The 55,709-nt window shown below is 68.8% G+C and carries 52 protein-coding genes and 2 pseudogenes (2 of these 54 cut by a window edge); 25 read left to right on the top strand and 29 right to left on the bottom strand.

The genetic code is table 11. From position 1 onward, the window contains the following. The 6 genes in view from AC07N1_RS14495 to rhmD are tightly spaced (at most 57 nt apart) and all read right to left on the bottom strand, a layout consistent with a single transcriptional unit that may run on beyond the window. Positions 1-1,495, bottom strand: the 5' end (the start) of a protein-coding gene (locus tag AC07N1_RS14495; RefSeq protein WP_494672448.1) for a beta-galactosidase. Its footprint begins 2,279 nt before the window's first position; 1,495 of the gene's 3,774 nt are visible here — the first part of the coding sequence; its start codon is at positions 1,493-1,495; the stop codon falls past the left edge of the window. 5 nt (positions 1,496-1,500) lie between these two features. Then, positions 1,501-1,836, bottom strand: coding sequence for an L-rhamnose mutarotase (locus AC07N1_RS14490; RefSeq protein ID WP_110122029.1), 336 nt, complete (start codon positions 1,834-1,836; stop codon positions 1,501-1,503). Between the two features lie 31 nt (positions 1,837-1,867). Continuing rightward, positions 1,868-2,785 (bottom strand): amidohydrolase family protein, encoded by a 918-nt coding sequence (locus AC07N1_RS14485; protein WP_494672447.1) that lies wholly within the window; start codon positions 2,783-2,785, stop codon positions 1,868-1,870. A gap of 57 nt (positions 2,786-2,842) precedes the next feature. Continuing rightward, positions 2,843-3,592: an SDR family NAD(P)-dependent oxidoreductase gene (locus AC07N1_RS14480; RefSeq protein WP_494672446.1), complete on the bottom strand. Its 750-nt coding sequence runs from the start codon at positions 3,590-3,592 to the stop codon at positions 2,843-2,845. Further along, a complete protein-coding gene (locus tag AC07N1_RS14475) occupies positions 3,589-4,452 on the bottom strand; it encodes a 2,4-didehydro-3-deoxy-L-rhamnonate hydrolase (protein ID WP_110122026.1) in 864 nt (287 codons plus the stop codon). The genes AC07N1_RS14480 and AC07N1_RS14475 overlap by 4 nt, the downstream gene beginning before the upstream one ends. 42 nt (positions 4,453-4,494) lie before the next feature. Beyond that, on the bottom strand, positions 4,495-5,673 hold the full coding sequence (gene rhmD, locus AC07N1_RS14470; protein ID WP_487288284.1) for an L-rhamnonate dehydratase: 1,179 nt from the start codon (positions 5,671-5,673) through the stop codon (positions 4,495-4,497). A gap of 212 nt (positions 5,674-5,885) precedes the next feature. Here rhmD and AC07N1_RS14465 point away from each other — a divergent pair, with 212 nt between their 5' ends. The 8 genes from AC07N1_RS14465 to AC07N1_RS14430 all read left to right on the top strand — a co-directional run bounded on the left by AC07N1_RS14465 (position 5,886) and on the right by AC07N1_RS14430 (position 13,479). Next, the gene (locus AC07N1_RS14465) at positions 5,886-6,719 is read left to right on the top strand and encodes an IclR family transcriptional regulator (RefSeq protein WP_494672445.1); all 834 of its coding nucleotides are present in this window, start codon (positions 5,886-5,888) and stop codon (positions 6,717-6,719) included. Between the two features lie 32 nt (positions 6,720-6,751). Further along, positions 6,752-7,513: an L-rhamnose 1-dehydrogenase Lra1 gene (lra1, locus tag AC07N1_RS14460; protein WP_494593375.1), complete on the top strand. Its 762-nt coding sequence runs from the start codon at positions 6,752-6,754 to the stop codon at positions 7,511-7,513. Between the two features lie 4 nt (positions 7,514-7,517). Then, on the top strand, positions 7,518-8,657 hold the full coding sequence (gene lldD, locus AC07N1_RS14455) for an FMN-dependent L-lactate dehydrogenase LldD (protein ID WP_494672444.1): 1,140 nt from the start codon (positions 7,518-7,520) through the stop codon (positions 8,655-8,657). After that, positions 8,657-9,448 carry a rhamnogalacturonan acetylesterase gene (locus tag AC07N1_RS14450; protein ID WP_494672443.1) on the top strand — a complete coding sequence of 264 codons (792 nt, stop codon included), beginning with the start codon at positions 8,657-8,659 and terminating at the stop codon, positions 9,446-9,448. Before lldD ends, AC07N1_RS14450 begins: the two co-directional genes overlap by 1 nt. A gap of 188 nt (positions 9,449-9,636) precedes the next feature. Further along, entirely contained in the window at positions 9,637-10,866 is a 1,230-nt protein-coding gene (locus AC07N1_RS14445; RefSeq protein WP_494672442.1) for an SGNH/GDSL hydrolase family protein, read from the top strand. Between the two features lie 76 nt (positions 10,867-10,942). Next, entirely contained in the window at positions 10,943-11,119 is a 177-nt protein-coding gene (locus tag AC07N1_RS14440) for a hypothetical protein (RefSeq protein ID WP_494672441.1), read from the top strand. A gap of 251 nt (positions 11,120-11,370) precedes the next feature. Continuing rightward, a complete protein-coding gene (locus AC07N1_RS14435; protein WP_494672440.1) occupies positions 11,371-12,684 on the top strand; it encodes a serine hydrolase domain-containing protein in 1,314 nt (437 codons plus the stop codon). Positions 12,685-12,711: 27 nt separating this feature from the next. Next, on the top strand, positions 12,712-13,479 hold the full coding sequence (locus AC07N1_RS14430; RefSeq protein ID WP_494672439.1) for an SDR family oxidoreductase: 768 nt from the start codon (positions 12,712-12,714) through the stop codon (positions 13,477-13,479). Between the two features lie 185 nt (positions 13,480-13,664). On the opposite strand, the gene AC07N1_RS14425 is transcribed toward AC07N1_RS14430, so the two are convergent. Continuing rightward, the gene (locus AC07N1_RS14425; protein ID WP_494672438.1) at positions 13,665-14,510 is read right to left on the bottom strand and encodes an arginyltransferase; all 846 of its coding nucleotides are present in this window, start codon (positions 14,508-14,510) and stop codon (positions 13,665-13,667) included. Between the two features lie 110 nt (positions 14,511-14,620). Next, positions 14,621-15,520, bottom strand: coding sequence for a flagellar motor protein MotB (locus tag AC07N1_RS14420; protein ID WP_494672437.1), 900 nt, complete (start codon positions 15,518-15,520; stop codon positions 14,621-14,623). A 127-nt stretch (positions 15,521-15,647) separates the two neighbouring features. Here AC07N1_RS14420 and AC07N1_RS14415 point away from each other — a divergent pair, with 127 nt between their 5' ends. Both AC07N1_RS14415 and AC07N1_RS14410 read left to right on the top strand, forming a co-directional pair. Further along, positions 15,648-16,505, top strand: coding sequence for an NAD(P)-dependent oxidoreductase (locus tag AC07N1_RS14415; RefSeq protein ID WP_494672436.1), 858 nt, complete (start codon positions 15,648-15,650; stop codon positions 16,503-16,505). A gap of 3 nt (positions 16,506-16,508) precedes the next feature. Then, complete coding sequence (locus tag AC07N1_RS14410) at positions 16,509-17,576, top strand: alpha/beta fold hydrolase (protein ID WP_494672435.1); 1,068 nt, start codon at positions 16,509-16,511, stop codon at positions 17,574-17,576. A gap of 129 nt (positions 17,577-17,705) precedes the next feature. On the opposite strand, the gene AC07N1_RS14405 is transcribed toward AC07N1_RS14410, so the two are convergent. The 5 genes from AC07N1_RS14405 to AC07N1_RS14385 all read right to left on the bottom strand — a co-directional run bounded on the left by AC07N1_RS14405 (position 17,706) and on the right by AC07N1_RS14385 (position 23,843). Then, positions 17,706-18,596, bottom strand: a complete 891-nt coding sequence (locus AC07N1_RS14405) for a 3'-5' exonuclease (RefSeq protein WP_494672434.1) — start codon at positions 18,594-18,596, stop codon at positions 17,706-17,708. After that, complete coding sequence (ligA, locus tag AC07N1_RS14400) at positions 18,572-20,959, bottom strand: NAD-dependent DNA ligase LigA (RefSeq protein WP_494672433.1); 2,388 nt, start codon at positions 20,957-20,959, stop codon at positions 18,572-18,574. Before ligA ends, AC07N1_RS14405 begins: the two co-directional genes overlap by 25 nt. A gap of 280 nt (positions 20,960-21,239) precedes the next feature. Next, complete coding sequence (locus tag AC07N1_RS14395; protein WP_494672432.1) at positions 21,240-22,229, bottom strand: DUF2891 domain-containing protein; 990 nt, start codon at positions 22,227-22,229, stop codon at positions 21,240-21,242. Next, a complete protein-coding gene (locus AC07N1_RS14390) occupies positions 22,210-23,163 on the bottom strand; it encodes a DUF979 domain-containing protein (RefSeq protein ID WP_494672431.1) in 954 nt (317 codons plus the stop codon). Before AC07N1_RS14390 ends, AC07N1_RS14395 begins: the two co-directional genes overlap by 20 nt. Beyond that, a complete protein-coding gene (locus tag AC07N1_RS14385) occupies positions 23,160-23,843 on the bottom strand; it encodes a DUF969 domain-containing protein (protein WP_494672430.1) in 684 nt (227 codons plus the stop codon). Before AC07N1_RS14385 ends, AC07N1_RS14390 begins: the two co-directional genes overlap by 4 nt. 165 nt (positions 23,844-24,008) lie before the next feature. On the opposite strand from AC07N1_RS14385, the gene AC07N1_RS14380 reads away from it, so the two are divergent. From AC07N1_RS14380 to AC07N1_RS14365, 4 genes are all read left to right on the top strand, one after another. Further along, a complete protein-coding gene (locus AC07N1_RS14380) occupies positions 24,009-24,785 on the top strand; it encodes a class II aldolase/adducin family protein (RefSeq protein WP_494603132.1) in 777 nt (258 codons plus the stop codon). Between the two features lie 176 nt (positions 24,786-24,961). Further along, on the top strand, positions 24,962-26,071 hold the full coding sequence (locus AC07N1_RS14375) for an efflux RND transporter periplasmic adaptor subunit (protein ID WP_494672429.1): 1,110 nt from the start codon (positions 24,962-24,964) through the stop codon (positions 26,069-26,071). After that, positions 26,071-29,217, top strand: coding sequence for an efflux RND transporter permease subunit (locus tag AC07N1_RS14370; RefSeq protein WP_494672428.1), 3,147 nt, complete (start codon positions 26,071-26,073; stop codon positions 29,215-29,217). Before AC07N1_RS14375 ends, AC07N1_RS14370 begins: the two co-directional genes overlap by 1 nt. Before the next feature lie 15 nt (positions 29,218-29,232). After that, positions 29,233-31,587: a thiamine pyrophosphate-binding protein gene (locus tag AC07N1_RS14365; protein ID WP_494672427.1), complete on the top strand. Its 2,355-nt coding sequence runs from the start codon at positions 29,233-29,235 to the stop codon at positions 31,585-31,587. Between the two features lie 132 nt (positions 31,588-31,719). Here the strand turns inward: AC07N1_RS14365 and AC07N1_RS14360 are convergent, their stop codons facing one another. Genes AC07N1_RS14360 through AC07N1_RS14350 form a run of 3 tightly spaced genes read right to left on the bottom strand, consistent with a single transcriptional unit; the run spans position 31,720 to position 32,963 of the window. Beyond that, positions 31,720-32,082, bottom strand: coding sequence for a nuclear transport factor 2 family protein (locus AC07N1_RS14360; protein ID WP_494672426.1), 363 nt, complete (start codon positions 32,080-32,082; stop codon positions 31,720-31,722). A 3-nt stretch (positions 32,083-32,085) separates the two neighbouring features. Continuing rightward, positions 32,086-32,448, bottom strand: a complete 363-nt coding sequence (locus AC07N1_RS14355) for a nuclear transport factor 2 family protein (protein WP_494672425.1) — start codon at positions 32,446-32,448, stop codon at positions 32,086-32,088. Next, positions 32,445-32,963 (bottom strand): c-type cytochrome, encoded by a 519-nt coding sequence (locus AC07N1_RS14350; protein WP_494672424.1) that lies wholly within the window; start codon positions 32,961-32,963, stop codon positions 32,445-32,447. The genes AC07N1_RS14355 and AC07N1_RS14350 overlap by 4 nt, the downstream gene beginning before the upstream one ends. 288 nt (positions 32,964-33,251) lie before the next feature. On the opposite strand from AC07N1_RS14350, the gene AC07N1_RS14345 reads away from it, so the two are divergent. Beyond that, positions 33,252-33,743: a GcrA family cell cycle regulator gene (locus AC07N1_RS14345; protein WP_494672423.1), complete on the top strand. Its 492-nt coding sequence runs from the start codon at positions 33,252-33,254 to the stop codon at positions 33,741-33,743. 52 nt (positions 33,744-33,795) lie between these two features. After that, positions 33,796-33,996, top strand: a complete 201-nt coding sequence (locus AC07N1_RS14340; RefSeq protein ID WP_494672422.1) for a hypothetical protein — start codon at positions 33,796-33,798, stop codon at positions 33,994-33,996. Between the two features lie 159 nt (positions 33,997-34,155). Here the strand turns inward: AC07N1_RS14340 and AC07N1_RS14335 are convergent, their stop codons facing one another. The 3 genes from AC07N1_RS14335 to AC07N1_RS14325 form a co-directional block, all read right to left on the bottom strand. Further along, complete coding sequence (locus AC07N1_RS14335) at positions 34,156-34,617, bottom strand: hypothetical protein (RefSeq protein ID WP_494672421.1); 462 nt, start codon at positions 34,615-34,617, stop codon at positions 34,156-34,158. Positions 34,618-34,655: 38 nt separating this feature from the next. Further along, positions 34,656-36,128 carry a tyrosinase family protein gene (locus tag AC07N1_RS14330; RefSeq protein ID WP_494672420.1) on the bottom strand — a complete coding sequence of 491 codons (1,473 nt, stop codon included), beginning with the start codon at positions 36,126-36,128 and terminating at the stop codon, positions 34,656-34,658. Positions 36,129-36,193: 65 nt separating this feature from the next. After that, positions 36,194-36,838: an alpha/beta hydrolase gene (locus AC07N1_RS14325; RefSeq protein ID WP_494672419.1), complete on the bottom strand. Its 645-nt coding sequence runs from the start codon at positions 36,836-36,838 to the stop codon at positions 36,194-36,196. A 222-nt stretch (positions 36,839-37,060) separates the two neighbouring features. On the opposite strand from AC07N1_RS14325, the gene egtB reads away from it, so the two are divergent. Next, on the top strand, positions 37,061-39,220 hold the full coding sequence (gene egtB / locus AC07N1_RS14320; protein ID WP_494672418.1) for an ergothioneine biosynthesis protein EgtB: 2,160 nt from the start codon (positions 37,061-37,063) through the stop codon (positions 39,218-39,220). A 170-nt stretch (positions 39,221-39,390) separates the two neighbouring features. Here egtB and AC07N1_RS14315 read toward each other — a convergent pair whose 3' ends face one another. Then, the gene (locus AC07N1_RS14315) at positions 39,391-39,600 is read right to left on the bottom strand and encodes a KGG domain-containing protein (RefSeq protein WP_058350544.1); all 210 of its coding nucleotides are present in this window, start codon (positions 39,598-39,600) and stop codon (positions 39,391-39,393) included. A gap of 429 nt (positions 39,601-40,029) precedes the next feature. On the opposite strand from AC07N1_RS14315, the gene AC07N1_RS14310 reads away from it, so the two are divergent. Continuing rightward, complete coding sequence (locus AC07N1_RS14310; RefSeq protein WP_494672417.1) at positions 40,030-40,569, top strand: DUF1345 domain-containing protein; 540 nt, start codon at positions 40,030-40,032, stop codon at positions 40,567-40,569. Between the two features lie 58 nt (positions 40,570-40,627). On the opposite strand, the gene AC07N1_RS14305 is transcribed toward AC07N1_RS14310, so the two are convergent. The 3 genes from AC07N1_RS14305 to AC07N1_RS14295 form a co-directional block, all read right to left on the bottom strand. Continuing rightward, positions 40,628-41,431 (bottom strand): EF-hand domain-containing protein, encoded by an 804-nt coding sequence (locus tag AC07N1_RS14305; RefSeq protein ID WP_494672416.1) that lies wholly within the window; start codon positions 41,429-41,431, stop codon positions 40,628-40,630. Positions 41,432-41,502: 71 nt separating this feature from the next. Further along, positions 41,503-42,984 (bottom strand): ATP-binding protein, encoded by a 1,482-nt coding sequence (locus tag AC07N1_RS14300; protein WP_494672415.1) that lies wholly within the window; start codon positions 42,982-42,984, stop codon positions 41,503-41,505. Then, positions 42,981-43,748, bottom strand: coding sequence for a response regulator (locus tag AC07N1_RS14295; RefSeq protein WP_110121993.1), 768 nt, complete (start codon positions 43,746-43,748; stop codon positions 42,981-42,983). The genes AC07N1_RS14300 and AC07N1_RS14295 overlap by 4 nt, the downstream gene beginning before the upstream one ends. Before the next feature lie 105 nt (positions 43,749-43,853). Between AC07N1_RS14295 and AC07N1_RS14290 the strand changes: the two genes are divergently transcribed. Continuing rightward, positions 43,854-44,306 (top strand): EF-hand domain-containing protein, encoded by a 453-nt coding sequence (locus tag AC07N1_RS14290; protein ID WP_494672414.1) that lies wholly within the window; start codon positions 43,854-43,856, stop codon positions 44,304-44,306. A gap of 107 nt (positions 44,307-44,413) precedes the next feature. On the opposite strand, the gene AC07N1_RS14285 is transcribed toward AC07N1_RS14290, so the two are convergent. Together AC07N1_RS14285 and AC07N1_RS14280 are read right to left on the bottom strand one after the other, a co-directional pair. Then, positions 44,414-45,124, bottom strand: coding sequence for an MBL fold metallo-hydrolase (locus tag AC07N1_RS14285; protein ID WP_494672413.1), 711 nt, complete (start codon positions 45,122-45,124; stop codon positions 44,414-44,416). Between the two features lie 74 nt (positions 45,125-45,198). Continuing rightward, positions 45,199-46,815: an amino acid permease gene (locus AC07N1_RS14280; protein WP_494672412.1), complete on the bottom strand. Its 1,617-nt coding sequence runs from the start codon at positions 46,813-46,815 to the stop codon at positions 45,199-45,201. A 181-nt stretch (positions 46,816-46,996) separates the two neighbouring features. Between AC07N1_RS14280 and hrpB the strand changes: the two genes are divergently transcribed. Then, complete coding sequence (gene hrpB, locus AC07N1_RS14275) at positions 46,997-49,441, top strand: ATP-dependent helicase HrpB (protein ID WP_494672411.1); 2,445 nt, start codon at positions 46,997-46,999, stop codon at positions 49,439-49,441. Between the two features lie 38 nt (positions 49,442-49,479). Here hrpB and AC07N1_RS14270 read toward each other — a convergent pair whose 3' ends face one another. Beyond that, the gene (locus AC07N1_RS14270) at positions 49,480-49,680 is read right to left on the bottom strand and encodes a hypothetical protein (RefSeq protein ID WP_494672410.1); all 201 of its coding nucleotides are present in this window, start codon (positions 49,678-49,680) and stop codon (positions 49,480-49,482) included. Between the two features lie 191 nt (positions 49,681-49,871). Between AC07N1_RS14270 and AC07N1_RS14265 the strand changes: the two are divergent. The 4 genes and pseudogenes from AC07N1_RS14265 to gatB form a co-directional block, all read left to right on the top strand. Then, positions 49,872-50,039 (top strand): annotated as a pseudogene (locus tag AC07N1_RS14265) (ATP-dependent helicase C-terminal domain-containing protein); the annotation flags it as partial. Positions 50,040-50,583: 544 nt separating this feature from the next. Beyond that, positions 50,584-50,931, top strand: a complete 348-nt coding sequence (locus AC07N1_RS14260) for a helix-turn-helix transcriptional regulator (protein ID WP_494672409.1) — start codon at positions 50,584-50,586, stop codon at positions 50,929-50,931. Further along, positions 50,882-51,775 carry a reverse transcriptase family protein gene (locus AC07N1_RS14255; protein WP_494672408.1) on the top strand — a complete coding sequence of 298 codons (894 nt, stop codon included), beginning with the start codon at positions 50,882-50,884 and terminating at the stop codon, positions 51,773-51,775. The genes AC07N1_RS14260 and AC07N1_RS14255 overlap by 50 nt, the downstream gene beginning before the upstream one ends. Positions 51,776-52,126: 351 nt before the next feature. Further along, positions 52,127-53,623 (top strand): Asp-tRNA(Asn)/Glu-tRNA(Gln) amidotransferase subunit GatB, encoded by a 1,497-nt coding sequence (gatB, locus tag AC07N1_RS14250; protein ID WP_494672407.1) that lies wholly within the window; start codon positions 52,127-52,129, stop codon positions 53,621-53,623. Here the strand turns inward: gatB and AC07N1_RS14245 are convergent. The 3 genes and pseudogenes from AC07N1_RS14245 to AC07N1_RS14235 all read right to left on the bottom strand — a co-directional run. Further along, positions 53,589-53,737, bottom strand: a pseudogene (locus AC07N1_RS14245) (hypothetical protein); the annotation flags it as partial. The gene gatB and the pseudogene AC07N1_RS14245 sit on opposite strands and share 35 nt — an antisense overlap. 69 nt (positions 53,738-53,806) lie before the next feature. Continuing rightward, complete coding sequence (locus AC07N1_RS14240) at positions 53,807-54,202, bottom strand: proteophosphoglycan 5 (protein WP_494672406.1); 396 nt, start codon at positions 54,200-54,202, stop codon at positions 53,807-53,809. A 192-nt stretch (positions 54,203-54,394) separates the two neighbouring features. Continuing rightward, complete coding sequence (locus AC07N1_RS14235; RefSeq protein ID WP_494672405.1) at positions 54,395-54,934, bottom strand: RcnB family protein; 540 nt, start codon at positions 54,932-54,934, stop codon at positions 54,395-54,397. Positions 54,935-55,113: 179 nt separating this feature from the next. Here AC07N1_RS14235 and AC07N1_RS14230 point away from each other — a divergent pair, with 179 nt between their 5' ends. Next, on the top strand, positions 55,114-55,709 hold the 5' portion of the coding sequence (locus tag AC07N1_RS14230) for a glutathione S-transferase N-terminal domain-containing protein (RefSeq protein ID WP_494672404.1). 130 nt of this gene lie beyond the right edge of the window; 596 of the gene's 726 nt are visible here — the first part of the coding sequence; the start codon lies at positions 55,114-55,116; the stop codon falls past the right edge of the window.

The raw sequence follows: 55,709 nt of genomic DNA, 5'->3' as shown, positions 1-55,709 counted from the left end.
CCTTGGAGTCCTTGGGCACCCAGTAGCCGTTGCGGCCCTTGTCGTTGTGGAACAGCGGGACGGTGATGCCGTCGGCGCGGGCCTTGTCGGCCAGCCACTGCATGTAGCGCTGCTGCGGGGCGCCGACGACGTCGAGCTCGTTCTCGATCTGGTGGGCGATGACCGTGCCCTGGCCGGTGGTCAGCTGGTGGCGGGCGATGACCTTGTTGATCTGGCTCAGCCACTCGTCGGCGGCTTGGATGTATTCCGGCGCATCGGTGCGGGCGCGGGCCTGCTGGTTGACCAGCCAGCCGGGGAAGCCGCCGCGCGTCAGCTCGGCGTTCACGTAGGGCCCGGCGCGGGTGATGACGTAGAGGCCTTCTTCCTTGGCCATGGTCAGCACGCGATCCATGTCGCGCACGCCGCTGAAGTCGTAGACCCCCTGCTTGGGCGAGTGGTAGCCCCAGTCGATGTAGATCGCGACGGTGTTGTAGCCGCTGGCCTTCATCTTCTGGAGGATGTCGCGCCAGAGATCGGGGCTGGGCACGCGGAAGGGGTGGAACTCGCCGCCCCAGGAGTAGATGCGGTTTCCGTCGACCTTCAGGGAGTACTTGTCCCAGGTGATCTTGTGGGCCTCGGCGGGCTTCTCCGCGACAGCCTGGTCGCCGCCTTCCTTGAGCACGGTGAAGTGGCGGACCGTGCCGGAAAGCTCGGGCAGTTCCTGCTTCTTGGTCCAGGTGCGGAAGCCGTCCTTGCTGTCGGAGTACCAGTAGCGCTTGGCCATGTACTCGTCGAAATAGACGCGCCATGCCCCTTCAGGGGTACGAGTGACGGCGGGACCTTCGAGGAACTTGCCCCAGCCGGCCCAGTCGCCGCCGCCCTTGACCTGCCAGGGGCCGTCCAGCGACGGGGCGGTCAGCAGTTCGATGAACTTGGTCGTCTCGTTCTTGGCGAAGGCCTGGTACTGCGAGCCTTCGCGCACGACGAAGGCGTCGATGTAGTTGGGGCCCATGCCCGACAGCGGGCGCGGGGCGCTCCAGGCGGTCAGGTCGGTGTCCTGGGCCGTGATGCGGTAGGGCTGAAACTGCCCGCCGATGCCGGTGGTCGAGACCGACAGGATCAGATGCTCGGAGCCGTCCTGGTCGACGAACCACTCGGGCGCCCAGCTGTTGGTGGCGCCGGGCACGTCGATGGTGACGTCGCGCAGGAAGGTCCAGTCGACCAGGTCCTTGCTGCGGGCCAGGCCGATGGTGTTGCCGGTCCAGCCGGTGGTGTAGGCGACGTAGTAGAAGCCGTCCTTGCGCTTGAGCACGCTGGGATCGCGGATCAGACCCTTGGGCGGGGTATAGGCCAGGGGCTTCTGCAGGGTGAAGCGCGCGCCGTCCGCCGAGTCGTAGATGCTCATGTTCGACTGGCTGGCGTTGGTGAACGCCGTCATGACGTAGCGCGTCGGCTCGGCCAGAGCTGTCGTGGCGAGCAGGGCGGCGGCGAGGCCGAAAAGGGCTGAACGCTTCACGGTCTTCAGCCCTCGAAGAAGAAGACGGGCTTCAGCGGCCACTCGACGGGCTTGTTGTCGGGGTGGACCTCCATCAGGTCGGCCATGAAGTCCCACCAGCGCTTCATCACCGGCTGCAGGGGCAGGGCGTCCTTGTTGTTGTCCGGCTTCAGGCGCAGCACGGCGAACAGGCTCATGGTCTCTTCGTCGAGGAAGATCGAATAGTCGTAGATGCCCGCGCCGCGCAGGGCTTCGGCCAGGTCCGGCCACAGCTCGTCGTGACGGCGCTCGTACTCGGCGGCGACGCCGGCCTTCAGCTGCATGCGGAAGGCGATCGGGCGACCTTCGATCTTGCTGCTCATGGGGTGTCCTCCGGGCGTCTTTTTATGGTTGTCAGGCGATGCGGTAGATATCGGCGGCCGTGCCGGCGAACAGGCGCTGGCGGTCGGCGTCGCTGAAATCGGCCGTGATGGCGTCGTAGGCCGAATAGAAGGCGTCGAAGCTGCCGTGCACCTTCTCGACGGGGAAGTTGCTGGCGAACATGCTGCGTTCCGCGCCGAAGGCCTCGATCACGTAGAGGACGAACGGGCGCAGGCTTTCCACCGTCCAGGCGCGGTCGACCATGGCCAGGCCAGAGATCTTGCACGAGACGTTGGGACGCTTGGCGAGGTCCGCGAGGCCGGCGCGCCAGAGGGCGAGACCCGCCTCGTCGCGGTCGGTCGGCATGCCGGCGTGGTTGACGATCAGCGGGATGTCGGGATGGGCGTCGGCCAGGGCGGCGGCGGTCGCCATCTGCGAGGGATAGAGCTGCAGGTCGAACGACAGGCCGTGGTCGGCCAGGAGGGAAAAGCCCCGGCGCCACTGGTCGTTCAGCAGCAGGTCGGACGGGCCGTAGGTCTTGGCCGGGTCCTCGTGGAAATTGACGATCTGGCGGATTCCGCGAACGCGCGGGCGCTCGGCGTGGGCTTCGAGCAGGAGCTCGACGTTCGGATCGTCCAGATTGGCGCCGGCGACGATCGCGGCAATTGAGGGGAGGGGCGGTGCGCCGGCGTCGGCCAGGCCTTCCAGCCAGTCGGTTTCAGAGAGCTGCTTGTCGGTAGGCAGGCCGCACTCGACGTGGACCAGGCTCTGGACGCGCCAGGGCAGGGCGTCGGCGGCGTAGTCGGCGGGCAGGTAGTCCTTTCCGGCGATCAGGGCCATGTCGCCGGCCGGATTGTTGGGCAGCGGGTCGTCCTGCAGCCACGAATAGTAGTGCTTGTCGAGGTCCCACAGGTGCATGTGGGCGTCGATGATCGGACCCGCGTACGCCATGGTTCCTCCCTTTGAACCCGCCCGCCCCGAAGGGCGGGCGAGCCCGGATACAAAAGCTTAGAAGGTGGTCCGGCCGCCGGACGTGTCGAAGGTGGCGGCGGTGGTGAAGCTGCACTCTTCGCTGGCCATGAAGCAGACCATGGCGGCGCTTTCCTCGACTTCGCCGAGGCGGCCCATCGGGATCTTCGAGCGCATGTACTCGACCTGGCTGGCCGGCAGTTGCTCGAGGATCGGGCTTTCGAAGGTGGCGGGGGTCAGGGCGTTGGCGATCACGCCCTTGCCGGCCAGTTCCTTGCCCAGCGACTTGGTCAGGCCGATCACGCCGGCCTTCGACGCCGAATAGGCGCTGGCGTTCGGATTGCCTTCCTTGCCGGCCACCGAGGCGACGTTGACGATGCGGCCGTAGCCGGCCGCCAGCATGTGCGGCACCACCGAACGGCAGCAGTAGAAGAGGCCGTTCAGGTTGATGTCGATGACGCGCTTCCAGCTGTCGAGCGGGAACTCGTGCACCGGCACGGTGGCGCCGGTGATGCCGGCCGAATTGACCAGCACGTCGATCTTGCCGAGGGCTTCCAGGCTGGCGGCCGTGGCGGCGGCGACCTGGGCTTCGTCGGAGACGTCCAGAGCGAAGGTGAAGGTGGCGCCGATCTCTTCGGCGGCGGCCTTCAGGGCCTCGGCGTTGACGTCCCAGAGGGCGACCTTGCCGCCTTCGGCGATCAGGCGGCGGGCGGTTTCCTTGCCCAGGCCCGAGGCGCCGCCGGTGATGACGGCGGCGCGGTTTGCAAAGCGGTTGGCGTAGACGGTCACGAGACGCCTTCCTTGGTCCAGGCGATGACTTCCTGGCGCTGGCTGCCGAGCTTCTCGATGCCCAGCTCCATGACGTCGCCGGCCTTGAGGAAGATCTTTTCCGGCTTCTGGCCTTCGCCGACGCCCGGAGGGGTGCCCGTGGTCAGGATGTCGCCCGGCTCCAGGGTGACGAAGCGGCTCATATAGGCGATCAGCTCGGCGACGCCGAAGATCATCGTCTTGCTGTTGCCGGTCTGCATGCGCTTGCCGTTGAGGTCGAGCCACATGTCGAGGTTCTGGCAATCGCCGACCTCATCGGCGGTGACGACCCACGGACCGACCGGACCGAAGGTGTCGCAGCCCTTGCCCTTGTCCCACTGCGAGCCGAGCTCTTTCTGGAAGGCGCGCTCGGAGACGTCGTTCACCAGCACGTAGCCGGCGACGTAGTCCAGGGCCTCGGATTGCTCGACATAGCGGGCGCGCTTGCCGATCACGACGCCCAGTTCGACTTCCCAGTCGCCCTTCTCGGCGCCCTTGGGCAGCATGACCTGGTCGTTCGGGCCGTTCAGGCACGAGATCGCCTTGGTGAAGAAGATCGGCTCGGGCGGGGGCTCGAGGCCGGCTTCCTTGGCGTGGTCGGCGAAGTTCAGGCCGATGGCCAGGAACTTGCCGACATTGCCGATCGGCACGCCGTAGCGCGGCGAGCCTTCGACGACCGGCAGCGTAGCCGGGTCGATGGCGGCGATCTTGGCCAGGCCCTCGGGCGACAGCTCGGCGCCGGTGATGTCGGACACGTGGCCCGACAGGTCGCGGATCTTGCCTTCGGCGTCGAGCAGACCGGGCTTTTCGGCGCCCCGCGGGCCGTAACGCAGCAGTTTCATGATCTTCTGGCTCTAGGGGGAATGGGGGAGGAAAGGCGCGGCTTACCGCGGATAGGGACGGTGCAGGGCGATGTCGCGGTTCAGCTCGACGCCGAAGCCGGGCGCGTCGCCGAGCTTGAGCTTGCCGTTGACCGGCACGGGCTCGCCGATCAGCTGCGGATGGAACATCGGCACGACCTCGTCGGCCTTGGGCGCCATCATCAGGAACTCGGCGAACGGGCTGTTATGGCGCGTGATGACGAAGTGATAGCTGTACACCGACGAGCCGTGCGGGATCATCATCACGCCCTTGCTGTCGGCCAGGTTGGCGATCTTGATCAGTTCGGTGACGCCGCCGCACCAGCCCACGTCCGGCTGGATGATGTCGCAGCATTCCATCTCCAGCAGCATGCGGAAGCCCCAGCGGGTGGCTTCGTGCTCGCCGGTGGTGACCAGCATGCCCTTGGGCGCGTTCTTCTTGAGGTCGCGATAGCCCCAGTAGTCGTCGGGGCTCAGGGCCTCCTCGATCCACTTCAGGCCCAGCTCGTGGGCCTTGTGGGCCAGCTTGGTGGCGTAGTTGAGGTCCAGCGACATCCAGCAGTCGAACATCAGCCAGAAGTCCTCGCCCACGCGCTCGCGCATGGTGGCCAGTTCCTGGATGTTCTTGTGCAGGCCTTCCTCGCCCTCGGCCGGGCCGTGGTGCAGGGGCATCTTGCCGCCGATGAAGCCCATCTCCTTGGCCAGGTCCGGACGGGCGCCGGTGGCGTAGAAGGTCAGCTCGTCACGGACCTTGCCGCCCAGCAGGGCGTAGACCGGCTCCTGGCGCAGCTTGCCCAGCAGGTCGTACAGTGCCAGGTCGACGCCCGAGATGGCGTTCACGACCAGGCCCTTGCGGCCGTAGTACTGGGTGGAGAAGTACATCTGGTCCCAGATCTTCTCGACCTCGGTCGGGTCGCGGCCTTCCAGGAAGCGGGCCAGGTGCTTTTCGACGATGAAGGCGGCCGGCTCGCCGCCGGTGGTCACCGCGAAGCCGATCGTGCCGTCGACGGCCTCGATCTCGACGACCAGCGTGCCCAGCACGTTGATGCCGAAGCTCTGGCGGCTCTGGCGGTATTCCGGATAGCGCGACATCGGGGTGGCGATGTGATCGTCGATCCAGTGGCCTTCGCCCTGGTCGTGATAATCAGCGCCGCCGCCGCGGACCACGAAGGCCCGGACATGCTTGATCAAGGGAAGCGGCATCCTAGTGCTCCAACAACGCCCGGTCGCTCGACCGGATCAACCCCAAACCGGGGGAGGGCGCGCCAGCGGGGCCGCCGAACGGCGCGAACACATGTTCGCGCTACCTCCCCAGAACATCGTATGACACGCTCGCCGCGGTAGATCCGTGACCCGAAGAGTCGCGAAGCGAGCCCTTGTCTTGCGTTCCATATTATGAGAGGTAGTGCTACAAAATGAAACCCAGCACGTCAAGGGGAGCGGAACCAGTGGCTGACGACGAAGGCGCGGCGACCAAGAGCCCAAGCGGCAGCCAGACGCTGTTTCGCGGCCTGGACGTGCTCGACGTGGTGGCCGATGCGGGCGCCATCGGCCTGCCGGCCCTGGCCGCGCGACTCGGCCTGACCCGCAGCACCACCCACCGACTGGCCACGGCGTTGGTCGAACGGCGTATGCTCACCCAAACGCCGCGCGAAGGCTATAGCCTTGGCTCCAAGCTGCTCGAGCTGGGCTATCTGGCCAGCCAGCAGATGGACCTGCCGCGCGTGGCGCGCCCGCACCTGGAAAAGCTGTGGGAAGAGCTGGAAGACACCGTCCACCTGGGCGTGCTCGACGACGACCGCGCTCTTTATCTGGACAAGCTGACCGGCCGCCGCCGCATCAACATCTCCTCGCGCGTGGGCGATCGCCAGCCGATCCGCTCGACGGGCCTGGGCAAGGCCCTGGTGCTGGACGACGAGGAAGCCCGCTGGCGCGCGCTCTATCGCAAGGAAGGCCCGGCCGCCGCCGGCGCGCCCAACGAAGAGCAGTGGATCGCGTGGATGCGCGACTACTCCCAGCGCGGGATCGCCTTCGACCTTGAAGAGAATGAAGACCGCATCCGCTGCGTGGCCGCGCCCGTGCGCGGGGCGGGCGGTCAGATCGTCGCCGCGATCAGCGTCTCGGGCGCTGCTCAGTACATGGACGACGAACGGATGACCGGCCTGGTGGACGACGTCCGCCTGGCCGCCGACGCGATCAGCCGCGATTTGGGCTGGAACGGTAAGCGGGGTTCGGGCGCCAAGACCTGACGCCTCCCGCGCGTATGTATGACGGAGGAACTATGCTTCTGAAGGACAAGGTGGTGCTGGTGACCGGCGCCTCGGGCGGCATCGGCAAGGCGGCCGCCATCGGCGCCGCGCGTCATGGCGCCGACGTGGCGATCAACTACCACTCCGACGAGGCCGGCGCGGCCGACGCCGTGGCGCAGATCGAGGCCCTGGGCCGTCGCGCCATCGCCGTGAAGGGCGACGTGGCCGAGGTCGCCACGGCCAAGGCCTTCGTCGACGCCGCGGTCGAGGCCTTCGGCAAGGTCGACGTGTTCGTCAACAACGCCGGCATCTGCCCGTTCCACGCCTTCCTCGACATGCCGCCCGAGGTTCTCGAGCGGACCATGAAGGTCAATCTGCACGGCGCCTATTACATGGTGCAGGCGGCGGCCAACCAGATGGTCAAGCAAGGCCACGGCGGTTCGATCATCGCCGTCAGCTCTATCAGCGCCCTGGTCGGCGGCGGCATGCAGACGCACTACACCCCGACCAAGGCCGGCGTGCACAGCCTGATGCAGTCGACCGCCATCGCGCTCGGCAAGTACGGCATCCGCTGCAACTCGGTGCTGCCGGGCACGATCGAGACCGCGATCAACAAGGAAGACCTGGCCGACGTCGCCAAGCGCGAATACATGAGCGGCCGCATCCCGCTGGGCCGCCTGGGCGAGCCCGACGACCTGGCCGGCCCGATCGTGTTCCTGGCCTCGGACCTGGCCAACTACGTCACCGGCGCGGCCCTGCTGGTGGACGGCGGCGCGTTCGTGAACCTGCAGTAGTCCAGTGATCATCTCGTCGACCACCGACTTCCGCGAGGCGGCGCGGCGCAAGCTGCCGCGCTTCCTGTTCGACTACATCGACGGCGGCGCCTATGCCGAGCGGACCCTGGCCCGCAACGTCTCCGACCTCGCCGACCTGGCCCTGCGCCAGCGGGTGCTCAAGGACGTGTCCAGGGTCTCGACGGCGACCAGCCTGTTCGGCGTGGAGCAGTCCATGCCGGTGGTGCTGGCGCCGGTCGGCCTGACGGGCATGTACGCCCGGCGGGGCGAGTGCCAGGCGGTGCGCGCGGCTTCGGCCAAGGGCGTGCCGCTGTGCCTGTCGACGGTGTCGGTGTGCGATGTCGACGAGGTGGCGGCGGCGTCCAGCCGGCCGCTGTGGTTCCAGCTCTATGTGCTGCGGGATCGCGCCTTCATGCGCGACCTCTTGGCGCGGGCGGCGGCGGCGGGGGCGACCACTCTGGTCTTCACCGTCGACATGCCCGTGCCGGGGGCCCGCTACCGCGACGCTCACTCGGGGATGAGCGGTCCGAACGCCTCAGTGCGCCGGATGCTGCAGGCCGTCGGCCGACCGCAATGGGCGTGGGATGTCGGCCTGATGGGCCGTCCCCACACCCTGGGCAACGTCGCCCCGGTGCTGAAGGGCAATACCGGCCTGGAGGACTTCATGGGCTGGCTGGGGGCGAACTTCGACCCCTCGATCCAGTGGAAGGACCTGGAATGGATCCGCGAGTCCTGGAAGGGGCCGCTGATCATCAAGGGCGTGCTCGATCCCGAGGACGCCAAGGCCGCCGCCGACATCGGCGCCGACGGCGTGGTGGTGTCCAACCACGGCGGCCGCCAGCTGGACGGGGTGCTGTCCTCGACCAAGGCCCTGCCGGCGATCGCCGAGGCGGTGGGCGACAAGCTGACGGTGCTGGCCGATGGCGGGGTGCGCTCGGGCCTCGACGTGGTGCGGATGCTGGCCCTGGGCGCCAAGGGCGTGCTGCTGGGCCGTGCGGCCGTCTACGCCCTGGCGGCCAATGGGCAGGCCGGGGTGACCCAGCTGCTCGACCTGATGGAGAAGGAGATGCGCGTGGCCATGGCGCTGACAGGCGTCAATTCCGTCTCCGAGATCGACAGTTCCATCCTGGCGGAGACCCGCTGATGAAGATCGCCGCCCTCGCACTGGCTCTGGTCATGGGGGCGGCGCCCGCCGCCCTGGCCGATCCGAACCGCATCGTCATCGCCAGCGACTCCACTGCCGCCGACTACAGCGCCCGCAGCTTCCCGCAGATGGGCTGGGGCATGGTGCTGAAGTGCTCGCTGAAGCCTGAGGCCCAGATCGTCAACCTGGCGCGCGGCGGCCGCTCGACCAAGACCTTCCAGGAGGAGGGGTTGTGGTCGGTGCTGATGGCCCAGCTGCAGAAGGACGACACCGTCCTGATCCAGTTCGGCCACAACGACGCCGACACCAAGAAGATCGTCCGCTTCACCGACCCGAACGGGGCCTATGCCGACAACCTGCGCCGGTTCGTGGCCGATGTGCGCACGGCCGGCGGCAAGCCGGTGCTGATCACCCCGATCGCCAAGCTGATCTTCAAGGACGGCAAGATCCAGGACACCCACGGTCCCTATTCGGCGACCGTGCGGCGGGTGGCGGCGGAGACGAAGACCCCGCTGATCGACCTCGACAAGGAAAGCCAGGCGGCCCTGCAGAAGATGGGCGAGGCGCAGGGCGCCAAGCGCTTCATGATCTATTCGGCGGCCGACAAGATCGCCAGCCACCCGGAAGGGATCAACGACACCACCCACCCCAACGAGCTGGGCGCGCGCATGGCGGCCGGCATCGTGGCCAAGGGCCTGCGGGGGGCGAAGGTTCCGGCGTCCAAGCTGGTGCTGCGCGGCGTGGCCGACGCTTCGGCGCGGGGGGAGCCCAGCTGCGCTGGGCGGCCGTAAGCAGGCAAAAAGAAAGGAGCGCTGGCCAAGCCGGCGCTCCTGCGACCTCAGGGGGAACGAGGTCAGGCAGAACGGGGAAGGATCGAACTCGATCCAACGATCAATTCTCACAATATGGACAATTGATCGATATATTGAGAATATCACTGAAGTGGCGGACGTCAACCGCCGTTGCGTGGGGAAACGCCGTGAAACGACTTCTTCTGTCCGCCGCCCTGGTGCTGGCCCTGGCGCCGAGCGCGCCGCTGCTGGCCGCGCCGAAAGCCCGTCCCACCGCCGTCGCGACCGCGCCGGCCTGGCGCAGCGCCTGGGGCAATGCGCCGATCGCCCCGCAGGCCGTGGCCCGTCCGGGGGAGGCGAGGGCCTTCACCGACGTCACGGTGCGCCAGGTCATGCGGCTGAACGCCGGCGGCGACGCGCTGCGCCTGCGGCTGTCCAACGAACTCAATGAGCGGCCGCTGGCGGTGGGGGCGATCACGGTCGCGCCGGCCGACGCCGACGGCAAGATCCTGGGCGCGCCGGTCGCGGTGACCGTGGGCGGCAAGAGCGAGTTCACGATCGCGCCGGGCGCGCCGCTGCTGACCGATCCCGTCGCCCTGCCGGTCAAGGCCATGGACCGGGTGTCGGTGGCGATCTTCTATGTCGGGACCCAGGCCCCGGCCGGCCACCGCGTGCGCCTGTTCGTGGCCCCGCCCGGCAACCACGTGGCCAAGAGCCAGATCCCGGGTGAAGAGGCCCTGAAGGGGCCGGGCCTGGTCAGCGGCGTCGAGGTGCGCGGCGCGGCCGAGGCGCCGGTGCTGGTGGCGATCGGCGACTCGATCACCGAGGGTTCCGGTTCGACCGCCAACGCCGACAAGGGCTATCCCGAGCAGTTGGCCCAGCGCCTGGCCGCGCGCGGCGAGGGCTGGAGCGTGGTCAATATGGGCGTCGGCGGCGGGCGGCTGCTGCGCGAGGTGTCGGGGCCCAGCGCACTGTCGCGCTTCGACCGCGACGTGCTGAGCGTGGCGGGGCTGAAGGCGGTGTTCCTGCTGGAAGGTATCAACGACATCGGCCGTCCGGCCCAGCCGGGCTTCGCCGCCGACGCCGTGACGCCGGAAGACCTGATCGCCGGCTATCGCCAGCTGATCGCCCGGGCCCACGCGCGCGGCGTCAAGATCTATGGCGGCGTCATCCCGCCGTTCGAGGGCGCGGCCTACTACCACGAGAAGGGCGAGGCGACGCGTCAGGCGGTCAACGCCTGGATCCGCACCAGCGGCGAGTTCGACGGGATCGTCGACTTCGACGCGGTGCTGCGCGACCCGGCCAAGCCCAGCCAGCTGCGTGTCGAGACGCATGGCGGCGACCATCTGCACCCCAACGACGCAGGCTACGCCCTGATGGCCGAAGCGATCGACAAGGCGCTGTTCCCGGCGAAGTAGCGGGCGCGGGCCGGGTTGTCGCGATGGTGGAAAGCGGGCTAGCTCCCCGCGGTATCCTTGTGTGGGGGCTTTTCCGATGAAGACCATCAAGTCGCTGCTGGCCGGCGCGTTCGTCCTGGCGGCGCCGACCCTGGCCCATGCGGCCGACGGCGACTCGAAGAAGTCGACGGCGGTGTTCATCGCGCTGTTCGCGGTGTTCTGCGGCGTGGGGACGATGTTCCTGGCCGTGGCGGCCGCCAACAGGAAGAAGTAGTCGCCATTCCTCTTTCAAACGCCTTTTCAAACGCCTTCCTGGGCCTTGTGCCCAGGATCCATCGTTCGGTTGCTCAGATCTTTGCGGGACGGCTCAGGTTTGAGCGGTCGCCGGCATGGGCCCTCGCCACAGGGGCGAGGGAGGCGATCTTTTAGGGGACGAGGTTTCGTGGGACCCAGAAACCCAAGGCGTGATTGCACCTGTCGCAATCCCCGGTAAGGTCGCCTCCAAACGGCTGTTTGGGGTGATGCATGGCGATACGGCGTTTCGGGCTGGCGACGGCCCTGGCCTTCTCTCTGGCGATGGGCGCATCGCCCGTCTTCGCCGCTCCGAAACCGGTCCTGCCGGCCGCCGCGCCCGAGAGCGTCGGGGTCTCGTCCGAGCGGCTGGCCAAGCTGGACGCCTTCATGAAGAACCTCGTCGCCACCGGCCATCTGCCGGGCGCGACGACGATGCTGCTGCGCCACGGCAAGGTGGTCAGCTTCGAGACCTACGGCGCCCAGGGCTTCGGCGGCCCGCCGATGACCAAGGACACGATCTTCCGCATCTATTCCCAGACCAAGCCGGTCACGGGCGTGGCGATGATGATCCTGTTCGAGGAGGGCAAGTGGCGCCTCGACGACCCGGTGACCAAGTACATCCCGGAGTTCGCCAATCTGCGCGTCTACAAGGGTGTGAACCCCGACGGCTCGTTCATCACCGATCCGTCCGATCGCCCGCCGAGCATGCGCGAGATCATGAACCACACGGCCGGCTTCGCCTACGGCCTCAACCCCGACAACCCGGTCGACAAGGCCTATGTCTCGACCGGGGTGCTGGGCTCCAAGAGCGGCCAGGAGTTCGTCGAGAAGGTCGCCAAGCTGCCGCTGGTCGGCCCGCCCGGCAAGCAGTGGAAGTACAGCGTCGGCGTCGACATCCAGGGCTTCATCGTCGAGAAGCTGTCGGGCCAGAGCCTGCCGGACTTCATGCAGAGCCGCATCTTCACGCCGCTGAAGATGAAGGACACCGGCTTCTCGCTGCCGGCCGACAAGGCTTCGCGCCTGGCCAGCCTCTACATGTGGAACGGCAAGGAAAAGAAGATCGTCCCGGCCGAGGGCTTCATGGTGCTGGACATCACCAAGCCGCCGGTCGTGGCCTCGGGCGGCGGGGGGCTGGTCTCGACCAGCACCGACTACGCCCGCTTCGCCCAGATGCTGCTGAACGGCGGCGAGCTGGACGGGACGCGGATCCTGTCGCCGGCCACCGTCAAGCTGATGGCGTCCGATCACCTGGACGACGTGATCCTCGACAACCCCGAAGCCCCGTTCTCCAAGGCGACCGGCAAGGGTTTCGGCCTGGACTTCATGGTCGTCACCGATCCGGCCCGGGCCGGCACGCTGGCGGGGAAGGGGACCTACAGCTGGGGCGGCGCGGCCGGCACCTGGTTCTGGATCGACCCGGCCAACGACGTGATCTTCCTGGGCATGATCCACGTGCTGGGCAAGGACGGCGATCCGGCCCTGCGCAATATCGACGAACGCACGGCGACCCTGGTCTATCAGGCGCTGACGAACCCCGAAAAATAAGGCCCACGAAAGGGCTGGAGGAAACGCATGCTGGAAATGTTCTCGCTCGAGGGCCGGGTGGCGCTCGTCACCGGCGGGTCGCGCGGCATCGGCCGGATGATCGCCGAGGGCTTCCTGCGCTACGGCGCGGCGCGGGTCTACATCACCGCCCGCAAGGCCGGGGCCTGCGACGCGGCCGCCGAGGAGCTGTCGGAATTCGGCGAGTGCGTGTCGCTGCCGGGCGACATCTCGACCCTGGAAGGCGTGCAGGGCCTGGCGGCGCGGATCATCGAGCGCGAGAGCAAGCTCGACATTCTGGTCAACAACGCCGGCGCGGCCTGGGGCGCGGAGTTCGATACGTTCCCCGAGGCCGGCTGGGACAAGACCGTCGACCTCAACATGAAGACCCCGTTCTTCCTGACCCAGGCCCTGATCGGTCCGCTGCGCGAAGCGGCCAAGGCCCGGGTGGCCAAGGTGATCAACATCGCCTCGATCGACGGCCTGTCGGTGACCAAGGAGGAGACCTATCCCTACGGCGCCAGCAAGGCGGGTTTGATCCACATGACCAAGCGCATGGCCCTGCGGCTGGCGGCAGACAACATCGCCGTCTCGGCCATCGCGCCCGGCGCCTTTCCCAGCGACATGAACCGCGTCGCCCGCGACCACGCCGACGCCGTGGCCAAGCACATTCCCGCGGGCCGTATCGGCGAGCCCGAGGACATGGCCGGGGCCGCGATCTACCTGGCTTCGCGGGCAGGGGACTATGTGGTGGGGGCGACGCTGGCGGTGGACGGCGGGGTGGCCTGGTCGCGGTAGACGACAGCCTTCTAGCCCGTCACTCCCGCTTTTATCCCGTCATTCCCGCCCTTGTGGCGGGAACCCCTGGTTCCGTCCGCACGTGAAGCGCCAGCGGACTGCTTGGCAGTCCGCCCTTCTGTCCTTGCGGCTGACAGAGGGTTTCCCGCCACAAGGGCGGGAATGACGGCAAGTAAAAAGAGGGGCTACGGCTTCCCAGCCGCCGGCAGTTCGGTCAGCGGCGTCGCGTCCGACAGCTCGACCTCGCGCACGGCCGGGGCGGGGGACGCCTTGGGCGGGCGGGCGCCGCGTTCGCGGGCCGACATCAGCGACCAGCCGCCGGGCTTCAGGATCTCCAGCGGCGAGAACTTGGCCTTGTAGGCCATCTTCTCCGACCCCGGCACCCAGTACCCCAGATAGACGTAGGGCAGGCCGGTCAGGCGGGCCTGGACGATGTGGTCGAGGATGATGAAGGAGCCCAGGCTGCGACGCACCTCGGTCGGGTCGTAGAAGCTGTAGACCAGCGACAGGCCGTCGGCGAGCACGTCGACCAGCACGCAGGCCACCAGTTCGCCCGGGCCGCGGTCGACGGACGGGCGGCGGTATTCAATCAGGTGGGTGCGGACAGCGGTGTCCTCGACCATGGCGACATAGTCGGGCCAGGTCATCTCGGCCATGCCGCCGTCGGCGTGGCGGGCGGTGAGATAGCGGCGCAGCAGCTCGAACTGCTCCAGCGTGGCCTCGGCCTCGACCAGGTGGCGCACGAGGTCGCCGTTGCGGTTCAGGGCGCGGCGCTCCGAGCGCGAGAATTCGTAGTCGGCCGCCGGGGCGCGCGCAGACTGGCAGGCGCGGCAGGTCTCGCAGGCGGGACGGTAGGCGATGTTCTGGGAGCGACGGAAGCCGACCTGGGTCAGGCTGTCGTTGACGCCGGGACCGTCGGACAGGGGCAGGTGCGTGAAGACCTTCCGCTCCTGGCGGCCGGCCAGGTACGGGCATGGGGTCGGCGCCGTCAGGAAGAACCGAAGCTGTCGCGTCGGAAAATGCTGCGTCACGTCGTCCCTGTCCCCTTCCTCCGGCCAGGCCCCCGCCTATGCCTCAGGGGCGATTAGGCGGCATGCCGAGCCGTTGTGCAAGTCGGACAAACGCGTGACGCGGCATACGGTCACAGGTTGTCGGGCAGGACGGGCTTTTCGCGCAGCAGGACGATGGAGATCCGGCGGTTGCCGGCCAGGGTGGGATCGTCGGCGTAGAGGGGCTCGGAATTGGCCTTGCCCGACACCTGGTAGATGCGGTCGTCGTCGACGCCGGCCCCGCGCAGGATCTGGCGCGAGGCGTCGGCGCGCTGGGCCGACAGGGACCAGTCGCTGTCGGCCTTGCGGCCGCGGGCGTCGGCGCTGGTGTGGCCCGAGACGGTGATGCGGTTGGGCAGCTGGTTGATGACCTTGGCCACGGCGCGCAGCAGCAGGCGGGCCCGGTCGTTGGGCTCGCGCGAGTTCTCCTTGAACATCGAGCGGCCTTCCTGGTCGATCAGCTGGATACGCAGGCCTTCCGGGGTCTGGTCGATCATGATCTGCTTCGACAGCTCGGCCAGTTCGGGCATGTCCTGCAGCGACTGGCGCAGCGACTGGGCGGCCGAGGCGAAGCTGTCCTGCTCCTTCTTGGCCAGGGCGTCGCGCAGGGCGTCCTCGCTGGCCGAGTCGAGGCTGGCGGTGGTCGAGGACTGGCCGTCCTGGTTGGTCTGGTCGGGGGCTTCGGGAGCCATCTGCTGGACGACCGACATCTTGCCGTCGGCCTTGGCGCCGTCGTCGCCGAGCGAGGTGCCGCCCAGGATGCCGCCCGAGCCGCTGGTGCTGGACGAGATCGAGGCGGGGGCGAAGTAGTCGGCGATGCCCTGTTTCTGCTCGGGGCTGGTCGTGTTGAGCAGCCACATCAGCAGGAAGAAGGCCATCATCGCCGTCACGAAGTCGGCATAGGCGACCTTCCAGGCGCCGCCATGGTGACCATGACCGCCGCCCTTCTTGATCTTCTTGATGATGATCGGCGCTTCGCCGGTCGACGCCATCGTGCTTAAGCCTGCTTAACCCTGTTGGGGCAACCTGACGGCAGGACGTTAAAATGGCGTTGCGATCGCAGGCCCGAGGGGCCAGACACAGCTCCGAAACCGCAGGGTGCGGCAAGGAGTCTCGCGCATGAAGACGGCGTTCATCGGCCTTGGAGTGATGGGCTTTCCGATGGCGGGCCACCTGCAGGCCGCCGGCCATGACGTGACCGTCTACAATCGTACTGCCGAGAAGGCCGCCCGCTGGGTGGAAAAGCACGGCGGCGGCAGCGATCCGACGATCGCCGGGGCGTCGAAGGGCGCGCAGCTGGTCGCCCTGTGCGTGGGCAACGACGACGACGTCCGCGCTGTGGTGGCCGAGATCCTGCCGGCTCTGGAAGCCGGCGCGATCATCGTCGACCACACCACGACCTCGGCCAAGGTGGCGCGGGAGATGGCGGAGCTGTCGGCGGCCAAGGGCGTCGGCTTCCTCGACGCGCCGGTTTCCGGCGGCCAGGCGGGGGCGGAGAACGGCCAGCTGACGATCATGGTCGGCGGCGAGCAGGCCGTTTACGACGCCGCCGAGCCGGTGCTGAACGTCTACGCCAAGGCCATGCGGCTGATGGGGCCGTCGGGCGCGGGCCAGCTGACCAAGATGTGCAACCAGATCGCCATCGCCGGCGTGGTCCAGGGCGTGGCCGAGGCGCTGCACTTCGCCAAGCGCGCCGGCCTGCCGACCGACGACGTGCTGGCGGCGATCTCCAAGGGCGCGGCCCAGTCCTGGCAGATGGAGAACCGCTGGGGGACGATGTCGCGCGGCGAGTTCGAGTTCGGCTTCGCGGTCGACTGGATGCGCAAGGACCTCGGCATCGCCCTGGACGAAGCGGCCAGCAACGGCGCGAGCCTGGAGGTCACGAAGCTGATCGACGGCTTCTACGGCGAGGTTCAGGAACTGGGCGGCAATCGTTGGGACACCTCCAGCCTCGTGGCCCGGCTGGAGAAGAAGTAAGCCATGCGCCGCCTGCTGCTGACCCTGGCCGCCTGCGCGGCTTTCGCGCCCGCCGCCGTTTTGTCCGCTCCGGCCGTCGCGCCTAAAGACGGCGAGTTCGTGGTGAAGGACTTCAAGTTCCGCTCGGGCGAAAGCCTGCCGGAGCTGCGGCTGCACTACACGACGCTGGGCGAGCCCAAGAGGGACGCGCAGGGGCGGGTGACCAATGCGGTGATGGTGCTGCACGGGACGGGCGGCAGCGGAAAGCAGTTCCTGTCGCCGCAGTTCGCCGACGAACTGCTGGTTCCGGGCGGCCTGCTGGATCCGGCCAAGTGGTATGTGATCCTGCCGGACGGCATAGGCCATGGGAAATCGTCGAAGCCCTCGGACGGGCTGAAGGCCAGGTTCCCGCACTACGACTATGACGACATGGTGCAGGCCCAGCACCGGCTGCTGGTCGAGGGGCTGAAGATTGATCGCCTGCGGCTGCTGATGGGCACGTCGATGGGCTGCATGCACGCCTTCGTCTGGGGCGAGGCGTATCTGGGCTTCGCGCAGAAGCTGGCCCCCTTCGCCTGCCAGCCGGTTGCCATCGCCGGCCGCAACCGCATGTGGCGCAAGATGACCATGGACGCCATCAAGGCCGACCCCGCCTGGAACGGCGGCGACTATGTCGAGCAGCCGAAGCAGGGCCTGCGCACGGCGACCGACTTCCTGATCATCGCCGGCGCCTCGGCCCTGCCGATGCAACTGGCGCTGCCGACCCGCGAGGCGACCGACAAGGCCCTGGAAGCCGACTTCGCCCGTCGCATCGCGGGGCTCGACGCCAACGACCTGCTCTACCAGGTGGACGCTTCGAGGAACTACGACCCGTCGGCGGGGCTGGAGAAGATCGAGGTCCCGGTGCTGTGGATCAACTCGGCCGACGACTTCATCAACCCTCCGGAGCTTGGCATCGCCGAGCGCGAGGTGAAGCGGCTGAAGCGCGGGGAGTTCGTGCTGCTGCCGGCGTCCGAGAAGACGAAGGGGCATGGCAGCCATACCTGGGCGGTGCTGTGGAAGGACCGGCTGGCGGAGTTCTTGGGGAAGTAGTCAGCGAAGACCCCCTCAGTCGCTCCGCGACAGCTCCCCCAGAGGGGGAGCATCTTCTTGGCGCGGTGCTTCTAGATCCTCCCCCTTTGGGGGAGGTGGCCCGGAGGGCCGGAGGGGGCCGCGAAGCGGTCACCCCACCAGCGCCAGCCATTCCTCCTCGCGCATCACCTGCACGCCCATGGCTTCGGCCGTGCGCAGCTTGGCCCCCGCGCCGGGGCCGGCGATCACCAGATCGACCTTGCGGCTCATGGATAGGACCACGCGGGCGCTCATGGCGGCGGCGAGGCCCTGGGCTTCCTCGCGGCTCATGGTGTCGAGCTGGCCGGTGAAGACCACCGTGCGGCCCATCAGGCGGCGCTCGGCGCCGGGCGGCAGCAGGCGGGGCGGGGGAGGGGCCCGGCGCTTGGGGACCTGGGCGGCCTGCGAGGGCGCGTAGCCGCCGCTGTGGAGCCGCCCGAGCGTCAGGCCGATCCGGCCGGGCAGGTCGTGAACGCCGCCCGCGCCGGTCTCGCCGGCGGCGGCGAGGGCGACCGCGCCGCAGGCATAGGCGTCGCCGGCCGCGTCGTGGTGCTTGAAATCGATCCCCAGATGGCGGCCGACCACGTTCAGCTTGTGCGAGACGAGGTCGGGCCAGACGCTGCGGGCGACCTGCACGGTGCACATGTAGTCGAAGGCCGGCGGGGCCAGGCCGTAGTGCTCGCAGGTGCGGCGGATGACGCTGATGTCGAAGGCGGCGTTGTGGGCCAGCACCAGCGCGCCGTCGAGGTCGCCCCGCAGCCTTTCGAGCACGGCGGGGAACTCGTCGGCGTCGCGCACGTGGTTCGGGCCGATGCCGTGGAAGGCGATGTTGAACGGCGCGAACCGCATGTCCCACGGCCGGATGTAGTGGTGGTCGACGCGGGCGACCGCGCCTTCCTCGATCCAGGCCAGACCGATCGAGCAGGGGCTCGACCGGGTCTCGTTGGCGGTCTCGAAATCGATGGCGACGACCTTCATCAGCCGGCGACCAGGGCCAGCCACTCGTCCTCGGTCATCACCTGGATGCCGAGGTCCTGGGCGGTCTTGAGCTTGGAGCCCGCGCCCGGGCCGGCCACCACCAGGTGGGTCTTCTTGGAGACCGACGAGGCGACCTTGGCGCCCAGGGCCTCGGCCTGGGCCTTGGCCTCGTCGCGGGTCATCTTCTCCAGCGCGCCGGTGAAGACCACGGTCTTGCCGGCCACGGCGGTGTCGGTCTTGGGCTTGGCCACGGCCTGGACGTCGAGCTGGGCCAAGAGGTTCTCGACCTTCTGGCGGTTGTGCTCCTCGGCGAAGAAGCGGGCCAGGGACTGGGCGGCGACCGGGCCGACGCCGTCGACGGCGGCCAGGTGCAGATAGTCCTCGCCCGGCGCGCCCTTGGCGGCCTCGGCCAGGCCCTGCGCGAAGGCGTCCCAGGTTCCGTAGCGCTGGGCGAGAGCCGCGCGGGCCGGCTTGGTCAGCTTGGGGACGACCTGGCCGATCTTCAGCTCCAGATCCTCGGACTGCGGCCAGGGATCGGCGGGCACGCCGGCGCGGCCGGCCTCGACCAGCAGGTCCAGCGCCTTGGGGCCGACGCCGGCGGCGGTGGACAGCTCCAGATAGGTCGCGCCCGGCAGGCCTTTGGCGGCGGCTTCGGAGGCGGCCTGCAGGTCGGCGAACTGGTCGAAGTGGCGGGCCAGCACGGTCGAGGTGGTCTCGCCGATGTCGCGGGCGCCCAGGCCGTAGATCATCCGGTCCAGTCCGATGGTGCGGCGGGCGTCGATGCCGACGATCAGGTTCTTGACCGAGGTCTCGCCGTAGCCGTCGCGTTCGCGCAGGGCCGCCAGCTTCTCCTCGTCGCGGGCCAGGCGGAAGATGTCGGCCGGCTCGTTGATCCAGCCCTCGTCGAAGAAGGCCTGCAGCTGCTTTTCGCCCAGGCCCTCGATGTCGAAGGCGCGGCGGGAGACGAAGTGGCGCAGGTGCTCGACGCGCTGGAACGGGCAGGCGAATTCGCCGGTGCAGCGGCGGACGACGGACTCCACGCCGTTGGCGTTGATCTCCTGGGTCAGGGCCGTCTTCAGCGGGCATTCGCAGACGTGCGGGAAGACGTAGGGTTCGGCACCTTCCGGACGGACCGACACGTCGACCTCGACGATCTGCGGGATCACGTCGCCGGCGCGTTGCAGGACGACGGTGTCGCCGATGCGGACGTCGAGACGGGCGATCTCGTCGGCGTTGTGCAGGGTGGCGTTGGTCACCGAGACGCCGCCGACGGTGACGGGCTTGAGGCGGGCCACGGGCGTGTGGGCGCCGGTGCGGCCGACCTGGATGTCGATGGCCTCAAGGATCGTCTTGGCGCGCTGGGCCGGGAACTTGCGGGCGATGGCCCAGCGGGGCGAGCGCGATACAAAGCCCAGGCGGCGCTGGCGCTCCAGGTCGTCGACCTTGTAGACGACGCCGTCGATGTCGAAGGGCAGCTGCGGACGCAGGGTCTCGAAATGGGCGTAGACGTCGAGCAGGCCCTGCGCGCCCTCGACCTTCTGGGCCGGCGGGGCGGTGGTGACGAAGCCCCATTCCTCGAGCTTTTCCAGCGCTTCCCACTGGCCGGCGGCGAAGGACTCTGAGGCCTGACCCCAGGCGTAGCCGAAGAAGCGCAGCGGCCGCGTGGCGCTGATCTTCGGGTCGATCTGGCGCAGCGAGCCGGCGGCGAAGTTGCGCGGGTTGGCGTAGGTGCGCGAACCGGCCTCCTCGGCGGCCCGGTTGAAGGCGGCGAAGGCCTCCAGCTCGACATAGACCTCGCCGCGGATCTCGATCTCCCTGGGCCAACCCGCGCCGCTCAGTTGCCGGGGAATGTCGGCGGGAATGATCGAGCCGTCCGGCATGGTGCGCGGCTCGCTCAGGGTCAGGAGATTGGCGGTGACGTCTTCACCGGTTCGGCCGTCGCCTCGCGTGGCACCGCGCACCAGCTTGCCGTCGCGATAGAGGATGGAAGCCGACAGGCCGTCGATCTTGGGCTCGGCGGTGTAGAACACCGGTTCGTCGGCCCCGATGCGCAGGAAGCGGCGGATGCGGGCGTCGAACTCGGTCGCCTCGTCGTTGGAGAAGGCGTTGTCGAGGCTGAGCATCGGTACGCCGTGCTCGACCGGCGAGAACTGGGCCGAGCGCGCGGCGCCGACCTTCAGCGACGGGGAGTTCTCGCGGATCAGGTGCGGGAAGCGGGCCTCGATCTCGGCGTTGCGGCGCTTGAGTTCGTCGTAACCGGCGTCGTCGATCGTCGGCGCGTCGTCCTGATAGTAGCGCAGGTCGTGGCCGGCCATCTCGTCGGCGAGACGCTCCAGTTCCTCGACGGCTTGGGCTTCGGTGAGGTCGGCGACGGGGATCTGAGACACGGGCAGGCGAATCCGGTTGCGGGCGGCGGGGCAACTTAGATGATCCTCCCCCTCTGGGGGAGGTGGCCCGGAGGGCCGGAGAGGGGACGTATTCAGCCGCGGTGCGATCCCTCTCCCCTTGCGGGAGAGGGTGGCCTGCGAAGCAGGTCGGGTGAGGGGTCTCTCAAACCTTGAAGCTGCGTGCAGCGGTCAGGCCGGGCGGAGCGTCCCACATCTGAGAGACCCCTCATCCGACGGCTTCGCCGCCACCTTCTCCCGCAAGGGGAGAAGGATCGCTGGCTTACCCCTCAAGCATCGCCAGCAGGGCGAAGCTCGCCAGCCAGTGCTCGCCCATGTAGTCGCCGGTGACGTGGGGCAGGGCGGTCGCCAGGTGCAGGTCGGCAGCTTCTAGCGCCACCGCCGCCACGGCCGGAGGCGCGTCCTTGGCCACCGCGCGCCAGCACCAGGCGCGGGAGAGAGACAGGCCGTCGAGGTGGGCGATCTTGCCGTCGGTGCGGTCGCTGACGCTGGGCGGGGAGAACAGCGTCGCCGGTCGGCGCTGGGCGAGGTCGGGCAGGAAGGCGGCGAACCAGGCGGCGAAGCTCTCCGGAAGGAGGCGGCGCATGGCCAGGGCCTCGATCAGGGCGGGCGAGAGGAAGTCGTCGCCCGACGGCTCCCAGGCCTGGCAGACGCGGTCGTCGCCGTACCAGGCGGCGGCCTTGCCGGCGAGTAGGGCGCGGAAGTCGGCGTCGTCGGTCGCGTCGGCGTAGTCGGCGGCCAGGGCCAGGGCGAAGGCGGTGTTGGAGTGCACGCCGGCCCGGATCGGATAGTCGGCGATCGGCAGGAAGGCGCGGTAGCGGGCGACGAAGGCGTCGGCCAGCGGCTGCATGGTCGCGGCCCAGGGCGCGTCGTGGGCGAGGAGTTCGGCTTGCAGCTTCAAGAGCCACGCCCAGCCGTAGGGCCGCTCGAAGCCCCGGCTTTCGGGGCGGGCGAGATAGGCGACCTCGGCGGCGACCTTGCTCTCCGTGAAGGCGTCATCGAACAGGGCGAGGATGGCCGGGGCCTCGGGTAGGTGCGGGTGCAGGCGCAGCAGGGTGGCCAGGGTCCAGTAGCCGTGGACGCAGGAGTGCCAGTCGAAGCTGCCGTAGAAGATCGGGTGCAGCGCGCGCGGGCCGAGGGCGTCGGCGTCGCCGGCCATCACGTGGTCGAGCTTGTTGGGATATTCGCGGACCACGTGGCCGAGGGCGGCCTGGGCGAAGCGCGAAGCGGTCTCAGCGGAAGGCGAGGACATACATCAGGACCATGTTGATCAGCAGCATCAGCACCGCCGTCGGCGCCTGGGCGCGGATGACGGCGTAGCGGTTCTTGAGCTGGAGGAGGGCGGCGGGGACGAGGTTGAAGTTGGCGGCCAGGGGCGTCAGCAGGGTGCCGCAGAAGCCCGACAGCATGCCGATGGCGCAGACCACGGCCGGGTCGCCGCCGAAGCGGTTGATCACCAGCGGCAGGCCGATGCCGGCGGTCATCACCGGGAAGGCGGCGAAGGCGTTGCCCATCATCACCGTGAAGATCGCCATGCCCAGACAGTAGGCGACGACCACGGCCAGGCGGCTGTCGACCGGGGTGATGGCCAGGGTGATGTCGCCGATGGTCTGGCCCACGCCCGCCAGGGCGAAGACCGCGCCCAGCGCCGCCAGCATCTGCGGCAGCAGGGCGGCCCAGCCGACGAGATCCATCAGCCGCCGGCCCTCCTGAAGGGGCGCGCTAGCCGGCTGCCTGAACAGGCGCTGGGCCAGGATCGCGGCGACGACGGCGGCGATGGCCAGGGAGACCAGGGTCGCCTGCTTGGGATCGACGACGTGCTGGCCCTTCCAGGTCAGGGCCTTGAAAATGAAGGTCCCGGCCAGGACGATGACTGGGATCAGCAGGGCCGGCAGGAACAGCTTGAGGCCGAAGCGCTGGGCCAGTTCGACGCGCTCCTCCGCCGTGGTGGTCTGGGGCTGGCCGACGCCGAGGCGTCCCGCGCCCGCCAGCAGGGCCAGGGCGACGACGAGGACGCCGTTGCCGAGGTCGCCCAGGCGGTCGCCGAACAGGAAGCTGATCGCGAACAGGCCCCAGAAGGCGGCGTTGCCCCAGCGCTTGGGGTTGGCCTTGTCGCCGGCGCTCATGGCGGCGAAGGCCGTGAACATGAAGCCGGCGAGCAGGTAGACGAGCGGCAGGCCGATCATGCCCCTTTCTCCTGCAAAGAGGCTCCTCGGCGCGAAAGCTTGCGGTCGAACAGCAGCAGGCGCGCGCCGTGCACCAGGAAGGCGCAGATCGCCGTCGGGATGGCCCAGACCGAAAGGTGCAGCGGCTCGACGATCAGGCCGTTCTGGTCGAGGAAGCCGACGATCAGCAGGATCGAGCCGATCGCCATGAAGATGTCCTCGCCGAAGAAGACGCCGACATTGTCGGTGGCCGCGCTCATCGCCTTGACCTCTTCGCGGGTCGGCTCGTCGAGCGGGGCCTGGCCCTCGGCGGCGGCCTCGGCCATCGGGGCGACCAGCGGGCGGACGGTCTGGGCGTGGCCGGCGATCGAGATCAGGCCCAGCGCCGCGGTCAGCTGGCGGGCCAGCAGGTAGGCGACCAGGATCCGTCCCGCCGTTGCGGCCTTCATCGCCCGGATCGCCGTGCGGGCGCGCTCCTGCAGGCCCGAGCGCTCGAGCACGCCGATGGCGGGCAGGATCACCCAGACGATGCTGACATAGCGGTTCTGGTTGAACGCTTTCCCGAAGGCGGCCAGCACCTCCAGCGGGCCAAGGCCGGCGGCCAGGCCCGAGGCCATGGCGGCGCACACCACCACCAGCAACGGATTGAATCTCAAGGCGAAGCCCAGGACGATCACGCCCACGCCGATCAAGGGCAACATGCGGACGATCCCCCGTATACGAATCTGAGAGGACGGTCCGACGGGCAGGGAGCTCTGGCAAGCCCGTTCCCGTGGAACGCGGGTCGCTTGACCCAATCTCTTGACGGGGGGCGCCTGTCGGCGCGACGCTCAACTCAACAATGATAACTTACGGGAGCAAGAGTCATGGCCGACGGTACCGGCGCGATCGCCGCATCGATCAAGGACAAGGTCAGCGAGGCCGAATGGCAGGCCCGGGTCGACCTGGCCGCCCTCTATCGCCTGGTCGCCCTGCACGGCTGGGACGACATGATCTTCACCCACATCTCGGCGCGGATCCCGGGTCCCGAGCACCACTTCCTGATCAATCCGTACGGCATGTTCTTCGGCGAGATGACCGCCTCGTGCCTGGTGAAGGTGGATCTGGAAGGCAACGTCATCGACAAGACGCCTTACTTCATCAATCCGGCGGGCTTCACGATCCACTCGGCGATCCACGCGGCGCGGGAAGACGCCCAGTTCGTCATGCACCTGCACAGCGACCAGGGCGTGGCCGTGGCCGCCCATGCCGAGGGCCTGCTGCCGCTGAGCCAGCACGCCCTGATCGTGACGCCGCAACTGGCCTATCACGACTACGAGGGCATCGCCCTGAACCTCGACGAGCGCGAGCGGCTGGTGGCCGACCTGGGCGACAAGCGGCTGATGATGCTGCGCAACCACGGCACCCTGTCGACCGGCCGCACGGCGGCGGAATGCTGGCTGGGAATGTTCTTCCTGGAGCGCGCCTGCGCCCAGCAGGTGATGGCCCTGAGTGCAGGACGCGAGCACGTGCTGCTCGCTCCGGAGGCGGCCCAGGCCGAGGTGCGCAGCCAGACCGGCATGGGCCTGGGCATGATCGCCGGCCTGGCCTGGCCGGGGTGCCTGAGGCAGCTGGATCGCGAGTCCCCTGGCTACGCGGACTAGCCGCTTCATGGCGGCGCTTTGGCGACCGACGTTACGTCAAGGCGCCGCCATGAAAGTGTTGCATCGATGAAATAAACCGTAATTCTAGTGTCACTAGACGCGGGTCTAGGGTGAGGTCATATGTCGCCGCAACCTAGACTTTGAGGCCCGGTTCAACGGGGCCGGAGCGTAGCTTAGTGATCCGCAGGCACTTCTTCCTCATGGCGGCCGGCGTCGCCCTGGTTCTGATGATCGTGGCCGGCGGCGCCAAGCTCCTGCTGGGCGGCAAGGCCGAAGGACAGGGCGGTCCGGGCGGCCGCGCCACCGCCGTCTCGCAGGTCAAGGTCGACAATCGTCCGTTCACCGACCGCATCGAGGTGCTGGGCGTGGCCAAGGGCCGCCAGTCGGTGACCATCACCTCCAACACCACCGAGATGATCACCGCCGTCCATTTCCGCGACGGCCAGCAGGTGGTCCGCGGCCAGGTGCTGGTGACCCTGAAGGACGACCAGGAAAACGCCGGCATCGCCGAGGCCCAGGCCAACCTGAACCAGGCCGAGCGCAACTATCAGCGCTGGAAGACCCTGGCCGAAAAGGGCATCGCCCCGCGCGCCACCGCCGAGCAGTACCAGGCCGCCTACGAGACGGCCAAGGCCAGCGTCGCCTCGGCCAAGGCCCAGCGGCTGGACCGCGTGATCCGCGCGCCGTTCGCAGGCCGGGTGGGCATTTCCGACGTCGCCCCGGGCACGCTAATCGCGCCGGGCACGGCCATCGTCAGCCTGGACGACGCCTCGGTCGTGCGCGTCGACTTCGCCGTGCCGGACCGCTACCTCGCCACCCTGCGCGAGGGCCTGCCGATCCAGGCCGCGCCCGACGCGCTGCCGGGCGAGACCTTCCAAGGCCGCATTGCCCAGATCGACACCCGCATCGACGAGGCCACCCGCGCCATCAAGGCCCGGGCCGAGTTTCCCAACCCCGGCGGCCGGCTGAAGCCGGGCATGCTGGTCAAGGTCGCCATCGACCAGGGCGTGCGCCAGGGCCTGGCCGCGCCGGAAGCGGCCGTGCAGTTCGAGGGCCAGCAGGCCTCGGTGTTCGTCGTCGCCAAGGGCGAGAAGGGCCACGTCGCCCGCCGCACCAACGTGACCACCGGCCTGACCGCCGGCGGCTTCGTCGAGATCCGCTCGGGCCTGAAGGCCGGCGACCTGATCGTGGCCGACGGCCTCAATCGCGTGCAGGACGGCGCGGCCGTGCGCGACGTGAACAAGCCGGCGGGCCAGCCTGGCGCCCAAGACCGCAAGGCGGGCTGATGCTTTCCGACATCTCCGTCCGCCGCCCGGTATTCGCCGCCGTCGCGGCGATCATCCTGTGCGTCATCGGCCTGGCCGCGTTCGGCTCGCTGCCGATCCGGGAACTGCCCAATGTCGATCCGCCCGTGGTGTCGATCTCGACCGTCTATCGCGGCGCTTCGGCCGAAGTCATCGAAGAGCGCATCACCCAGGTGATCGAGCGCCAGGTGTCGGGCATCCAGGGCATCGACCGGGTCAACAGTTCGTCGCGCGACGGCCGCTCGCAGATCAGCATCACCTTCCGCCTGGACCGCGACCTGGACGCCGCCGCCAACGACGTGCGCGACGCCGTCAGCCGGGTGTCGGCCAACCTGCCCGACCAGGCCGACCCGCCGCAGATCGCCAAGGCCAACGCCGACGCCTCGCCGATCATCATCCTGAACCTGACCTCGACCACGCTCGACCCGCTGGAGCTGGCCGACTACGCCGACCGCTACCTGGTCGAGCGGATGTCGACCATCGACGGCGTGGCCCAGGCCAACCTGTTCGGGGCCAAGATCTACGCCATGCGCATCTGGCTGAACGCCGACGCCATGGCCGCCCGCGGCATCACGGTCAGCGACGTCGAGGACGCGCTGAACGCCCAGAACCTGGAACTGCCGGCCGGCTCGCTGGAAAGCAGCGCCAAGGACTTCACGATCCGCGTGGCGCGCGCCTACGCCAGGCCCGAGGACTTCGCCCGCCTGCCGCTGCGGGCCGCCGACTCCAGCGGCTTCGTGCTGCGCCTGTCGGACGTGGCCCGCATCGAGGAGGGGCCGGACGAGCGCCGGCGGCTGTTCCGCGGCAACGGCGTCGACCAAGTCGGCATCGGCCTGACCCGCCAGTCGCAGGCCAACGACGTGGCCATCTCCAAGGCCGTGGCCAAGGAAGTGGACGTCATCAACAAGACCCTGCCGCCCGGCACCAAGCTGGTGGTGGCCGTGGACAACTCGGTGTTCACCGCCGAGGCCATCCACGAGGTGTGGATCACCATGGGCATGTCGGTGGGCCTGGTGGCGCTGGTCAACCTGATCTTCCTGGGCAGCTGGCGCTCGGCGCTGATCCCGTCGATCGTCGCGCCGATCTGCATCCTGTCGACCTTCATCATCCTGGCCCCGCTAGGCTTCTCGCTGAACCTGCTGACCCTGCTGGCCCTGGTGCTGGCCGTGGGCCTGGTGGTCGATGACGCCATCGTCGTGGTCGAGAACATCCAGCGCCGGGTGGACGAGGGCGAGCCGCCGCTGATCGCCGCCCAGCGCGGCTCGCGCCAGGTGTTCTTCGCGGTGGTGGCCACCACCATCGTGCTGATCTCGGTGTTCGCGCCGCTGATGTTCCTGCCGGGCTATATCGGCCGCCTGTTCGTCGAGCTGGCCGTGGCCATCGCCGCGGCCGTGGCCTTCTCGGCGCTGCTGGCGCTGAGCCTGTCGCCGATGATGGCCTCTAAGCTGCTGAAGGGCGCCCACGGCGGCGGCTGGTTCAACAAGCGCATGGACTGGGCGATGGGCAAGCTGCGCGACAGCTACCGCGCCTCGCTGGAAAGCCTGCTGGGCGGACGCGCGGCCACCTTCGCCGCCGGCGGGGCGGTGGTCCTGCTGGCCGGTTTCGCGGCCCTGCTGTTCGTCAGCCTGCCCAAGGAGCTGGTGCCGGCCGAGGACCGCGGCCGCGTCGACATCCAGATCAGCGCCCCGGAAGGGGCGGGCTTCGACTACACCTCGGCCATCGGCGCGCGGATCGAGAAGATCATGGCCCGCTACCGCGACGACGGCGTCGCCGAGCGCACCATCCTGACCATCCCGCGCTTTGGCCAGAGCCAGTTCAACTCGGGCAACGGCGTGGTGGTGCTGAAGGGCTGGGGCGAGCGCGACAAGACCGCCGACCAGGTGGCCGCCGAGCTCAACAAGGACCTGTCGAAGATCACCGGCGTGCGGGCCGTGGCCAGCGTGCGCGGCGCCTTCCAGCGCGGCGGGGGCGGCGGTGGCGGTGGCGGGACGAACGTCGACCTGATCGCCGTCGGCAACGACTACGTCCAGCTGGCCGACTGGCTGAAGCCGATCCTGGCCGCGGCCCAGGACAACCCGGGCTTCTCGCGCCCGCGCATCGACTACGAGCCGACAGCGCCGCGCCTGTCGGTGCAGATCGACCTCGACAAGGCCGCCACCCTGGGCGTCTCGGCCCAGGCCGTGGGCCGGGCGCTGGAGACCATGTTCGGCTCCCGCCAGGCGACGACCTACATCAAGAACGGCCAGGAATACGACGTCATCCTGCAGACCGAGCTGGACCAGCGCCGCAGCGTGGCCGACCTCGACAAGCTGCAGGTGCGCACCAATTCGGGCGGCCTGGTGCCGCTGTCGACGGTGGTGCAGACGCAGCTGCGGGGCGACACCCCCGACCGTCCGCGCGTCGACCGCCTGCGCTCGGTGACCCTGACCACCCAGCTGTCGCCCGGCTTCACGGTCGAGGACGCGGTGAGCTTCTTCCAGCAGCAGGCCGCGGCCCATCCGACCCCCGGCGTCAGCGTCAAGTGGGGCGGCCAGGCCAAGGACTATCTGGAAGGCTCGGGCGGCATCGCCATCGCCTTTGGTCTTGCTCTGCTGCTGGTGTTCCTGGTGCTGGCCGCGCAGTTCGAAAGCTGGATCCACCCGGCGGTGATCATGCTGACCGTGCCGCTGGCGGTGCTGGGCGGCCTGTTCGGCCTGCTGATGGCCGGCTCGACCATTAATACCTACAGCCAGATCGGCCTGATCATCCTGGTCGGCATCGCCGCCAAGAACGGCATCCTGATCGTCGAGTTCGCCAACCAGCTGCGCGACGAGGGGCTGAAGGTCACCGAAGCGGTGATCGAGGCGGCGGCCCTGCGCCTGCGTCCGATCATCATGACCTCGATCGCCACCGCCATGGGCGCCTTGCCGCTGCTTCTCTGGACAGGGGCGGGGGCGGGAAGCCGTCAGACGATCGGAGCGGTGATCTTCTTCGGCGCGATCGTCGCGACCCTGCTAACCCTGTTCATCGTGCCGGTGTTCTACAACCTGCTCGCGCGCTTCACGAAATCTCCGGAGTGGACGGCGCGGCAGATCGAGGACTATGAAGCGCGCGAAAAGGCGGGCGAGGGGCATACCTCACCCGTATAAAACGGGTGAGGAAGCATGGCTGACGGGTCTCTGACGGCCAGGCGGCAGGAAATAGCGCTGCTGCGGCGTCTCGAGGAACGCATTCTCTGGCTGGCGTCGTGGACGATCCACAACGCCAACCACCTGCGCGAAAGCCGCGACGGCCTGAAGGTGGGCGGGCACCAGGCCTCGTGCGCCTCGATGACCACCCTGATGACGGCGCTCTACATGAAGGCGCTGCGGCCGCAGGACCGTGTGGCGGTCAAGCCGCACGCCAGCCCCGTGTTCCACGCCATCCAGCACCTGTTCGGCCGCCAGAGCCTGGACAACCTCAAGCGCTTCCGCGCCCTGGGCGGCGCGCAGTCCTATCCCTCGCGCACCAAGGACGTCGACGACGTCGACTTCTCCACGGGGTCGGTGGGCCTGGGCGTGGCGGTGACGGCCTTCGCCTCGCTGGCCCAGGACTATCTGGCCGCGCGCGGCTCGGTGAAGCCCGAGAGCATGGGCCGGATGATCTCGCTGCTGGGCGACGCCGAGCTGGACGAGGGCAACATCTACGAAGCCCTGATCGAGGCCTGCAAGCACGACCTGCGCAACACCTGGTGGATCGTCGACTACAACCGCCAGAGCCTGGACGCGACCACCAAGGACCGGATGTTCACCCGCTACGGCGAGATCTTCGAGGCCGCCGGCTGGACGGTCGAGACGCTGAAGTGGTCCAAGCGCCAGCGGGAGGCGTTCGAGCGGCCGGGCGGGGCGGCGCTGAAGGCCTGGATCGAGACCGCCCCCAACGACCTCTACTCGGCCCTGACCTACCAGGGCGGGGCGGCCTGGCGCGAGCGGCTGACCGCCGATCTGGCCGGCGAGCCCGACGCCCTGGCGCTGATCGCCGGCTACAAGGACGTCGACCTCGGCGAGCTGATGACCGAGCTGGGCGGCCACTGCCTGGAGACGATCCTGGAGGCCTTCGAGCGGGCCTCGCAGGACGACGCGCCGCGCTTCTTCATCGCCTACACGGTCAAGGGCCTGCGGCTGCCGTTCCAGGGCCACAAGGACAACCACGCCGGCCTGATGAACCCCACCCAGGTCGCCGAGCTGCGCGAGCGGCTGGGCGTGGTCGAGGGCGAGGAGTGGGACGCGCTGTCGGGCCTGTCCTCGGCCGAGCGCACGGCGCTGAAGGGCCTGGTCGCCCGCGCGCCCTTCGCGGTCGCCAACAACCGCCACTACGACGCGCCGACCGTGGCGACGCCGAGCGCCGACGAACTGCTGTCGGCCGTAGTGGGAAGCGGCGAGCAGTCCACCCAGGCGGCCTTCGGCAAGGTCATGTTCGACATCGCCGCCCGCAAGGACGAGTTCGCCGGCCGGGTGGTGACCACCTCGCCGGACGTGACGGTGTCGACCAACCTCGGCGGTTTCGTGAACCGGCGCGGGGTGTTCCATCGCCGGGCCCACGAGGACGTCTTTAAGCGTCGGCGCATCCCCTCGGCCCAGGTGTGGTCGATGGGCGAGACCGGCCAGCACGTCGAGCTGGGCATCGCCGAGAACAACCTGTTCATCGCCCTGGCGGCCCTGGGCCTGACCGCGCCGCTGTTCGGCGAGCGGCTGTTCCCGGTCGGCACCCTCTACGACCCCTTCATCGCCCGGGGTCTCGATGCCCTGAACTACGCCTGCTACCAGGACGCCCGGTTCCTGCTGGTGGCGACGCCCTCCGGTCTCACGCTGGCCCCCGAAGGCGGGGCGCACCAGTCGATCGGGTCGCCCCTCATCGGCATGAGCCAGCCGGGGCTGGACAGCTACGAGCCGGCCTTCGCCGACGAGACCGCGGTGCTGATGGCCCACGCCTTCGAGCGGATCCAGGCGGCCGACGGATGCTCGACCTATCTGCGGCTCTCGACCCGCGCCATCGCCCAGGCCGAGCGCGCGGACGACGCCTGGCGGACGGGCGTGGTCGAGGGGGCCTACTGGCTCAAGCGCCCGGCGCCCGATACGCGGCTGGCCGTGGTCTATTGCGGGGCCTTGGCCCCCGAGGCCCTGGAGGCCCACGCGGCCCTGCTGGAGGACGAGCCGGGCGCGGGCCTGCTGGCCGTCACCTCGCCCGACGTGCTGCACCGCGACTGGACGGCGGCGGGGCGTTCGCGCTGGACCGACGGCGCGGCGCAGACCTCGACGATCGAGCGGCTGCTGGCCGACCTGCCGCGCGAGGCGGGGCTGGTCACACTGATCGACGGGGCGCCGGCGGCGCTGTCGTGGCTGGGCTCCGTGCGCGGACATCGCCTGCGGGCGCTGGGCCTGGAGACCTTCGGCCAGTCGGGCGACCTGCCGGATCTCTACGGCAAGTACCGGCTGGACGCTGAGGCGGTTCTGGACGCCTGCGCGGATCTGCTGGCTTAGGGGAGGACCCCCTCCGGCCCTCCGGGCCACCTCCCCCAGAGGGGGAGGATCTGGCAGGCGCTGCGTGCTTCAAGATGCTCCCCCTCTGGGGGAGCTGTCGCGGAGCGACTGAGGGGGACGCCGAAGGCGTCTCTACCGCGTCCCCGGATCCGGTTGCGGGTCGATGCCCACGATCAGGTCGTCGCGCAGCAGGTAGGCGATCACGGCGCTGTTCTGCGACCACAGGCGGCCGTCGGGGCGGCGCAGGGTGATCTCGACGTCGGCGTGGACCCAGCCGTCTGCCTGGGGCCGTATGCGCATCAGGCCGATGTCGACGCCGGCCATGGCGAACTGGCGCTCGAAATAGCCGCGCGCGGCCTCGATCCCCACGACGTCGCCGCCTTCGAGAATGTTGGCGAAGGCGATGTCGGGGTGCAGTTGCGCGACGACGGCCTCGAGATCCCGGCGGCGCGTCGCGTCGAAGTGCCGGGTCAGCAACACTTCAGCCTTTGCCATGCCTCACGCCTCGTCACGCTCTTCGGCGACATCCATGCGCGCCACCCGGCTCGCATGGAAGGTGTAGATATGTCGCACGAAGATGTCGGACCAGAGCCGGCCCTGCAGATTGGTGACGGTCTGCTTGGCGGCGACCACCATCCGGTCGTCGTCGAACGGAGTGAAATCGATCGGATTGACCTCGACCCGCACCATGGCGTCGCGTCGCGACCAGAAGTCCCGCATCGCCTCGAGACCCTGCACGCGGCCGCCGCCGATCTGGTCGGGCCAGTCGATCGCGGGGTCGAGTTCGGCGCAGAAGGCGTCGAAATCCCCCCGGTTGAAGGCCGCGTAGAGCCGGGTCAGGAGGGCGATGCGCGCTTTCATTGAGCGGGTGAGGCCGATGGCGTCGGTTTGTAGCCGGTCTCGACCTTCAGGTAGGCGATCAGGTCGATCCGGTCCTTGGGGTTGGCGAGCCCTGCGAAGGTCATCTTCGTGCCCGGCAGGGCGGTGCGCGGATTGGCCAGCCAGTGGTCCAGGTGTTCGGCGTCCCAGGTGAAGCCGGCGGCCTTCACGGCGTCGGAATAGGCGTAGCCGGGATGCGCGCCGGCCTTGCGGCCGAAGACGCCGTAGAGGTTGGGCCCGGTCATGTTGGGACCGCCCTCGGTGATGGTGTGGCACGAGCGGCAGAGGGCGAACTTGCTCTGGCCGTTCAGCAGGTCGCCGGTGTTGTAGGGGGCGGGGAGGGCGGCCACCGCGGCGGCCTTCTCGGCGTCGGTGGGCGGCGGCGTCGCGGGCGCGGCGGGGGCCGAGGCGGTTTGCCCGGAAGTCTCCCCCTTGGGCGAGCAGGCGGCCAGAGAGACGCAGAGCATGGCCGCGGCCACGACGGTGAGGGTACGCATCACAATCCCCGATAGGCGTTATGTCGCAAGGCTTGCGACGCCGCGCCGCATTCAAATCCAAGCCGGTTTCTGACCCGTGAATTCATCGGGGAACGACGTTATTCGGTCAAGGTCTTGCCGCAGTCTTTTGGGGCTCCCTGCGACAACGCACGCTATCTAGCGAGATTCGCAGAGGAAATGTGATTTCGAGAACCGTGGGTATGCACGGAAGAATTTGACCGTTGTTAACCATGATTCTACCCAAGAGAGGCGGGGGCTGATCCCGCGCCCAAAAAAGCGGATAGCGTCATGGACTGGAACGAGGAACGTACCGCCACGCTCAGGAAGCTGTGGCTCGAAGGATTGAGCGCCAGCCAAGTGGCCCGACAGCTCGGCGGCGTCAGCCGCAGCGCCGTCATCGGCAAGATCCACCGCCTGGGCATCACCGCCCGCGAAACGCCGGTCCGGCCGCGCACCGTCGCCGTCCGGGTTTCCCGCCAGGCTCCGCGCGCCCGCGCCGCGGCTCCGGCCCAGAACCGTCCGGCGCTGCGCCCGCAGACCGCGGTGATGGAAGACCTGACCCCGACCGCCGGCATTCTCGACCTGTCGATGCACTCGTGCCGCTGGCCGATCGGTAATCCGGACGCCGGCGACTTCGGCTTCTGCGGCCGCGAGACCGCCAGCAAGCGCGCCTCCTATTGCCCGGATCACACCCAGGGGGCCTTCCGTCGCTTCCAGTCGCCGTCCGACATCGACGCCTGGACCCGCCAGAGCCTGCCGCAGGAACGCCGCGTCCTCTGACGCGTCCTCCACAAGCCTCTCAAGCCAACAAGCCTCTCTAGAGAGACATCCCATGATCCTCATCGAGAACGCCGCCGGCAGCAGCCAGGTGATCACGATCATCGAAGAGTTCGCCGGTCACTCGATCTCGCGCGACCTGCAGCCGGGCGACGCCGCCCGTATTCCGGTCGGCCAGTTCAAGTCGATCGTCGTCCGCGAAACCTACCCGGACGACTGGATGAGCCGAGTGCGCAGCCGCCAGGTCGCCGCTTAAGCCCATCAACAAGGATCGATATTCGCGGAACAGCGCGCTCGCCCGTAGGGAGGCTTGAGCCGGCGCTGAGGATCGCGACGTCGACCCCCAGTATTTCGTACCCAGTACGAGCCTCGCGAGCCCTTCGGCCCGCGGGGCTTGTTCTTTTTGGGGATGAGCTCAGCAGCCGCCTTCGGCGATGGCGGTCAGGCGCGCTTCGCCCAGCACCGCGGCGGCGCCGGCGCCGTCGCCCGACACCGGTTCGAGGGTCAGGCGCAGTCGGGCCTTGCCGGCGTCCAGGCCTTGGCGATCAAGGCGGAAGCCGAAGCTCTGGGCCGGATCGCCCTTGCCGGTCGAGAAGGCGGTCTGCGGAAAGACGGCCGTACGGCCCAGGGTCTGCACGCCCTGGGGGGTGACCAGGGCGAAGACCAGGTCCACCTGGCCCGAGCGGGGCGGGGTGTAGCCGTCGACGCGGGCCACCAGCTGCAGGCCGGGGCAGCGTTCGGCGGCCGCGTCGCGGGCCAGGGCCGTCTCGGCCGGGCGGCCGATGACGGCGTTGGCGTTGGCCGCCGGCGCCGCCGAGCAGGCGAAGAGGCCGAAGGAAACGGCGAGCGTAGGGGCGAGGGCGAGGAAGCGCGACATGATCCTGTCTCCTGCCTCAGCCTCGCCCCCGCCTGTGGTCAAACGATGACGACTTCGACCTTTGCGTTGGCCACGGTCTCGGGGGCCGGCGCGCCCGACTTGGTGTCGATGGCGATCAGCCGGACGCGGATATCGTCGCCGACCGTGATACCCGCCGCGGTCAGGGCCTGCAGGGACGGCGTGAGGTCGGCCGAGGCCGAGATCCCGGCGCCGCCGTCGCCGTGGCCCGCATGGGCCCCGGAGCCGAAGAAGCCGATGGTCGTGACGTAGCCGGGATCGCCCTCGCGCGGACCGCCGCCGCTGCCCGGACCGTCGATATAGACCTTCACCTCGACATTGTCGGAGGGCGGGGTCAGGCCGCTGATCAGGGCCAGGGCGCGCGAGCCGAGCAGGGCCTGGGGCGTGGCCCCGGTCTGGGGCTTGGTCACGCCCAGCACCGCCTGGCGGTCGCCGCCGGCCTGGGCGCTGGCCAGGAACTGGGCGCCGTTGTCGGTCGAGCGCTTGCGGGAGGCCAGGGTGCGCACGCCGAGGTCGGAGGCCGCCGCGGCCGAGCCGCGGGCGAAGATCTGGGTGATGCGCTTGTCCGAGATCTGGCTCGCCGCCGCCACGCCCAGGCGGGCGGGCGTCGCGCCGTAGGTGTAGCCCAGGGCCGTGACCTGCTGCACCTGGTTGGGGGTGGTCGACCACCACGTGCCGTTCGGGGCCAGGTAGTTGTTCTGGAAGACCATGTTCTGCCAGAGCGTATCCTGGGTGTTCTGGCGGCCCAGGCCGTTCCAGCGCCACCAGATGCGGTCGATATTGCCGTGGTGCATCTGGAAGATGGGGTCCATCGGCGAGCGCGGGCTCGGCATCCAGCCGCCCAGCCGCACGTGGATGGTGTTGTGCGGCGTGGCTTCCAGCACCCCTTGAGTACCGGTGCGGGTAGTGATCCAGCTGGGATTGAGGTTGTTCTGGCCGCGCGGCCGCGAGGTGCCGAACACCTCGTAGTTGGTTTCGTTGTAGATCCGGTTCATCACCGCCGGCCCGACGATGTCGTCGGTCAGGACCAGGCCGTTGTTGCGGGTCGGCTCGTACAGCGAATTGGTCTGGCCGTTGTAGGTGGGGTCGGAGAACGCCTGGGGCACCTTGCGGTTGGCCGACCAGTCCCAGTAGGGCATGGCGAAGCCGAGGTAGCCGGTGACCGAACGGATCATCCGCTCGTACATGGTCACGTAGCCGCGGTGCCAGGGCAGGAAGTACCAGTTGCCGTGCGGGCACTTGTTGAAGCCCTGGTCGGTGCCGTGGATGTTGGCCATGTCGGTCCAGGTCGGGCCCTGGCCGGCGGTGCGGGCCTTGAGGATCCGTACGCCGTCGCGCAGGGCCACGACCGTCGGGTCGTTCAGCTTCAGCGAGTTGATTTCCTTGCGGACCGGGAGCGGCGCGGCGAGGGCCGAGAGGCCCGGCGCGGTTCCGGCGAAGACGGCGCCGCCGCCGAAGCCGACGAGTTTGAGCATTTTGCGGCGCGTAGCCATGGCCGATCCCCCCATTTTTGCGGTCTGTTGGGCTCGACTATGGCGCAATGCTCCGGAAATGCAATCTATGCGAGATTGTCGCCAGGCTGCGCGCTTGAGTTCCCAGCCGTGGCGCGGATCAGCTCCGACAGCAGGCCGCGGCCGCGCGGCCAGGCGCCGTGGCCGGACTCGACGTTGATGTGGCCCGCCCGGCCCAGATCGACGAAGCGCGAGCCCCAGCCGCGGGCGAAGGCCTCGGCGCGGTCTATGGCCACGTAGGGATCGTCGCGGCTGGCCACCACCAGGCTGGGGAAGGGCAGGCGGCTGCGCGGGATGGGCGAGAAGCCGATCAGCAGGCGGCCGGCCGGACCCTCGCGATTGACGTCGGCGGGGGCCACGAGCAGGGCCCCCCGCACGCCGCGCCCGCCGGTGACCTGGGCCAGATGGCCGACCAGGGCGCAGCCCAGGCTGTGGGCCACCAGGATCGCGCCGGGACGGCTGCGCACGGCCTCGGCCAGGCTGATGGTCCAGTCGCCGAGGGTGGGGCGCTCCCAGTCGGTCTGGTCCACGCGTTCGGCGTTGGGCAGGATGCGCTCCCAGTGGCTCTGCCAGTGGTCGGGACCGGAATTGTAGAGGCCGGGCACAATCAGGATCGGCGGATCGTCCGAGGCGGCGGACGGCGCGCCGCCAGGGCGCGGCGATTGAGGAAAGGGCGGCGAGGCGAAGGACATCGCTAAACTCTTCAAGACAGGGCGCCGCCGGAGCGGTTTTGTCCGCTTGTCGCTCCCGCAGGCCGCGTGGAGCAATCCAGATCAATTCAATAGGAATTGAGAACTGCTGATGACACCATGCTGGCAGCAGGCCGCATTGCCCTCGCCTTGCGGAACGCCCAAGCTCCCGGCTCGTTGTGATCACCTGTCCGCGCGAGCGGACCGTTCTCGCCAGGAGTGCGCATGAGTCCCGACGACACCCTGGTCCTGTCCGCGGTCGCCGCGGTCGCCGACACCCCCTTGGCCCGCTACCGCGCCGTGCGCGAGCGGACCGAGGCCCTGGCCGCGCCGCTGTCGCCCGAGGACCAGGCCGCCCAGTCGATGCCGGACGCCAGCCCGGCCAAGTGGCACCGGGGCCATACGACCTGGTTCTTCGAGACCTTCCTGCTGGCGCCGTTCCAGCCGGGCTACCGGCCGTACGACCCGGCCTTCGGCTATCTCTTCAACTCCTATTACGAGGCCCTGGGGCCGCGGCAGCCCAGGCCCCAGCGCGGCCTGCTGACCCGGCCGTCCTGCGTCGAGGTCGGGGCCTATCGCCGCCATGTCGACGCGGCCATGGCCCGGCTGCTGTCGGGTCCGCTGTCGCCGGAGATGCTGGAGCGGCTGGACCTGGGCCTGGCCCACGAGGAGCAGCACCAGGAGCTGCTGCTGATGGACGTTCAGCACCTGTTCGCCCAGTCGCCGCTGCAGCCGGCCTATCGCGAGCGGCCGGACCCGTCGCGTCCGGTCCCCCGGAGCCTGGGCTTCGTCGGCTTCGAGGGCGGGCTGGCGACGATCGGCGCGGACGAGGGCGGCTTCGCCTTCGACAACGAGCGGCCGCGCCATCGCGTGTTCCTCGAACCCTTCCGCCTGGCCGACCGGCTGACCACCAACGGCGAGTGGCTGGGCTTCATGGAGGACGGCGGCTACGAGCGGCCGGAGTTCTGGCTGTCGGACGGCTGGGCCATGGCGCAGGCGCAGGCCTGGGACGCGCCGCTCTACTGGCGCCAGGAGGACGACGGGTCCTGGAGCGAGTTCGGCCTGGCGGGACGCCAGCCGATCGATCCGGCCGCGCCGGTGGTCCATGTCAGCTACTACGAGGCCGCCGCCTTCGCCGTCTGGTCGGGGGCGCGCCTGCCGACCGAGGCCGAGTGGGAGCTGGCCGCGCGCTCGCCCGAGCGGCTGGACCAGATGGCGGGCGAGGCCTGGCAGTGGACCGCCAGCGCCTATGCGGCCTATCCCGGCTTCCGGGCGGGCGCGGGGGCGCTGGGCGAGTACAACGGCAAGTTCATGGTCGGCCAGATGGTGCTGCGCGGCGGGGCCGCCGGCACGCCGCCCGGCCATGCGCGGGCCAGCTACCGCAATTTCTTCCACCCCGGCCAGCGCTGGATGTTCGCCGGCGTGCGCCTGGCGCGCGACGGGGCCGGCGGGCGCGAGCGTACGATGGACACGAGCTTTCGCGACGACGTGCTGGCGGGCCTGGGCGCGACCCCCAAGAGCCTGCCCAGCAAGTATTTCTACGACGCCGAGGGCTCGCGCCTGTTCGAGGCGATCACCGAGCTCCCGGAATACTATCCGACCCGCACCGAGACGGCGTTGCTGCGCGCCATCGCGCCGGAGATCGCCGCCCGCATTCCGCAGGGCGCGGCGATGATCGAGTTCGGCAGTGGGGCCAGCACCAAGACGCGGATCCTGCTGGACGCGGCGCCGCAGCTGGCGGTCTACGCGCCGATGGACATCAGCGCCTCGGCCCTGGACGCGGCCGCCGCGGCGATCCGCGCCGACTATCCGCGGCTGGAGGTCGCGCCGGCCCTGGGCGACTTCACCCATCCGCTGGGCCTGCCGGCGGCGGCGCGGGGACGGCCGAGCGTCGGATTCTTCCCCGGCTCGACGATCGGCAACTTCCCGATGGACGAGGCGATCGATTTCCTGAAGGCCGCGCGCGGCCTGCTGGGGCCGGGCGCGCTGTTCGTGGTCGGGGCCGACATCGCCAAGGGGCAGGACGTGCTGATCCCGGCCTATGACGACGCCGCGGGTGTGACGGCCGCCTTCAACAAGAACCTGCTGGTTCGGATCAATCGCGAGCTGGGCGGACGGTTCGACCTGGACGCCTTCGCGCACCGGGCGGTGTGGAACGCCGCCGAGAGCCGGATCGAGATGCATCTGGTCAGCCTGAAGGACCAGGCGGTGGAGGTCGCCGGACGGTCGATCGCCTTCAAGGCCGGCGAGACCATCCACACCGAGAATTCCCACAAGTACGCCCCCGAGGCCTTCACCGAAATGGCGGCCCGGGCCGGCTGGCGCGTCGAGGCGCGCTGGATCAGCGAGAACCCCGCCTTCGGCGTCTTCGCGCTGCGGTCCTGAGGATCGACCGGAAATGCGGCCTGAAATCCAACAATAGCAACTGCGGCCGGTCGCTGGTCAGCGGACAGCCCAAGAGCCCGGATCGGTCAGCCGATCCGGGCTCTAAAATCCTGATACGTGCGCCGCTACGCTCTGCCGCGCCGCCCGTCCCCCCCTCGGCCGCGGCATTGCTAGAGGTCGCGAGCGCCGAGGCGGCCGCCGCCACGCGACGAGGAACCGCCTTTGCGGCCCGCGTTAGCGGCCAGGTCGCGGTCCTTGGCGAAGCTGCGCTTCTCGCTGGGGACGCTGGCGCCGCCTTTGCGAGCTATCTCGCGGCGGCGTTCCGGATCCATGGCGGCGAAGCCTCGGCGGCCCCGGGGCCGTTCGCTGTCGAGGTCCATGTCTTGCTCCTAATCGGGACTGGTCACGGGAGGAAACGGGCCCGGATCGGCGCCATAGGGACGCTCGTCTCCCGGCTGCACCGGAGGCGGCTGCTGCGGGACTTCGTCGGGCGTGGAGCCCGGCGGATCGTCCGGCGTTTGCGGCTCCAGAGGCGGCGGAGAGTCGGGGTCGGTCATGGCGTCGTTCCGGTGTTCCGGTGAAGTAACCGGTGAAGCCCAGTTCGGTTTCACGTGTCAGGCGAGACAAATGCGGCGTTAAGGACGATTGTCGCGCGAGAAGCCGGGTTGAGAGTGATGAGCAAAGGCGCCTTGAAGGCGGAAAATACCTCAGTGATTACAAGGCATTGGAAGCTTCTGGCGGGCTTCCTGGCCGGGCTTTTCGGGTGGGGTTTGGCCCGCCAAATGAATCTGCCCGGAAGCACGCATATTTTGATCGGCTGGGATGTCGGCGCCGCGATCTACGCCATTTTGCTGTGGCGGCTGTTCCTCACCGCCGACGAGGCGAAGGTGCGCGCCAAGGCCGCGGCCGAGGACGAGGGACGCTCGATCATGCTGCTGATCGTGCTGTCGGCGATCGCCGCCAGCCTGGCGGCGGTGGTGGCGGCGATGATCGGCGCGCGCTCGGCGGCGGCGTCGGTCAAGGACCTGACGGCGGCCTGCGCGGGGGTGACCCTGCTCTTGTCTTGGATCGTGCTGCACTCGGTGTTCGTGCTGCACTACGCCCACCGCCATTTCGGCGGCGGGTCGGGGAAGGGCGGGTTCGGCTTTCCCGGAGAGCCGGCCCGCACCTACAAGGACTTCGTCTATCTGGCCTTCAGCATCGGGGCGACCTTCCAGGTCTCCGACAACGACGTGCGCACCGGGAGCCTGCGCAACCTCGTCACCGCCCATGCGGTGACGGCCTATTTCTACAACACCGCGATCCTGGCGCTGGGGATCAACATCATCGCCGGGGTGGTCAGCGGCTAGAGAGCGTGGCAGCCGAAAGTGTGAGCGGTTTCGGCGCCTGCCACGCTCCAGATAGGCGTCAGCCCCGCGGCGGCGGGCCGCCCCGTCCGCGACCACGGCCCTTGCCGCCGCGCCCATCGTCTTCGCCGTCGAGGATCTTCTGCATCGCCGTCTTGGGCAGTTCGGCCAGGGTCAGGCGGCCGTCGCCGTCCTTGTCGAGCAGCTTGAAGCGCGAGATCGCCGCCTTGGTCGCCTCGTCGCGGGTGATGCGGCGGTTGAAGTCGGCGTCGGCGCCCATCACCGGCTGGGGTTCGGCCAGCAGGGCGAAGGGCGTGGCGCCCAGCAGCATGTTGCCCAGGCCGTTGGGACGCCGGCGAGGACCATCGCCGTCCGGGCCGCCGCCTTCGCCGCCGCCGCTGGGGCCTTCCATGGCCTGCTGCGGCATGGCCGAGGCCTGGACGATCTCGGGCGCGATGTTGCGCTCGTAGGCCGAGACCTCGAAGCCGTCGACCACGCCCGACTTGTCGACGTCGAGGCGGTCGAAGAAGCGCAGGGAGTCGGCGACGAACTCGTCGCGGGTCAGGGCGCCGTCGTGGTTGGCGTCGGCGCCGGCGAACCAGGCCGCGACGGGATAAGGTTGGCCGGGATCGGCGCGGAACGGCTCGCCCGCCGGGCTGATGAACACCTGCTTGCCGCCTGGCCCGCCACTTGGGCCGCGCGGACCGCCGTCGGGGCCGCCCGGGCCGCGGGGACCGCGTCCGTCCTCGCCCGGAGGCGGGCCGAAACCGGGACGACCGCCCGGACCGCCGCTGGGCGGCGCGCTGGCGCAGGCGGCGAGCGACAAGGCGGCGAGGGCCAGGAAGGGCAGGGCGCGTGCGGTCATGGAAGAACTCCTTCCCACCGCTTGAAGCGGCGCCGCGTTGCGCACTGATGTCGCCGCCGAAACAGTCTGGTCTAGGCGGGGAGGGTCACCTTGGCGCGCAGGCCGCCCTCGGGCCGGTTCGACAGCGACACGTCGCCGCCGTGGGCGCGGGCCAGCGAGCGCACGACGGCCAGGCCAAGGCCGATGCCGCCGGTCTCGCGGTTGCGCGAGGGCTCGCCGCGGAAGAACGGCTCGAACACCCGCTCAAGCTCGGCGGCCGGCACGCCGGGGCCGTCGTCGTCGATCTCGATCACGGCGCAGTCGTTCTCGCGATAGACCCGGCCGCGGGCCGCGCCGCCGTATTTCAGGGCGTTCTCGACCAGGTTGGTGACCAGGCGCTTGAGGGCGATCGGGTCGCCCTCGACGACGATCTTCTCGCCTTCCTCGGCCGTGGCGTTCCCGCCGGTCTCGGCGGTCTCGTCCATGACGCTTTCCAGCAGCGAGGCCAGTTCGAGCTTGGTGCGCTCGGCTTCCCGGCTGGTGTCGCGGACGAAGGCCAGGGTGGCCGAGATCATCGCCTCCATCTGGTCGATGTCGACTTCGAGCTTGTTGCGGACGTCCTCCGGCGCGGCCTCGATGCGGAAGCGCAGGCGGGTCAGCGGCGTGCGCAGGTCGTGGGCGATCGCGCCGATCATGGCGGTGCGATCCTCGACGTAGCGGCGCAGGCGCTCCTGCATGTTGTTGAAGGCGTTGGAGGCGGCGTTGACCTCGGCCGAGCCCGACAGGCTGAGCGGCGGGGCGCGCGGGTCGCGGCCCAGGCGTTCGGCGGCGGCGGCGAAGGCGGTGATCGGACCGGCCAGGCGGCGGGCGAACAGCCAGGCCAGCGGCGAGACGGCCAGCATCGACAGGGCCAGGATCAGCAGGATGCGCTGCTGCCAGCTGTCGAAGCGGAAGGTGGGCTTGGGCTCGACCACCATCCAGCGGCCGTCGGCCTGACGCACGCCCAGTTCGAAGTCGCCGAACAGGAACGGCTCCTCGCGCATCATCGCGGCCAGGCGCTCGACGGGCGAGGCGTTCTTCTGCGAGACCCCGGGCGGCGGACCGCCGGGAGGCATGCCGCCGACGCCGTCCGGCCCCGGGCCGGGACCCGGGCCCGGACCCGGGCCGCCAGGACCCCCGGGGCCGCCTTGCGGGGGCGGGGTCTTCTGGCGCTGGGTGCGCACGAAGAAGCGCGGACCGTTGTCGGTGAGGATCGAGATGCGTTCGACCGGCACGCCCAGCTCACGACCGATGGCGGCCTTGAACTCGGCGCGGCGCGGGGAGTCGTCGGTGTCGAGCTTCATGCCCGAGCGATGGCGGATGACCAGGGGGCGTCCGTCGCGGGGATGAACGGTCTGGCCGCCCTTCAGCGCCCGGGTGATCTCGCTGAGGCGATAGAACTCGGGCGGAGGCGGCGGAAGGGTGAAGATGACCCCGATGGCGATCAGCTGCGCCGCCACCAGGGTGACGATCACAAGTCCCAGGGCCTGGGCGAACAGGGGGGCGTCGCGTCGCCCCGGGACTGCGAACTTCATGGCGTGCGAGTGACCTTGGGCGTGAACATGTAGCCCTCGCTGCGGATCGTGCGGATCAGTTCGCCGCCGCCGCCGTCGTCCAGCTTGCGCCGCAGGCGGCTGATCTGGACGTCGATGGCGCGATCGTAGGCGTCGCTGTCGCGGCCGCGGGCCAGGTCCAGCAGCTGGTCGCGGGTCAGGACCCGTTGCGGACGCTCGACGAAGGCGCGCAGCAGCGAGAATTCGCCGCTGGACAGGTTCACGACCACCGACTGCGGCGAGCGCAGTTCGCGGCGGACGAGGTCGAGACGCCAGCCGGCGAATTCGCAGGCCGCGCCCATGGTGTCGTCGCTGGAACGCGGCTCGGCGCGGCGACGCAGGACGGCGCGGACGCGGGCCAGCAGTTCGCGCGGGTTGCACGGCTTGGGCAGGTAGTCGTCGGCGCCGAGCTCGAGGCCGACGATGCGGTCGGTCTCCTCGCCCATGGCCGAGAGCATGATGATGGCGGGGCCGTCCTGCGCCGCGAGACGGCGGCAGATGGCCAGGCCGTCTTCGCCCGGCAGCATGACGTCGAGCACGACGAGATCGACCGGGCCCTTGGCCAGGGCCTGTTCCATGGTGCGGGCGTCCTGGGCGCTGTCGACGACATAGCCATGGCGGACGAGGAAGTCGGACACGACGTCGCGAATGCCCGGATCGTCGTCGACGATCAGGATGCGGGCGCCGGCGCCCTTGGTGGTGTCCGCGACAGCGGCGGACTGTGCTGTGGTCGGGGAGGTGTCCATGACGGTCGTCCTTTCATGCCCCTGTCACCGTCAGATTTCACGCTTGCAACAGGCGCGCAACCTGATCGTGACTCCCTAGCGTCAAATCGCCACGGAGCATTTTCCATGAACCGACTCGCTACCGCCGTCTTCGGCCTGTCCCTGCTGGTCGCAGGGGCGGCGCATGCCCAGCCGGGCCAGGGCGGACCCGGGCGTGGCCCCGACGCCGATGGCGACGGCGTCGTCACCGCCGCCGAATTCGAGGCCTCTGCGCTGCAGCGTTTCGAGCGCAACGACGCCAACAAGGACGGCGTGATCGACGCGGCCGAGATCGACGCGATCAAGAAGCGCTTCGAGGAACGCGAAGGCGGGGCCGGCGGTCCGGCCGGCGGCCCTCCCGCGGGCTTCGGCGCGCGGATGCTGGCCCAGCTCGCCGCGCAGGACGCCGACCAGGACGGCAAGATCAGCAAGGACGAGGCCCTGGCCGCCAGCCGCGCCCAGTTCGCCAAGGCCGACAACAATCACGACGGCAAGCTGACCGGCGACGAGTTCCGCATGGGACCGCCGCCGCAGCGGTAGGGTTCAGGCGAAACCTCGTCCTTCGACAAGCTCAGGGTGAGGTTTCTACTGCACGGTCGCCAGATTGGTCCTCATCCTGAGCTTGTCGAAGGACGAGGACCACGCAGCTACCCCGGCGAGCGGTTCACCGGAGCCGTGTAGCCGGGGCCCTTCATGGCGGCGACCGCGCGATCGCCGACGAACGGATTGCTGCGGCGCTCGGCGCCGAAGCTCGACATCGGGCCGTGGCCCGGCACGAAGCGCACGTCGTCGCCCAGCGGCCACAGCTTGCCGGTGATGGCGTCGATCAGGTCCTGGTGGTTGCCGCGCGGAAAGTCGGTGCGGCCGATCGAGCCCTGGAACAGCACGTCGCCGACCTGGGCGAACTTCGTCTCACGGTGGAAGAACACCACGTGGCCCGGCGTGTGGCCCGGGCAGTGCAGGACCTCGAACTGGGTCTCGCCCAGGGTGACGACGTCGCCGTCCTCCAGCCAGCGGTCCGGCACGAAGATGCGGGCCTCGGGCACGCCGTACATCTCGCCGCTTTCCTGGATGCGATCGATCCAGAACTGGTCGTCCTTGTGCGGCCCCTCGATCGGGACGCCGGTGCGGACCTTCAGCTCGGCCGCGCCGCCGGCGTGGTCCATGTGGCCGTGGGTGATCCAGATCTTTTCCAGGGTCAGGCCTTGGTCGGCCAGGGCGCGCAGCAGGCGGTCGACCTCGCCGCCCGGATCGATGACGGCGGCCTTCCTGGTCTTGGAGCACCAGACGATCGTGCAGTTCTGCTGCAGCGGCGTGACCGGGGCGATGACGGCGCTGATCGGCGACGGGTTGGTCACGGGGCGGGCTCCAAACGAAAACGGGCGGGACCCGAAGATCCCGCCCGTCTGAACTAGAGACTACTGTCGGCAGATCAAGACCGTTCCTCGGGCGAACCCGGGGCCGGAGCGCCCGGCATCGGCGGAACCGAGGTGCCCGGCGCCTCGGGGGCCAGTTCCGGAACGTCGGTCAGGCCGCGGCCCAGGTGGCTCTTGCGGATGCCGTAGGCCAGGTAGATCACCAGGCCCAGCGCGCCCCAGATCGGCAGCACCAGCATCGCTTCGAGCGGCAGGTTGAAGTAGAGGGCCGCGCAGCCGACCATGGCCAGCGGGGCGACGATCCAGACCGCCGGCGTCTTGAACGGACGGTGGCGCTTGGGATCCTTCACCCGCAGCACCATCACCGCGATCGCCACCATGAAGAAGGCGAACAGGGTGCCGGAGTTGGAGATGTCGGCCAACTGGCCGACCGGGAAGAACGCGGCCGCGATGGCCACGAACACGCCGGTGACCATGGTCACGATGTGCGGCGTCTTGAACTTCGGGTGGATGGCCGCGAGCTTCTCCGGCAGCAGGCCGTCGCGGGCCATGACGAAGAAGATGCGGGTCTGGCCGTAGATCATCATCAGGATGACCGAGGGCAGGGCCAGGTTGGCGGCCAGGCCCAGCAGGTTGCCGACGACGGGCCAGTTGATTTCGCGCAGCACGTGGGCGAGGGCTTCGTTCGAGCAGACCAGGCTGTCCTTGTTGGCGGCCAGCGAGCAGGCGGCCTGGAAGGCGGCCGAGCCGGGCTGGATGGCCGAACCGTCGGCGCCGAGCACCGGCTGGGCGCCGATGGCGCCGATCGCGCCGGAGGCCACCAGCAGGTAGAACACGGTGCAGAGCGCCAGGCTGCCGATCAGGCCGATCGGGACGTTGCGCTGCGGGTTCTTGGTCTCTTCGGCGGCCGTTGAAACAGCGTCGAAGCCCACATAGGCGAAGAAGATCGAGGCGGCGGCGCCGACGATGCCCATGCCGCTGGTGCCTTCGGGGCCGAACCAGCCGTTGGGAGCGAAGGGCGAGAAGTTGCCGCTCTTGATGGCCGGGATGGTCAGCACGATGAAGGCGGTCAGGGCGGTGACCTTGATGGCCACGAGCACGGCGTTGACGCGGGCGCTTTCCGTGGTGCCGATGACCAGCAGGGCGGTCACGGCCAGGGCCACGACGATGGCCGGGATGTTGACGATGCCGGCGCTGAAGTCGGCGACGGGGATGAAGCCGTGCATCGACCAGGCCGGACCGGCTCTAAGCAGGGCTGGCCACTGGAAGCCCAGCGCGTTCTCTATGAGGCCGAGGAAGTAGCCGGACCAGCCGGCCGACACGGCGCTGGCGGCGACGGCGTATTCCAGGATCAGCGCCCAGCCGACCATCCAGGCCAGCGGCTCGCCCATCACGGCGTAGGAATAGGTGTAGGCCGAGCCCGAGACCGGGACCATCGAGGCCAGTTCGGAGTAGCAGAGCGCGGCGATGGCGCAGACGGCGCCGGCGATCACGAAGCTCCAGATCATCCCGGGGCCCGCCTTCTGGGCGGCCGCAGCGGTCAGAACGAAGATCCCGGTGCCGATGATCGCGCCTACCCCCAGCAGCGTCAGCTGGATCGGTCCGAGCGAGCGATGAAGGGATTTTTTCTCAGCCGTCGCTAGGATCGCATCAAGCGATTTTACGCGCCACATAGTTCCTCCTGGATAGGCAAGACTCCCCCCCGGGGGTCGCCTTTAGAAAATTTTGCGGACGGTGACCCGTTTATGAGCATGGGGTCAAGGCCGCGCCGCCGAAGCGCGTAAATGTTCTCCCGTGGGCAGGCTAGTCCAGTCCTGCTTGGCGTTGATCCCCAGCCCAGCTAAAGCCGGCGCGATGCTGCCCATTTTTCAGGCCATTCCCGCGCTCAAAGGCGCCCTGAGCGATCGCGAGACCGCCGTTCTCGTCGCCCCGCCAGGCGCGGGCAAGACCACGGCCGTTCCCTTGGCGCTGCTGGGAGAATCCTGGGTCGGCGACGGCAAGATCGTCATGCTGGAGCCGCGCCGCCTGGCCGCCCGCGCCGCCGCCGCGCGCATGGCCCAGACCCTGGGCGAGGCCGTCGGCGAGACGGTGGGCTTCCGCGTGCGCCTGCAGTCGAAGGTGTCGGCCAAGACGCGCGTGGAGGTGGTCACCGAAGGCGTCTTCACGCGGATGATTCTCGACGATCCGGGGCTGGACGGCGTGGCCTGCGTGATCTTCGACGAGTTCCACGAGCGCAGCCTGGACGCCGACCTGGGCCTGGCCCTGGCGCGCGACTCTCAAGGCCTGTTGCGCGACGACCTGAAGATCCTGGTGATGTCGGCGACGCTGGACGGCGCCCGCGTGTCGGCCCTGCTGGGCGACGCGCCGGTGGTCGAGAGCCAGGGGCGGATGTTCCCGGTCGAGACCCGCTATATGGGTCGCGATGATCGCTTGCGTCTGGAGGAGCGGGTCGGCCGCGCGGTCGAGCGGGCCCTGGCCGAGGAGACCGGCAGCGTGCTGGTCTTCCTGCCGGGCCAGGGCGAGATCCGCCGGGCCGAGAGCTGGCTGGCCGAGCGCCTGCGTCGTCCGGACGTGGATCTGGCGCCGCTCTATGGCGCGCTGGATCCGGCCGAGCAGGACCGCGCCGTGCAGCCTGTCCCGGCCGGCCGCCGCAAGGTGGTGCTGGCCACCTCGATCGCCGAGACCAGCCTGACCATCGAGGGCGTGCGGGTGGTGATCGACGCGGGCCTCTCGCGCGTGCCGCGCTTCGATCCGTCCAGCGGCCTGACCCGGCTGGAGACCGTGCGCGTGGCCCGCGCCGCCGCCGACCAGCGCCGGGGCCGCGCCGGCCGCACCGAGCCGGGCGTCTGCTACCGCCTGTGGGACGAGCCGGAGACCCGCGCCCTGACGCCCTTCGCCCGGCCGGAGATCCTGGAGGCCGACCTGTCGCGCCTCGCTTTGGACCTGGCCCGCTGGGGCGCCAAGGACGCCGAGGGGCTCGCGTTCCTCGATCCGCCGCCGCGCGCGGCGTTCGGCGAGGCGCGGTCGCTGCTGACCCGCCTGCAGGCGCTGGACGCGGCCGGCGGGCTGACGGCGCACGGCAAGGCGCTGTCGAACATGCCGCTGGCCCCGCGTCTGGCCCACATGGTCGCCCGCGCCGCCGCTTCCGGACAAGCGCACCGCGCCGCTGAGATCGCCGCCGTGCTCAGCGAGCAGGGGCTGGGCGGGCGCAGCGTCGACCTGCGCCAGCGGCTGGAGGGCTTCGGCCGCGACCGCACGCCTCGGGCGCGCGACGCCCGGGCCCTGGCCGAGCGCTGGTCGCGGCAGGCCGGCCGGCCCAGCGGCGCAGAGCCCCTGGACGACGCTTTGCTGCTGGCCGAGGCCTATCCGGAGCGGGTGGCCCGGGCGCGCGGCAAGCCGGGCGAATACCAGCTGGCCAGCGGCCGCGGCGTCTATCTGGAGCCGACCGACGCCCTGGCCCGCGAGACCTGGCTGGCGGTGGGCGAGCTGGGCGGCGGCGAGGCCCGCGACCGCATCCTGCTGGCCGCGCCGCTGGACGAGGAGGCCTTGCGCGCCGCCTTTGCCGACCGCCTGGTCGCCGAGGACCGGCTGGAGACCAGCGGCGGCGGCAAGCTGCGCGCCAAGCGCCTGCTGCGCCTGGGCAAGCTGGTGGTCGACGAGAAGATCATCGACAGGCCCGACCCGGCCCTGATCGCCGGGGCCCTGGCCGACCAGGTGCGGGCCGATGGGCTGGCCGCCCTGAAGCTGGGCGAGCGGGGCAGGGGACTGCTCGACCGCGTCGCCTTCCTGCGGGCGCACGATGGCGAGTCTTGGCCCGACCTGTCGGAGGAGGCGCTGGTCGCGCGGCTGGACGAATGGCTGGAGCCGCTGCTGGCCGGCCGCTCGTCCCTGGCCAGCCTCGACGAGGGCACGCTGGAAGCGGCGATCAAGACGCTGATCCCGTGGGACATGCAGGGCAAGATCGAGGCCCAGGCCCCGGCGCGCTTCACCGCCCCGACCGGCTCCAGCTTCGCCATCGACTATGGCGCGGAAGGCGGCCCGCGCGTCGAGGTGCGGGTGCAGGAGCTGTATGGCGTCGCCGAGCATCCGGCCGTCGCCCACGGCAAGGTCCCCCTGACCCTGGCCCTGCTGTCGCCCGCCCACCGCCCGATCCAGATCACCAAGGACCTGCCGGGCTTCTGGAAGGGCTCCTGGCGCGAAGTGAAGGTCGAGATGAAAGGGCGCTATCCCCGGCACGTGTGGCCGGATGATCCGGCCAGCGCCGCGCCGACGACGCGGGCCAAGCCTCGGGGGACGTGAGGGGCGGCCGGCGGCGCCGGCCCAGGTGAACGCCTGCGCTATTGCGCCTGATCGGCGGTCAGCGTCGTTTTCACGCCGGCGTCCGGAGCGCCGCCCATGGCGGCGCGGCGATCGGCTTCTTTCTGCTTGTCCTTCTTGGCTTGATCATGATGCCACTTGATCGAGAAGAACATGCCGACGCCCAGCACGATGATCTTGAGTGGGAAGAAAACGATAGGAAACCAGTTTTCCCAGTCCACGACTTCACTCCACCAAGATTTTTGAAAAATGCCGCGTAGCGCTTTTCTGAGGTGGGCGTGTCTATCAACTTTGTCCGTTCAGGTGTCGTGGACAAAGTGTCCAATCGCGACAGTCAGCTTGGCGCCGGCTTCCACCTCGGAGCGAGCGCGGGCGAGGCGCTGGAAGGGGGCGGTGGAATAAGCCTCGGCGCTTCACGGCTCCGACCGGCTTGGGCTTCGCCATGAGAATACGGCGCCGAAACGGCCCGCGCGTTGAGGTGCGGGTGCAGGAGCTCTACGGGATCGCTGAGCACCCCTCGGTGGCATATGGCCAGTTCCCCTGCAAGCCAGTGGATCGTGGACTATTGCCGCTGCGGTAACGGCGCGAAAATTACCCAATAGGATGACGAAGTCAGAGAAAATATAGTTCTCCAATGGAGAACGAGGTTGACAATCAGAGCACGCGGCCTAAATCTGTCATCGTCATCAACAGGCGGAGGGTTCGCCATACTCTGGACCACGGCAACGTGGTTCGTGGGAGGCTGCAGGCCTCTCGTCGCTCAAGGGCACGTGGATCGCCTCCTGGCGTCTCCATCGGTCCCGCGAGATCGGCGCGCCCCGGCGACCGGGCGCGCCAGGTGCAAGCTGGGTAAACTGCCGTTCTCCACTCCCGCATCAAAGGCGAGACAGGCTTGCATTGTGCAGGTCTGCGATGAGGGAGAACCTACCATGTTGTTAGGTCCTGAAGATGACCAACGGCAGGGGCAGCGGATGTCCCGGATGAAGAAGAAGTGGCTCAGCCATCTATTCAACATCCAGACAGCCCGGACGGTGATTCTTCTCGGTCGGTTGGCCGTCGAGATAGTCCGGCTGTTTGACAGGTAGTCCAACGCCACCCAGTCTTGTTACTTTAATGGAGAAAAAATGATTAGTAATGCTCTGAGACTTCTGCGACGCTTTAAAGGCTTAACGCAGACTGAAATGGCTCAGAGGCTTGGTGTTGCGAAATCTTGGATTTCTGCGATTGAGGGTGGAAAGAAAGAACCGACCTTAAATTTGCTCCAGAGCTACGCGCTTGTGTTGGACATACCACTCTCATCAATCCTCTTCTTTTCGGAGCAGATTGACGCACGCAAGCCTTCTGAACGCGCCCGATCTTTCGTTTCAAAGAAGGTTCTGGCGATCTTGGATTTCATCGACGCTCAGTCCGGGGAGGACCCTGATGGCGACCTTGCCCCGAACGCATCCGATAAAACAGTCTCCGCTTCATAAGCTGGGTCACCATAAGCGTTTGGCCAGTCTCCTAAAGATCGAGGTCGCGCAGCTGAAGCGTTTGGCCAAGGCTGGAAGTGCTGCGTACTCGGAGTGGGACGAGGATAAGCCCAGCGGCGGAACCCGACATATTGAGAATCCCAAGCCACGCTTAAAGCGTCTGCAATCTAGACTCGCGACTATCCTTTCGCTTGTTGCTCCTCCGGCCTTCCTGAGTTGTCCTGTCAAAGGACGGTCATACATTTCGAATGCAAGGGCACATCTAGGTTCGAAAGAGTTCGTGACCTTGGACGTAAAGGCTTACTTTCCGTCCACCACTTGGAACCGGGTGTATTGGTACTTCAGCAAGCGACTATTGATGCCGCGGGACACCGCTTGGACCCTCGCGTCCTTGGCGACCATCAACGGGCGCCTGCCAACGGGGAGCCCCCTTAGCCCGATCATGGCCTATCTCGCGCACGAGGACATGTGGCTCAAAGTGGCGAAGTTGGCAGAAGAAGCTGGCTGCCGGCTAACCGTTTATATGGACGATGTTACCATTTCCGGCGCGCGCGTTCCTGAGGCGCTTGTCTGGAAGATCAAGCAGGAGGTCCACAAGGTCGGATTGCGCTTGAATAACAAGAAGGAGCGGCGGTTCTCGGGCGTTGGTGTCATTACCGGTGTCGTGGTGACGCCCGATGGTGTGCGGCTGCCAAAGCGCTCGCACCTGAAGCTGTCGATCGCACGTAAGGAAGCCCAAGTAGGTGACGACGAAGCCAAGCTAAAAGCGATGCGTCGCATTCGTGGGCTTGAAGCTCAGCATCGTCAGGTTTTGGCTCCAGCATCACAAGATGGATGCGTCTGAAGGCGACAATATTTGAAAGCGGACGGGGTGGAGCCGCGGAAATCCGCCGCCGCACGGATCGCAACCGATGCTCTTGCCCAGATGTCGATATCCGTACGTGGCGCATACGGGTAAGCAGCTAGACGCCTGAGCGCCACCGAAGTAGTCGGCGACAGCGTATCATTGTCGTCGCGGGTTGAGCGATTGGTTCTTGGCAACACCTTGATGAATGCCCTCTCCCTCCTCAACAAACCACCCCGCCAGCCTTGCGCTCACCAACCCCCACGGTGCATGAGGAACCCCTGAAACGGCGAGGCCTGCTTCGCCGTCCGCACTAACCGGCCTTCCGGCGACGGAGGGAGGACAAGAGACATGACCGAAGCTGCTTCCAAGACCATCAAGGGTCGCACCGGCGACTGGGAAATCGTGCTGGGCCTCGAGGTCCACGCCCAGGTGGCCAGCAAGTCCAAGCTGTTCTCGGGCGCGGCCGTCGGCTTCGGCGCCGGTCCCAACGAGCAGGTCAGCCTCGTCGACGCGGCCATGCCGGGCATGCTGCCGGTGCTGAACGGCTTCTGCGTCGAGCAGGCGGTGAAGACCGGCCTGGGCCTGAAGGCGCAGATCAATCTGAAGAGCCGCTTCGACCGCAAGAACTACTTCTATCCCGACCTGCCGCAGGGCTACCAGATCAGCCAGTTCGACCAGCCGATCGTCGGCGAGGGCGTGGTGGTGGTCGAGCGCGACGACGGCACGACCTTCGACGTGCGCATCGAGCGCCTGCACCTGGAGCAGGACGCCGGCAAGTCGCTGCACGACCAGGATCCGAACGCCACCTATGTGGACCTGAACCGCGCGGGCACGGCGCTGATGGAGATCGTCTCCAAGCCCGACATGCGCACCTCGGAAGAGGCGGCCGCCTACGTCAAGAAGCTGCGCACGATCCTGGTCTATCTGGGCACCTGCGACGGCGACATGGAGAAGGGCAACCTGCGCGCCGACGTCAACGTCTCGGTCTGCCGTCCGGGCGACTACGAGAAGTTCCGCGAGACCGGGAGCTTCAAGCACCTGGGCACGCGCTGCGAGATCAAGAACGTCAACTCCTACCGCTACATCCAGCAGGCCATCGAGTACGAGGCCCGTCGGCAAATTGAGATTCTCGAAGAGGGGGGCTCGATCGATCAGGAGACCCGCCTGTTCGACCCGACCAAGGGCGAGACCCGCTCGATGCGGTCGAAGGAAGAGGCGCACGACTATCGCTACTTCCCCGATCCTGACCTGCTGCCGCTGGTGCTGGACCCGGCCTGGGTGAAGTCGATCGAAGAGACCCTGCCGGAACTGCCGGACGCCAAGAAGGCCCGCCTGCAGAGCCAGTACGGCCTGTCGGCCTACGACGCCGGCGTGCTGATCATCGAGAGCGACCGCGCCGACTACTTCGAGGCGGCCGCCAAGGGCCGCGACGCCAAGCTGGTGTCGAACTGGGTGACCAACGAGCTGCTGTCGAAGCTGTCGTCGGGCGGCCACGAGATCGCCGCCTCGCCGCTGCCGGCCTCGGACATCGCCCAGCTGGTCGAGCTGATCGAGAACGGCACCATCAGCTCCAAGATCGCCAAGGAGGTCTTCGAGCACATGTGGGCCGGCGAGGGCCGTCCGGCCGAGATCGTCGAGAAGCGCGGCCTGGTGCAGATCAACGACACCGGCGCCATCGAGGCGGCGATCGACGAGCTGATCGGCGCCAACCCCGAGAAGGCCGCGGCGGTGAAGGAAAAGCCCCAGGCCATCGGCTGGTTCGTCGGACAGGTGATGAAGGCCACCGGCGGCAAGGCCAATCCGGGCACGGTCAACGACCTGCTGAAGGCCAAGCTGGGTCTCTGAGGCTCGGTGCGTCCTTCGAGGCCCGCTGCGCGGGCGCCTCAGGATGAGGGACGCATTGCACTGATTTCCTCATCCTGAGGTGCGAGCCGAAAGGCGAGCCTCGAAGGACGCAGGATCGAAAACGAAAGGGCCCGTCGCGAAAGCGGCGGGCCCTTCTCTCTTGGGGACTCGAACAGGCGCGCTCTATTGAGGCGTGGACGGGTCCTGCGGCGTCGCGGACGAGGAGGCGGCCGCGTCGTCGGCCGACTTCTTGTGCTTCTTGGCCTTCTTGGCGGGCTTGGCCGCGTCCTCGGCCGCCGGGGCGGTGGTGGTCGAGGTGTCGCCCGACGCGGTGGCCGAGCTGGGCGAAGCCGCGCCCGTGGCGCTGTCGGCCTGCGGCGTCGTGCTGTCGGTGGAGGGGGCGGTGGTCGAGGCCGACGGATCGGTGGTCGTCGTGGTCGACGAGCCCCAGGCGCCGGCGCCGGTCGAGGGCGGGGTCTGGGCCGATGGATCGGCCGGGGCCTGCTGGGCGAGGGCCGATCCGGCGTAACCGGCGGCGGCGAGGGCGAGGACGGCGGCGGTAATGCGCAAGCTCTTCATCGGTAAGCGCCTTCGTGGCTGCGGCGTCGGACTGTGACGCAGGGCGAACGCTGGGGGCGGCCTGCGGCCGAAATGACCCCGCAATCGGGCTTTGCGGCCGCATCCATGACGCGCGCGCGGCGAGCATGGCGCAAAAACGGCGCCCCAGGTGGAGTTCCCGGGGCGCCGCAATAGATCTCAGATACCGGCGATCTAGTTGTTGATGATCTCGAAGATCAGGCCGGTGGCGATGGCCGCCAGCACGTAGTCGTTGCCGGTGCGGTACCAGTAGTAGCCGCGCGGCGGGTGACGCAGGTGGTAGCGGCCGTAGTCGTGAACCACGTAGCCGCCGCCGCGATAGTAGGGCGGCAGGTAGCCGCCGCGGCGCCAGGCGTTGTAGCCGGGGCGATAGTCCGGACGGCCGTAATAGTGGGCCGGCGGCGCGCCGTAGTTCCAGCGGTTCTGGTAGTAGTAGCCGTTGTAGCGACGGTCGTCCCAGCCGCGGTTGTCGCGACGGTCGTCACGTCGATCGTCCCGGCGATCCCAGCGGCTTTCGCGGCGATCGTCGCGGCGGTCATCGCGGCGGTCGTCCCGGCGATCCCAGCGGCCGTCCCGACGATCGTCGCGGCGGTCGCCGCGGTCGTCACGACGGTCCCAGTCGCCGCGACCCTGCGCCGAGGCGTCGGTGGCCATGGCGGCCATCGGACCGGCGACCGAGGCCACGGCGGCGATGGTGAGCAACAGACGTTTCATGTGGACGTCTCCTTGTGGTCAGCGGTCGCCTTGCGGCGGCCAAGTCCCTCGACCTTGATGACCACGATGAGCTCCGCCGCCTGAACCCTCGCTGAACGGTCATGTCAGGATGCGTCTTGGCGTCGCGCGCGCGCATGGCCATGTTGGCGCGCAAGAACAGAGGTTCTCGGGAGACGCGCATGACCAGCCCCATCGAGCTGCACTATTGGCCCACGCCGAACGGCTGGAAGATCTCGATCGCCCTGGAGGAGATGGGGCTGCCCTACGAGATGATCCCGGTGAACATCGGCACGGGCGAGCAGTTCAAGCCGCAGTTCCTGGCCATCAGCCCCAACAACCGCATGCCGGCCATCGTCGATCCGCAGGGACCCGACGGCCAGCCGATCTCGATCTTCGAGTCCGGAGCGATCCTGCAGTACCTGGGCCGCAAGACCGGCCAGTTCTACGGTGACAGCGAACGCGAGCGGGTCGGCATCGACCAGTGGGTGATGTGGCAGATGGGCGGCCTTGGCCCGATGGCCGGCCAGACCCACCATTTCCGCCAGTACGCCCCGGCCATCATCGCCGACCAGCGGCAGCTGGCCTATGGCGCGATCCGCTACACCAACGAGACCCACCGCCTGTACGGCGTGCTCAACAAGCAGCTGGCGGGGAGGGATTTCGTCTGCGGCCAATTGTCCATCGCCGACTTCGCGATCTGGCCGTGGGTCGTGCCGTGGAAAAATCAGGGCATCCAGATCGAGGAATTTCCGGATTTGAAGGCCTGGTTCGACCG

Source organism: Caulobacter sp. GW821-FHT09B11 (genome assembly GCF_059418205.1).
The sequence above is the reverse complement of the archived record's forward strand: the minus strand, read 5'-3'. Positions and strand labels throughout refer to the sequence as shown.

Bases quoted from the DNA above. Each gene is read 5' to 3' on its own strand.
- AC07N1_RS14490 (WP_110122029.1), bottom strand. From the start codon at position 1,836: ATGAGCAGCAAGATCGAAGGTCGCCCGATCGCCTTCCGCATGCAGCTG.
- AC07N1_RS14485 (WP_494672447.1), bottom strand. From the start codon at position 2,785: ATGGCGTACGCGGGTCCGATCATCGACGCCCACATGCACCTGTGGGAC.
- AC07N1_RS14475 (WP_110122026.1), bottom strand. From the start codon at position 4,452: ATGAAACTGCTGCGTTACGGCCCGCGGGGCGCCGAAAAGCCCGGTCTG.
- rhmD (WP_487288284.1), bottom strand. From the start codon at position 5,673: ATGCCGCTTCCCTTGATCAAGCATGTCCGGGCCTTCGTGGTCCGCGGC.
- AC07N1_RS14465 (WP_494672445.1), top strand. From the start codon at position 5,886: ATGAAACCCAGCACGTCAAGGGGAGCGGAACCAGTGGCTGACGACGAA.
- lra1 (WP_494593375.1), top strand. From the start codon at position 6,752: ATGCTTCTGAAGGACAAGGTGGTGCTGGTGACCGGCGCCTCGGGCGGC.
- AC07N1_RS14450 (WP_494672443.1), top strand. From the start codon at position 8,657: ATGAAGATCGCCGCCCTCGCACTGGCTCTGGTCATGGGGGCGGCGCCC.
- AC07N1_RS14440 (WP_494672441.1), top strand. From the start codon at position 10,943: ATGAAGACCATCAAGTCGCTGCTGGCCGGCGCGTTCGTCCTGGCGGCG.
- AC07N1_RS14435 (WP_494672440.1), top strand. From the start codon at position 11,371: ATGGCGATACGGCGTTTCGGGCTGGCGACGGCCCTGGCCTTCTCTCTG.
- AC07N1_RS14430 (WP_494672439.1), top strand. From the start codon at position 12,712: ATGCTGGAAATGTTCTCGCTCGAGGGCCGGGTGGCGCTCGTCACCGGC.
- AC07N1_RS14420 (WP_494672437.1), bottom strand. From the start codon at position 15,520: ATGGCGTCGACCGGCGAAGCGCCGATCATCATCAAGAAGATCAAGAAG.
- AC07N1_RS14415 (WP_494672436.1), top strand. From the start codon at position 15,648: ATGAAGACGGCGTTCATCGGCCTTGGAGTGATGGGCTTTCCGATGGCG.
- AC07N1_RS14410 (WP_494672435.1), top strand. From the start codon at position 16,509: ATGCGCCGCCTGCTGCTGACCCTGGCCGCCTGCGCGGCTTTCGCGCCC.
- AC07N1_RS14395 (WP_494672432.1), bottom strand. From the start codon at position 22,229: ATGTCCTCGCCTTCCGCTGAGACCGCTTCGCGCTTCGCCCAGGCCGCC.
- AC07N1_RS14390 (WP_494672431.1), bottom strand. From the start codon at position 23,163: ATGATCGGCCTGCCGCTCGTCTACCTGCTCGCCGGCTTCATGTTCACG.
- AC07N1_RS14385 (WP_494672430.1), bottom strand. From the start codon at position 23,843: ATGTTGCCCTTGATCGGCGTGGGCGTGATCGTCCTGGGCTTCGCCTTG.
- AC07N1_RS14380 (WP_494603132.1), top strand. From the start codon at position 24,009: ATGGCCGACGGTACCGGCGCGATCGCCGCATCGATCAAGGACAAGGTC.
- AC07N1_RS14370 (WP_494672428.1), top strand. From the start codon at position 26,071: ATGCTTTCCGACATCTCCGTCCGCCGCCCGGTATTCGCCGCCGTCGCG.
- AC07N1_RS14365 (WP_494672427.1), top strand. From the start codon at position 29,233: ATGGCTGACGGGTCTCTGACGGCCAGGCGGCAGGAAATAGCGCTGCTG.
- AC07N1_RS14360 (WP_494672426.1), bottom strand. From the start codon at position 32,082: ATGGCAAAGGCTGAAGTGTTGCTGACCCGGCACTTCGACGCGACGCGC.
- AC07N1_RS14355 (WP_494672425.1), bottom strand. From the start codon at position 32,448: ATGAAAGCGCGCATCGCCCTCCTGACCCGGCTCTACGCGGCCTTCAAC.
- AC07N1_RS14350 (WP_494672424.1), bottom strand. From the start codon at position 32,963: ATGCGTACCCTCACCGTCGTGGCCGCGGCCATGCTCTGCGTCTCTCTG.
- AC07N1_RS14345 (WP_494672423.1), top strand. From the start codon at position 33,252: ATGGACTGGAACGAGGAACGTACCGCCACGCTCAGGAAGCTGTGGCTC.
- AC07N1_RS14340 (WP_494672422.1), top strand. From the start codon at position 33,796: ATGATCCTCATCGAGAACGCCGCCGGCAGCAGCCAGGTGATCACGATC.
- AC07N1_RS14335 (WP_494672421.1), bottom strand. From the start codon at position 34,617: ATGTCGCGCTTCCTCGCCCTCGCCCCTACGCTCGCCGTTTCCTTCGGC.
- AC07N1_RS14330 (WP_494672420.1), bottom strand. From the start codon at position 36,128: ATGGCTACGCGCCGCAAAATGCTCAAACTCGTCGGCTTCGGCGGCGGC.
- AC07N1_RS14325 (WP_494672419.1), bottom strand. From the start codon at position 36,838: ATGTCCTTCGCCTCGCCGCCCTTTCCTCAATCGCCGCGCCCTGGCGGC.
- egtB (WP_494672418.1), top strand. From the start codon at position 37,061: ATGAGTCCCGACGACACCCTGGTCCTGTCCGCGGTCGCCGCGGTCGCC.
- AC07N1_RS14315 (WP_058350544.1), bottom strand. From the start codon at position 39,600: ATGGACCTCGACAGCGAACGGCCCCGGGGCCGCCGAGGCTTCGCCGCC.
- AC07N1_RS14305 (WP_494672416.1), bottom strand. From the start codon at position 41,431: ATGACCGCACGCGCCCTGCCCTTCCTGGCCCTCGCCGCCTTGTCGCTC.
- AC07N1_RS14300 (WP_494672415.1), bottom strand. From the start codon at position 42,984: ATGAAGTTCGCAGTCCCGGGGCGACGCGACGCCCCCCTGTTCGCCCAG.
- AC07N1_RS14295 (WP_110121993.1), bottom strand. From the start codon at position 43,748: ATGGACACCTCCCCGACCACAGCACAGTCCGCCGCTGTCGCGGACACC.
- AC07N1_RS14290 (WP_494672414.1), top strand. From the start codon at position 43,854: ATGAACCGACTCGCTACCGCCGTCTTCGGCCTGTCCCTGCTGGTCGCA.
- AC07N1_RS14280 (WP_494672412.1), bottom strand. From the start codon at position 46,815: ATGTGGCGCGTAAAATCGCTTGATGCGATCCTAGCGACGGCTGAGAAA.
- hrpB (WP_494672411.1), top strand. From the start codon at position 46,997: ATGCTGCCCATTTTTCAGGCCATTCCCGCGCTCAAAGGCGCCCTGAGC.
- AC07N1_RS14260 (WP_494672409.1), top strand. From the start codon at position 50,584: ATGATTAGTAATGCTCTGAGACTTCTGCGACGCTTTAAAGGCTTAACG.
- AC07N1_RS14255 (WP_494672408.1), top strand. From the start codon at position 50,882: ATGGCGACCTTGCCCCGAACGCATCCGATAAAACAGTCTCCGCTTCAT.
- gatB (WP_494672407.1), top strand. From the start codon at position 52,127: ATGACCGAAGCTGCTTCCAAGACCATCAAGGGTCGCACCGGCGACTGG.
- AC07N1_RS14240 (WP_494672406.1), bottom strand. From the start codon at position 54,202: ATGAAGAGCTTGCGCATTACCGCCGCCGTCCTCGCCCTCGCCGCCGCC.
- AC07N1_RS14235 (WP_494672405.1), bottom strand. From the start codon at position 54,934: ATGAAACGTCTGTTGCTCACCATCGCCGCCGTGGCCTCGGTCGCCGGT.